The sequence below is a fragment of the Brachybacterium sp. AOP42-C2-15 genome, assembly GCF_052377065.1.
Taxonomy (GTDB): domain Bacteria; phylum Actinomycetota; class Actinomycetes; order Actinomycetales; family Dermabacteraceae; genus Brachybacterium.
Window position 1 is genome coordinate 1 of sequence record NZ_JBQSWK010000031.1, and the last position, 46,256, is coordinate 46,256.

The window sequence follows — 46,256 nt, forward strand, 5'->3', positions numbered from 1 at the left end:
GGGGCCCACCCCCCCCCCCCCCGCCCGGGGGGGGGGCGCCCCTCTACGTCGCGAGTCTGCGCGCTGTGGGGGTCGTCGCGGTGTTCAGTCGCAGCAGTACGTCGCGGCAGCCAGTCGCAGCGGTCAGTCCCGGCGGCGCACGATGAAGTAGACGGCGACGGAAGCACCCACGGCGATCACCGCGAGTATCCCGATCAGGGCTCCCATGGGGAGGCCACCCTCGTCGTCCGAGGACTGCGCCGAGGCGCCCTGCTCCTGCGGGGCGTCGTCCGTGACCGGAGCGTCCGAGCTCTCCGCTCCCCCGGCATCGCTCGCCGCGGCGCCGGGCTCCTCCGCAGCACCGCCGCCGTCGCTCGGGGCTGCGGACGCGGCCGGTCCCTGCTCGATCGTGAGGGTCTGGGTGCCCTCGATGGGGTGGCCGTCGCTGGAGACCACGCGCCACTGGATGGTGTGGGTGCCTGCGGGCAGCGGCTCCTCGAGCGTCGCGGTGGCGATCGGACCGTCGACGGTCGGGACGATCTCGGCGAGCTCGGTGCCGGACTCGTCGGAGATCCGTACCAGCGGGCTCACCTCGAGGACATCTGCGGAGAACGTGAAGGTGAGCGCCTCGGGCGAGGCCTCCAGAGTCGCGCCGTCCTCCGGATCCGAGCTGAGTAGGGTGTCATGCGCCTGCGCCGGGGCGGGCATCGCCAGCAGCACGGCGAACAGCATCGCGCTGCAGAGCGCGAGCAGCGTGACCAGACGGGCAGGGGCACGACGGGCAGGAGCGGGGCGAACAGAGCCGAAGCTGTCGATCGAAGACATCATTCCTGCAGGCTACGCCAGCAGGGCACGGTGCCGCCGTGGCGCCGGTCACCTCGGGTCACGCCAGCCGCAGGGTCAGTCGCGAGGAAGGTCCACGTGATGCTCGAGCACCGGAAGCGCGGCCCGGGCAGCATCGATCTCCTCGAGATCGAGATCCACCAGCAGCAGCCCCGGCTCGCGGCCGAGCTCCTGGCGGATGGCGCCCAGCGGGCCGACGGCGGCGCTGCGGCCGATGCCGCGAGCCGCCTTCCCGGTGTACTCCGCGGGAGGGGCCTGGTCCGCGGCGAGCACCACGGTGGTGGAGTCCAGAGCGCGGGCCCGCAGCAGCAGCTGCAGCTGCTCCCGCTTGCCCGGCCCCTCGGCCCAGGCCAGCGGCAGCAGGATCGCCTGCGCACCCCGGCGGGCCAGCGCCGTGAACTGCTCCGGGAAGCGCACGTCATAGCAGGTGGCGATCCCGAAGCGGGTGCCGTGCAGATCGAAGGTGACCAGCTCGCTGCCCGGGGCGACGGTCCGGGACTCGTCGGCGCCGAAGGCATCAAAGAGGTGGATCTTGCGGTACTCGAGGTGGGGATCCCAGTTCGGGCCACGCACGATCACGGTGTTGTGGACGCGGCCGTCCTCGGTGGGGGTGAAGGAGCCGGCGACGACCACGAGCGAATGCGCTTCGGCGAGCTCCTGGACCAGCTGGGCGAAGGAGTCATGGTGCGCGAGAGCGGCCGCTCGCAGATCGGTGCCGAAGGGGGTGAGCGTCGCCTCGGGCAGCAGCACCAGGTGCGCCCCCTGTTCGGCGGCCTCGATGACCGCGCCACGCACGGTCTCGAAGGTGGCCTCGAGGTCTTCGGAGATCTCGATCTGGGCCAGGGCGATGCGGGGACCGGCCGCGCGGCGCACCTGGGCCAGGGCATCCGGGGTGTCGATGTCCGCGCCTTCAGCGCCGAGCGCACGCAGCGTTCCCAGCTCCTCCGGACCGAGCTGCGCGTAGAGCCGGCGCAGGCTGAGATCGGCCCAGCCACCGTCTTCATGCTCGACCGCACCCAGTGCTGCTCGCAGCCGGCCCAGCGGCCAGGCCGCGCCGAGGAACTGGAGGTGGCCGTCGTCGGCCTCGAGGGCCACCACCTGCCCGGTCTCAGCGCTGCGGGTGGCGAGGCTGCGCAGTGTCTCGGGACGAAGCATCGGCATGTCTCCGCCGAGCACCAGCACGGTGGCGCTGTCCGGGCCTTCGGAGAACTCGGTGACGCCACGGGCGAGAGCGGCCAGCGGCCCGGAGCGCGGCGGATCCTCGAGCACGAAGCGAGCGCCATGGCGGGTGGCGAGGTCACTGCCGTCCTCGCCGCTGGGACCGACGACGATGCGCCGTCCGTGGGGGGCGGCGCGCAGCACCCGCTCCAGGGCGGTCGCGCCGGCGATCGGCAGACGGGTCTTGTCCGCGCCACCCAGGCGCGAGGACGCACCACCGGCCAGGATCACGGCGGCGACGGTGGCGGAGGTCTCGGGCAGCTCGCTGGACATGCTCAGATCCTGCCATGGAGCGCTACCATGTTCGAGGCTCAGGTCCCGGTTCGTTCCGGGGACGGGCCGGATCGCCCCCGTAGCTCAGGGGATAGAGCACCGCTCTCCTAAAGCGGGTGTCGCGCGTTCGAATCGCGCCGGGGGCACGAACCATGGGGCTGGTTGAACCAGTGGGCCGGGTTGGATGAGGCCGACGTGAAGCAATGAGTCGCGCTGCGCAACGCCGCCAGCTCAGCCCTTCTCACTCCTGCGCATCCCGCAGCATCTCGAGCCGTCCGCGATCCTTCACCGCGGTCCAGCGCCGCCCGGAGTCGATCAGGCCCTCCCTCTTCCACCGGCTCATCACGCGGGAGACGGATTCCGGGGTGGAGCGGGCCAGGCCCGCGAGATCCGCGCGGGACAGCGGCACCTCGAGCATGATCCCCTCGCTCCCACGGTCCTCACCGAGCTTGTCCGCCAGGCGGAGCAGGGTGCTCGCGACCCGCTGCTCGACGGTCGCGGAGCCTTGCGAGCCGATGTCGGTCTCGGCGCGGGAGAGGCGGGCGGCGACGTCGTCGAGGACCCGCAGCGCGATGCGCGGCTGCTCAGCGAGGACAGAGCGGAAGTCGTCCTGGTCGATGCGCAGCACGCAGGTGCCCACCAGCGCCGAGGCGGTCTGGTGGTGGATCGGCTCGCCGAGAGTGCTCATGGTCCCGAACAGCTCCCCGGGGACCAGCAGATCGGTGACTGTCTCGGTCCCGCCTGCGGTGACCTGGGACAGCTTCACCCGCCCCTCGGCGACCACGTAGAGGGTTTCCGCCGGTTCGCCGGCGCGGTAGATCGGGGCGTCCGGGGCGAAGGTCAGGGTGCGCATCCGGGCATCGATGCGATCCAGCTCCGACTCGCCCAGTCCGAGGAAGTAGGGCGCGCGGGCCAGCACGTACAGCCGCACGGGCCGTGGGCACTGGTGGGGCAGGGTGATCTCCGTGAGCGGGATCGTGCGTCGGCCCTGCGCGGCGGGCCCGGCGGGTGGCTCCTGGATGGTCATGGCTCGACTCTAACCCTCTCCCATCCGGCCTGGTCAGAAGTGGAGTGCAGTTGATTGATCCCTGTCATGTCGCTTCCACAAGAACCCTTCTAGGTTGAGAGCACATCGAGGGAAAGCCCCTCGAGGACCACGCTCCAGAAGGAAGGCTCACCATGACTGCCACCCCCGCCACCAGCACCCACTCCATCTTCCGCGCCGAGGGCTTCAGCTGCCCTTCCTGCGTCGCCAAGATCGAGAAACAGGTGGGCCGCCTCAAGGGCGTGCAGAACGTCAGCGTGAAGTTCGCCTCCGGCCGCGTCGAAGTCGACCACGACGCCTCCGTGACCACCACCGATGAGATCGTCGCCGCGATCGACAAGGCCGGCTACAAGTCCGTCCTCTCGGCCTTCTGACCCCTGGCGGCCGGGCCCCATGGCCCGGCCGTCCTGCCCAGATCCTGCTCCGCGTCCTGCGCCGCACCTGACTTGAAAGGCACCACCTCATGTCTGCTCTGACCCGTTGGCTGCGCGGTCCCTGGGGAACCCCGATCATCTCGGGTCTCCTCATCGTCGTCGCCGCGATCCTCTCCCTGTCCATCGGGGTGAACCCCTTCGGCTCCGGCCACCAGCACGGCCTCGGCGTCGAGCTGGACGGGCCCACCGCCCTGGTCACCTCCGATCTCTTCATGGTCGCCGCGGCGCTGGTCGCCGGCATCCCGATCATCCTCAAGGCCTTGCGCGCACTGATGGTCAAGGTCATCGCCATCGATCTGCTGGTCACCATCGCCGCGGTCGGTGCGCTGATCATCGGCCAGTACTGGGAAGCGGCTGCAGTCACGTTCCTGTTCGCCATCGGCCACGCCCTCGAGGCCGGCACCATGAACCGCACCCGCTCCGCGCTCGCCGAGCTCGTGGCCGTCGCCCCTGATGTCGCCGTGGTGATGCGGGAGGGCGAGCAGGTGGAGATCTCCGCCGCCCAGGTCCGGCCCGATGAGACCGTTCTGGTCAAGAACGGCGCCAAGGTCCCCGTCGACGGCATCGTCATCGGCGGCACCGGCGCCCTGGATGAGGCCTCCATCACCGGCGAGTCCATCCCCGTCGAGAAGGGCGAGGGCGACCAGGTGTTCGCCGGCACCATCTCCGGCGGTGGCTTCCTGCAGGTGCGCGCCACCGGCATCGGGGCCGACACCACCCTGGCCCGCATCATCCATCGCGTCGAGGAAGCGCAGGACGCCAAGGCCCGCACCCAGACCTTCATGGAGAGGTTCTCCACCTGGTACACCCCCGGCATCATTCTGCTGGCCCTGATCACGGGGCTCATCACCGGGAACGTCGTGCTCGCCCTGACCCTGCTGGTGATCGGCTGCCCCGGGGCGCTGGTCATCTCCATCCCCGTCTCGATCGTGGCCGGCATCGGCCGCGGTGCCAAGGACGGCATCCTCATCAAGGGTGGCGAGTACCTGGAGACCAGCGCGAAGATCACCGCCGTCGCCCTGGACAAGACCGGCACCCTCACCGAGGGCAAGCCCTACCTCACCGACGTGACCGTCCTGGACCCTGCGCTGGATCGTGCCGACGTGCTCGGCTGGGCGGCACGCGCCGAGGCCGGTTCCGAGCATCCGCTGGCACGTCCCCTGATCGACGCCGCGGCGGCCGAGGGCCTGCCCACCCATGGCCTGCCCGAGCACACCGAGCCGGTTGCTGGCAAGGGCATCGTCGCCACCCTCGAGGGTCGACGCGTCGCCGTCGGCAACCTGCCGCTGCTGGCGGCCGAGGACATCTCCGAGGATCGCGGCGCGGCCGCGGAGGTCGACCGGCTCGCCGGACTCGGCCGCACCCCGATGGTCGTCACCCTCGACGGCCGCGTGATCGGCGTGGTCGCGGTGGCCGATCGGATCCGCACCGACGCGAGGGAGATGATCGCCCGGCTCCACGCGACCGGGGTCAAGAAGGTCATCATGCTCACCGGTGACAACCGGCGGGTCGCCGAGGCGGTCGCCGCCGAGGTCGGGGTCGACGAGGTGCGCGCTCAGCTGCTGCCCGAGGACAAGCTCACCGTCGTCCAGCAGCTGCAGAGCGAGGGCTGCACCGTGGCGATGGTCGGCGATGGCGTCAACGACGCCCCGGCCCTGGCCACTGCCGATATCGGTGTGGCGATGGGTGCGGCCGGCACCGGGGTCGCCATCGAGACTGCTGACATCGCCCTGATGAAGGACGATCTGCTGAGGCTCCCGCAGGCGATCGGTCTGGCCCGCAGCACGGTCTCCGTGATGCGACAGAACATCGCGATCGCGCTGATCACGGTGATCGCGCTCCTGGTGGGCGTGTTCGCCGGTGGGGTCACGATGGCGATCGGCATGCTGGTCCACGAAGGTTCGGTGCTGCTGGTGATCGTCAACGCGATGCGGCTGCTGCGCCGCCGCAAGGATCAGCACGGCGCCCGCCCGGGCTCCCCGTCCGAGACCCGCATTCCGCAGAGCGTCGGGGCGAGCCAGAGCATCTGACCCCGAACACAACCATGTCCACTCGAGAGGAAGCGCATCATGTCTGAACAGCATTTCGCCCTCGAAGGCGACGTCGAGCACTTCACCATCGCGGACATCGCGACAGCGAATCCGGACTTCCGCAAGGTTCTGTGGACGGGGAAGCACTCCCAGATCGTCCTCGTGACCGTGCCGGTGGGCGGAGAGATCGGGGACGAGGTCCACGAGACCACGGACCAGATCCTGACCTTGGTCTCCGGGACCGGTGAAGCCGACCTCAACGGCCACACCCACGCAGTCCACGCCGGTGATCTGTGCGCGGTGCCCGCCGGCGCCCAGCACAACGTCCGCAACACCGGGGAGGAGCCCCTCGTGCTGTACACGATCTACAGCCCGCCCGAGCATGCGGTGGACGGCTCCTTCGCCACCAAGGAGGAGGCGGACGCCGCCGAGGCCGCAGGCGAGGACCAGTCTCCCCAGGCCTGATCCCCCGCAGCACCCCTGATGGCGGCCCCACGGGCACACGCCCGGAGCGGCCGCTCCCCGCACAGCAGCAACGACACAGGAGAACGCAGATGTCCAAGGTTTTCGTCTTCACCACCTACGGCGGCCCGGAGGGTCAGCAGCTCACCGAGCGTGGGGCCCCGGCCCCCAGGGCCGGGGAGATCGCCATCGAGGTGCGTGCCGCCGGGGTGAACCCCGCGGACTGGAAGCGTCGCGAAGGCGCCTTCGGCACCCGCGGCCATCTGCCGGTGGCGATGGGCCTCGAGGCCGCTGGCGTCGTCACCGCCGTCGGGGAGGGAGTCGAGAACTTCGCCATCGGGGACGAGGTGCTCGGCGCCCCGGCCCGCGGGCTCGGCGCCTTCGCCGAGCACACTGTCCTGGACGCCTCGGCGACGGTCGCCAAGCCCGAGGAGATCTCCTTCACCGATGCCGCGGGGATCCCGATCGCCGGCACCGCCGCCTACGACCTCACCCACCAGGTCGAGATCGAGGCCGGGCAGACGCTGCTGGTCCTCGGCGCGGGAGGCGGCGTAGGCCGCATGGCCCTGCAGATCGCGAAGGTCCACGAGCTGAAGGCCATCGGTGTCGCCTCGGAGTCCAAGCGGGAGCTGATCGAAGCCACCGGCGCGACCTTCGTCCCCTCCGGAGAGGGGGTCGCCGCGCGCGTGCGGGCACTCGCCCCGGACGGCGTAGACGTGCTGGCCGATCTCGTGGGCGGGGACGCCCTGCGAGAGCTGGCCCCGCTGGTCAAGCTCCCCTCAGGGATCGTCTCCGCGGCCGACGGCGCCACCGCCGTCGAGCTCGGCGGGGCCGGCCGGGAGCGGTCCGAGGGAGTGCTGGGCAAGATCACCGACGTGGTCCGGTACGGCCTGGTGAGCCCGCACGTGGTGGAGACGTTCCCGCTCAGCCAGGCTGCCGAAGCACTCGCTGCCGTGGAGGCCGGGCACTCCCGCGGGAAGATCGTGATCATCCCCTGACCTGCCCTCGGTGACGCACGCGCCTCCGGTAACGTGACGCAGATGACCTCCCACACCGCTGACCCTGCCGCTCCCTCGACCTCGTCGGCTGATCCCGCTGATCCCGTCGGTTTCACTGACCCCGCTGGTTTCGCTGGTTTCGCTGACATCGACGGCTTTCTGAGGATCCCGCGCGTGGCCTCCGTGGTCGCGAGCGACGACGGGCGCGTTGTCACGGCGATCCAGGAGGCCGACGAGCCCGGCGCGAAGCTCGTCTCCTCGCTCTGGGAGCTCGACCCGGCCGGGGAGCAGCCCGCCCGTCGGCTGACCTTCTCCGCCAAGGGCGAGAGCTCGCCCCGGTTCGCCCCCGACGGGTCGCTGCTGTTCAGCTCCTCCCGGCCGGATCCTGAAGGCGGTGCCGAGGAGGAGGTCACCGCGATCTGGCGCCTGCCGCGCACCGGCGAAGCACAGGTGGTGGCCTCCGCCGCCGCAGGCCTGTCCCTGCTCTCGGTCGCCGCGGACGGGACCATGCTCGCCGCCACCAGCGTGCTGCCGGGCAGCAACCTCGAGGAGGATGCCGAGCGCCGCAAGGCCCGCAAGGACGCGAAGCAGACCACCATCTGGCACACCGGGATGCCGATCCGGCTGTGGGACCACGAGATCGGCGACCAGAGCCGCCGCCTGGTGCGGGTGTCCCCGGAGGGTGACCTCACCGATCTCACCCCGGACGTCGGCACCGTGACCCTCTACGCCGCCTCCGCGGACCTCTCCCCCGACGGCTCCACCGTCGCGACCTCCTGGACCCAGCGGGTGCGCAGCGGCGAGACCCGCAGCTCGCTGGTGCTGATCGACACCGCAACCCTGCGCCGCAGCGTGCTGCTGGAGGCCGACGAGTCTGCCCAGTACGGCTCCCCGCTGTTCTCCCGCGACGGCCAGAAGCTCGCCGTGATCCGCTCGACCGCCTCCTCGCCCACCGACACCAGCTACAGCCGCCTGGAGATCCACCCCCTCGGCGGCGGCGAGATCAGCGGCGGCGAGCCGGTCACCGCGCTGCTCGGCGATCTGAGCATCACCGACCTCGAATGGGCCGCTGACGGCAGCCTGCTGGTGGCCGGAGACCTGCACTCCTCCGGCGCGGTGCTGCGAATCGACGCGGCCACCGGCGAGGCCCGCACGGTGGCAGGCGACGGCGTCTTCTCGTCACTCGCCGCGACGGCCGACGGCACCCTGTTCGCACTCCGCAATGACGTGACGACCCCGTCCCGGCCGGTCCGGATCGACGCCGGTTCCCACGCTGGCGCCGGTGCCGTCACCGAGCTGCCTGCACCGGGTGCGGTCAGCGCACTGCCCGGTACGCTGGAATGGGTGGAGACCGACGTCGACGGGCTCACCGTGGGCGGCTGGCTGTGCGTCCCCGCGGGGGCGTCGGCCGAGGCCCCGGCGCCCGTCATGCTGTGGATCCACGGCGGGCCGCACGGCTCCTACAACGCCTGGAGCTGGCGCTGGTGCCCGTGGCTCGCGGTGCAGCGCGGCTATGCGGTGCTGATGCCGGATCCGGCGATGTCCACCGGCTACGGGGATGCGGGGCTGAACCGCGGCTGGCCGCGCCGTCCGGACGTGGTCTTCCACGAGTGCGAGACCCTCTTCGATGCGGTGCTCGAGCGGGCGGACCTCGACGGTTCCCGCACCGCGATGCTCGGGGCGTCGTTCGGCGGCTTCATGGCGAACTGGATCGCCGGGCACACCACTCGCTTCGACGCGATCGTCACCCATGCGGGGCTGTGGGCGCTGGATCAGCAGCACCGCACCACCGACGCCGCGGCCTCCAAGATGCGCGTGCACCGTCATGAGGATGAGGATCCGGACTGGTATCGGGCGTTCTCCCCGCATCACGAGGTCGACGCGATCACCACCCCGATGCTGATCACCCACGGCAACCGCGACTACCGGGTGCCGATCAGCGAGGCGCTGCGGCTGTGGTGGGACCTGGTCTCCACCTGGGACGGCGAGCCGCAGGGCATGCCGCACCGCTTCCTGCAGCTGACCAGCGAGAACCACTGGGTGCTCACCCCATCCAATGCGCTCGCTTGGAACCAGGCCGTGCTCGCCTTCTGCGACCAGCACGTCCTCGGCGCCGAGCCGATCCCAGAGGTCCTGCCCTGGTGAGTGCGGAGCTGACAGCTGCTGCTGCTGGGCAGGGTCAGTTCAGCGTGCCGGTGAGCCGGCCGTGGAACTGGGTGGAGTGCTCGTCCAGCCCGGTGAAACGCACTTCGATGCCGTGGTCGGAGTACTTGGTCTGCACCGAATCGAGGACGGCAACGGTCGAGGCATCCCAGATCTGGGCGGCGGAGAAGTCGATGGTGACCTGCGGCGGGTCCTCGGCGTAGGTGAACTGCTCGACGAGGTCGTTGCTGCTGCCGAAGAAGAGCGGGCCGCGCACCGTGTAGGTCGCCGCCCCGTCGGTGACCAGACGGCGAACGCTCGTCACGTGCGCGATACGGCGGGCGAACAGCCCCATCGCCAGCAGCGCCCCGGCCGCAACGCCGATCGCGAGGTTGTTGGTGGCGACCACGACCACGACCGTCGTGACCATCACCAGGGTCTCCGACCACGGCATCCGCTTCAGGGTCGCGGGTCGCACGCTGTGGAAGTTCACGGTGGAGACGGCGACGACCATCATCACCGCGGCGAGCGCGGCCATCGGGATCGCCTCCATGAGGTCCGAGAGCACGGTGACCAGGATCAGCAGCATCGCTCCGGCGAAGAAGGTGGACAGCCTCGTGCGGGCCCGGCCGAGCTTCACGTTGACCACGGTCTGCCCGATCATGGCGCAGCCGGCGATGCCTCCCCAGCAGCCAGCGAGGATGTTCGCGACGCCGAGCGCCCAGGATTCACGGCTCTTGTGCGAGCGGGTGTCGGTGATGTCGTCCACGAGCTTGGCGGTCAGCAGCGTCTCCATCAGTCCCACGAAGGCGACGCTGAGGGCGGTGGGCAGGATCAGGCGCAGCGTGTCGAGGTCCAGCGGAACCTCGAGCGGGGTGATTCCGGGCAGCCCGCCGGAGACGTCGCCCTGGTCGCCGACGGTCGGGACGGACAGGTGCGCGAACATCGCGATCGTGGTGACCAGCACGATCGCGACCAGCGGTGCGGGCACGGCCTTGGTGAAGCGCGGCAACAGCAGCACCACCAGCAGGGTCAGCGCGAACAATGGGTAGACCATGACCGGCACGTCGAGCACGTGCTGCAGCTGAGCGGCGAAGATCAGGATCCCGAGCGCGTTGACGAAGCCGATCATCACCGATCGCGGGATGAACCGCATGATCCTCGCGAGCCCCAGCACGCCGAAGAGGATCTGGATGATGCCGGCGAGGATCACCGTGGGCAGCAGGTATTCGACGCTATGGGTGTGCACCAGCGGCGCGACCACGAGCGCGACGGCGCCCGCGGCGGCGGTGATCATGGCGGGCCGGCCACCCAGGATCGACATCGAGATCGCGAGCACGACCGAGGCGATGAGGCTGACCTTCGGGTCCACGCCGGCGATCACCGAGAACGAGATGACCTCGGGGATCAGAGCGAGCGTGGTGACCGCCCCGGCGAGCGCCTCGGTGGTGAGGAGCCGCGGGTTCCGCAGTGCCTGCAGGGTGGTGGGGCTCGGAGCCGAAGGGGGAGTCGCTGTCACGCCCGTGATGATATCGATGGGGCACGGCGACGGGGGTGGGGTCTGCTCCCTGGCGCGCGAGGTCACAGTAGCCGGGACTACCCTGGTAGTTCCCCTCCCGTCGGCCCTGCCGGCGGGTCTGATCGGACAGAGGATCCATGACTGCACCCACGCGTCGCCGCTTCGACGCCACCTGGCTCCCCTTCGGCATGATGATCGGTTTCACCGTGGGAATCGGCTTGGGGCTGGCCGTCATCAACAACATCTTCATCGGTGCTCTGATCGGCTTCGCCGTCGGCGCCACACTCGGTATCGCCCTCGGGTTCCGCGATCCGCGACGCTCTGTGGACGACGAGGATGCCGAGGACGACCGCTACCGCCGCGAGCACGGCGACCCCACCCCTCGCGGCCCGGATGCCTGAGCCCGGCCGGAGCCCCGAACGACAGCTGCACACAAAATCTTCACCTCGCCATCGCGCCACACCCGTGACTAAGCCTTGACCTTTCCTTTACCTTTTGGCACCGTGTGACCCGGGCCATTTGGCTCGATGTCCACCACGGTGCAGCCGCCCCGCGGACTCCCGAGGAGAGGAACCGTCATGACGAAAACGAGCATCGGCCGACGAGCCCGCACCGCGATGGCGCTCTGCGCCGGCACGGCACTCCTCGGGCTGAGCGCCTGCGGGGCCGACGTCGACACCCCTCCGGAGACCCCCGCCGGGGCCTCCGAGGTGGGCGCCGATGACACCTCCGACGGTGGTGGAGAGCAGGACCAGCAGTCATCGGAAGGCGGGGACGCCTCCGACGAGGAGTCCGCGTCGGACGGTGGCGGCGAGGAAGAAGAAGAGGAAGCAGGAGACGGCGCAGGGGCCAATGAGGGTGCGGGAGAGGACGGGGGTGAGCCGGGTGCCTCGAGGGAGCGCACGCGGATCATGCTGGTGACCGATCTGGGGACGGACGACACCAGCGGAGAGGGCGCCCCCGCCCTCACGGACGACGACCTGGCAGCACTTCTCGCAGCACCCTTCGAGGGCACTGCCGAATGCGAGGACGAGCTGGTGCTCGAGCCGGGCGCCGCAGCGACCGGATGCCTCGGCCCGGCGAGCTTCGATACGACCGAGCCGCACCAGGAGTGGGTCGCCAACGTGGTCTTCGTGCCGTCGGAGGACGGATTTCAGAACGGTTCGACGGTGGCAGTGCTGTTCTCGACCGGGACCGAGCTGCCCACAGCGGCCGATGGCCTGCTGGACGAGGACGTCAGCCTCACCGGGGTGGGATTCGGCTCGATGTTCGGTGCCGAGCCGCTCAGCGCCGACGAGGTCGCCGAGAGCACACTGCAGACGCTGACCTCCGAGAACGCCTATGTACCGGTCAACACAATGGCCGAGTGGAGCGACGTCACCTGCGAGGACGGCCTGGACTTCACCGAGTTCGAGACCGTCGACTGCGAGGCCACGACCACCGACGGCACCACCTGGGGGCTGCTGGTCGCCCCGGGCACCTATGCCGACAACGACCAGGGCCTGCTGGTCGGGATCTCGGTCCCCCGGGACGGCTGAGCCACCGGCCACAGAACTGCTGAACTGCTGGACTGCTGGACTGCTGGACCACCCACTCGCTCAGCTGCTCGGCTGCTGAATCACCGCCCTCGGTGGTCAGTTCCCTCACCGGGAGCTGACCGCCGGGCGCGGTGAGGTTACGGTGGGGAGGCGCCGCGAGGAGAGTGCCGGCGCCGCCGCCGGGACGACCCGGTCCGCGCAGTCGCAGGGAGGACGGCCTCGCAGGAGGATCCCCCATGACCCCGACCGGCCACTCCCCCGCCCAGCCCGGACCCCGTACCCGCAGACAGCTCGCGCGCGAGCTCCTCACCCGCGACGCCATCGGACGCCTGGTGCTCGGCTGGGCCGCCGTCGGCGCTCTGAGCCTCGCCGGCCCGCTGCTGGCCGCGCCGCTGCCCTCCCCCGTGCTCGCATTGGTGCTGGCCGCGATCATCGCGGTGATCGTGGTCGCCGCCGGCGGAGTGGTCCACCAGGCCGAGGCGCTCGCGCGCCGGCTCGGCGATCCCTACGGCACGCTCGTGCTGACGCTCTCGATCGTGGTGATCGAGGTGGTGCTGATCGCCGCGGTCATGCTCGGTCCCGGAGAGCACACCGTGATCGCCCGGGACTCGGTGATGGCGGTCTCGATGATCATCATGAACCTGGCGCTCGGGCTCTGCCTGCTGGTGGGCGGCCTGCGGCACGGCTCCCTCGCTACGCACCGGGTGGGGACCTCCGCCTACCTGGTGATGCTCACCGCGCTCGCGGCGCTCGCCTTCGCGCTGCCGGCGACGATCAGCGAGAGCGGCGGCTATGCGCCTCCCCAGGCACTGGTGGTCGGTGGGCTCACGGTGGCGGTGTACGCCTTCTTCCTCTGGCGCCAGATGGGAGCCCAGGCCGGTGAGTTCCAGGAGATCGAGCGAGCCGTGGGCAGCGCCGCGGCCGCCGAGCCCGCGACCGACGCGAACCCCACCACCGCCACCCGCACCACCGCCGCCACCACTCGCACCGCCCGCACTACCGGGAACCGCACCGCGCTGCGGGAGGTCCTCTCCCTGCACCGGGAGGAGCTGCTGGCGCGCGCCGCCCTGCTGATCGCGACCGTGCTGCCGATCGTGCTGCTCTCGCACCATATGGCGGGGCTGCTCGATGACGGCCTGGCGCGGCTCGGTGCCCCGGTCGCCCTCGGCGGAGTGCTGATCGCGATGATCGTGTTCACGCCGGAGTCGATCACCGCGGTGCGGGCGGCGCTGAACGGGGAGATGCAGCGGGTGGTGAACCTGTGCCATGGCGCGCTGGTCTCGACCCTCGCCCTGACGATCCCCACGGTGCTGGTGATCGGGCTGGTCACCGGCACCGAGGTGGTGCTCGCGGAATCGCCGACGAACCTGCTGCTGCTCGGGGTGACCCTCGCGGTCGCCGCGATCTCGGCGAGCGCCCCGCGGACCACCGCGGTGCATGGCGCCGTGCACCTGCTGCTGTTCGGCGTCTACGCGCTCATGCTCTTCTCCTGAGCACTGCCCGGCTCAGCACTGCCGCGCTCAGCGCCGGGGGCGTCGGCGGTCGAGCTCCTGGAGCCGGTCGCGGACCTCACGGCGCAGGACCTTGCCCATCTCATTGCGCGGGAGCTCGGCGAGCACGTGGAAACGGCGCGGCACCTTGTAGGCCGTCAGCCGCTCCTTGAGCAGTCGGCGCAGGTCCTCGACGTCGGGGAGCACTCCATCCGGCGTGACGATCGCGGCGACTACCTCTTCAGCGCCCTGCTCGTCGAGCAGGCCCACCACGGCGATGTCCTCGATGCCGTGCTCCCCCCGGATCGCGTCCTCGACCTCGGAGGGATAGACGTTGAAACCGCCGGTGATCACCATCTCCTTGAGCCGATCGACGATCGTCAGGAACCCGCGTTCGTCGACCTGGGCGATGTCTCCGGTGCGGAACCAGCCGTCATGGAACGCCTCGGCGGTCGCCTCGGGACGGTCGCGGTATCCGGAGAACACCTGCGGGCCCCGGACCAGGATCTCCCCCGCCTCACCCGGCTCCACGTCCCGGTCGAGGTCCTCGGGGTCGACCAGGCGCACCTGGGTGTCAGGGAACGGCACGCCGATCGATCCCGGTGTTCGGGTGCTGTCGACCGGGTTGCCGCACACGATCGGAGAGCATTCCGAGAGTCCGTAGCCCTCGATCAGGAAACCCCCAGTGGCCTCTTCCCAGGCCGCGATGAGCTCGGGCCGCAGCGGCATCGCCCCGGCGACCCCGGTGCGGATCCCCCGAAGCGAGACCCCGCGCTCCTTCGCCCCGGTGACCACACGGTCGAACAGCGGCGGGACCGCGATCATCGTCGTCGGCATCGCGCGCTTGATCGCATCGAGGATCAGCCCGGTCTCGGGCTTGGGGATCAGGTGCAGCATCGCCCCGACGGTCAGTCCCGCGTTCATCGACAGCGAGCATCCGAACACGTGGAAGAGCGGCAGGCAGGCCATGAACACCTCCTTGCCCGGGACCAGGGGCGTGACCCATTCGTGCGCCTGGGTGGTCGAGGCGATCAGGTTGGCGTGGCTGAGCGGCACGCCCTTGGGTGTGCCGGTGGTGCCCGAGGTGTACAGCAGCAGTGCGATGTCCTCACGCTCGGGGCGGGAGGCGAGGGGTGCCTGCGCGCCCTCGCGGCGCAGCCGGGAGAAGGGCAGGGTGCCAGCCGGCGCAGGCCGGGAGAGCTGATTGCGTGAGGCACGGGCCTTCTTCAGCGGCAGCCGCAGCAGGGCGCGCTTCCCCCGCGGCATCTCTTCGATGAGGTCCACGGCGATGATCGTGTGCGGGCGCACGTCCTCCGGCAGCTCCTGCAGGGTCCCGGCCGCGGCGTTCCACACGATCGCGACCTCCGCATGGTGGTCGGCGAACATCGGTGCGAGCTCGTGGGCCGGGTAGAGCGGGTTGTGCTCGACCGCGGTCGCGCCGCACAGCAGGACGGCGTAGAAGGCGACCACGTGCTGGGGGCAGGTGGGCATCAGCAGCGCCACCGTGGAGCCCGGCCGTACGCCCAGGGCATGGAGGTTCCCGGCCACGGCTCGCACCTGGGCGGCGAGCTCGGTGTAGCTCGTGCGTCGGCCGAAGAAGTCCAGCGCTGGCTGCTCCGCATAGGTCGCGGTGAACGCATCGAACTCGTCGACCAGGGAACCGGCGGGATAGTCGAGGTGGCGGCGCACCCCAGGGGCGTAGGCGGCGGTCCAGCGATCCTCGAGAGCGGTCATGGTCGGTCCTCAGCGGTGATGGCGACGGGTCGGTCAGGATCAGGGTAGGCCCGGTCCCTGAAGGCCACCGGCGACGCGACTGCCAGGTGCCGTGATTCCGGAGTCCCCGGCGCAGGCACGCGGGTTACAGTCAGGGCGTGACTGCGACGACGCTTCAGATCCCCACCGATGCCGGCGACCTGCCCGGACTGCTCTGGCTGCCGGAGGACCTCGAGGAGCCGGTTCCCGGCCTGGTGGTGCTGCAGGAGATCTTCGGCCTGTCCGACTACATGCAGCAGCGCTGCGCGGATCTCGCCGCGCTCGGCTATGCGGTGCTCGCCCCACAGCTGTTCGCCCGTCTGGACCCGCCGCTGGTGGGGCTGGAGGATTGGGACGACTTCGACTCCTGGCTCGCCGAGGGTGTCGCACTGACCGGGCAGCTTCCCTGGGAGCGTGCTGAGGCCGACGCGATCGCCGCGCTGAATGCGCTGCGCGCCCACGGCGCCGTCGATGTGGAGCAGGTGGGCCTGTTCGGCTTCTGCTACGGCGGCGGGCTGGCCTTCGCCGCCGCCGCCTCGGCCGCCGAGGAGGAGCGACCGCCGTCGGTGCTCATCAGCTACTACGGCTCCGCCCTGCCCACCCTCCTGGACCGTGCCACGCAGGTAGAGGTGCCGAGCCTGCACCACTTCGGCACCGCCGACGCCTTCATCCCCCAGGAGGCCGTTCAGGAGATCCGCCGGGCGGTCACCGCCGATGACACCCGTGACCAGGTGCGCTTCCGCGTGCACGAGGGTGCCGGCCATGCTTTCGACAACCCCCATCCCGGGCTGCACCACTCCGAGGCCGCCGAGGCCGCCTGGCAGCAGACCGTCGACTTCCTCGCAGAGGCGCTGCACTCGCGCAGCTGAGCCTGCAGAACCTTCAGAACCACGCTCCGGTCGTCATTCCGAGGCGCTGCACATCCTGGGCCGCAAGGGGTTCACGGAGGACTTCCCCGAGGCCGCCGACCACCTCAGCCGGATCCAGATCTCCGGCGAGCTCTACAACGACCTGGAGGACAAGGTCGTCAACGAGTTCGGAGAGGGCAAGGAGGCCGAGGCCGTGGCGGCCTGGCTCGAGGAGAACCCGGACGTCATCCCAGCGCCCCCGGAGGCTTGAGGCTGCAGAGCCCGGAGATACTGCCGACGGGTCCGCCCACCGGCTGGACGTGGCACGAGGGGCCGATCGCGAGTGATCGCGGTCGGCCCCTCGTGCCTGCTCAGGTGGGAGGCCCGCTCAGTCGGCGGCCGCCACCTCGACCGCAACTTCAGCGCCGGCCGCCGCTGAGGCGTAGCAGGCGTCGATCACGCGGGCGCGACGCAGCGCGAGCGAGCCGTCGTGCGCGGACCAGTCCTCGGAGCGCACCTTCTGGAGGAACTCGGCGATCGCCCCGGCGTGCCGGCCGTCCTCGCCGACCACCGGCTGCAGCTCGGCGGGGATGCCCGCGACCTCGGTCCAGACCTTCAGCATCTGGTGCGGGTGCGTGGGATCGCCGCCCCATTCGATCGTGGCACCGCCGTCAGCCCCATAGAGGGTGACGTAGCAGAGGTCGTGCGGGATCCACTGGGCCCAGCTGGACTCCAGCAGCATCGTGCCCCCGCCGTCCAGGCGCAGGAAGGCCGTGGCGAGGTCCTCGACCTCGAAGGGCACGCCCTCTTCGACCTGCGAGATGCCGAAGCCGGAGCCGCCCCGGCCCAGCGGACCGAACTCGGCGTGGGCGGCGGCGGATGCCGCGGTGACCTCGGGTTCGCCCATCAGGTGGAGGGTCATGTCGAGCATGTGGATACCGATGTCCATCATCGCTCCGCCGCCCGAGCTCGCGGCCTTGGTGAACCAGGTGCCGAGCCCGGGGATGCCCTGGCGACGGATCCATCCGGCCTTGGCGTAGTAGAGCTTCCCGAGCACGCCGGAGTCGACCACGGACTTCAGCGCCGTGACGTCCCCACGCTGGCGGTGGTTGAAGGACACCTCGAGCACCCGGCCCGCACGGTGCGCGGCCTCGACCATGCGGGCGGCGGCCTCGCCGGTCTGGGCCATCGGCTTCTCCGTGAGCACATGCACGCCCGCCTCGAGGGCGTGGACCGCCATCGGTTCGTGCAGGAACGTGGGGGTGGCGATGGAGACGACGTCGAGCTCGGCCTCGGCGAGCATCTGCTTCCAGTCCTGGTAGCGGCCGGGCACGTCGTGCTCCGCGCCGAACTTCTCCAGCAGGTGCTCCTCCATCGCGGACAGGGCGACGAGATCGACGGTGGGGTCGGCGGCATAGGCGGCCACGTGCTGCTGGCCGGCCCAGCCCAGGCCGATCACTCCGGCGCGCAGGTTTCGCTGGGCGCCCTCCGGTGCTGCAACGGTCATAGTGCGTGATTCCCTTCGATCAGTCAGTCGGTTGTTCAGTCGGTCAGGCTGCGGGTCGGTCTGGGGAGAGCAGGTCCAGGGGGTCTGCTCGAAGTCGGGTGAGGGCGAGCTCGATCGCACCGCGCACCACCACGTCCCTGCCCAGCGTGCTCGCTCGCAGCGCAGGATAGGGCGGCGTGGAGATCTGCGGCAGCACGCTGCGGGAGCGTTCGAGCACCGGGTCGATGGCCTCGGCGATCGCGCCGGCCACCACCACTGTCTCGACGCCGAGCAGACTGGAGAGGATCGCGGCGATATGGGCGAGCCGGCCCCCGATGCGGTCGAGCACGCCCCGGGCGAGCAGATCCCCCTCCCGCGCGGCGGTGAAGACATCGATCGCGCTGAGGTCGGCGCGGGGGATCTGCGCGAGCACCGCAGAGGTCTCCCCCGCCGCGAGGGCCTCGAGGGTCCAGCGCCGGGCGAGGGCGGCGACGCCGTCGGCCCCGCGCGAGTCGCCGAGCACGCCGTCGAGGAAGCGCATCTCCCCGGCGCCGCCGTCGGCCCCGCGCAGCAGGTGCCCGTCGACGATGAGACCCGCGCCGAAGCGCTCTCCCATCAGCAGCGCGGCGAGGTGGTCGCTCGAGGGTCTCGCAGAGGCGTCTCCGAGCGCCTGCTCGGCGAGGACGGCGAGGTTCGCATCGTTCTCGACCACGATCCTGCCGTCCAGGACATCGTTGAAGCCCGGGTTCATAGCGGGCCAGTAGCCCTGGTCACCGCGGGGTGAGCGGCCGGAGGAGTCGACCGGGGCGGGGACGCCGACCACCGTCAGCAACCGGTGCCGACCCTGCGCCCCTGCCTGCTCGAGCACCTGGTCGATGAGCTCGCGCACCGATTGAACCCGGGCCCGACCGGCGCTCTCCTCCCCCGTTCCCTCGCCCCCCGGCGAGCGCTCCAGGATGCCATCGATCGTGCGGCGGGCCGCGGCGAGCTCGCGCCCACGAAGGTCGGCCACGCGCGCGGTGAGGGTGTGCTGGCCCGCATCCACGCCGATCAGCACGGCAGCATCCGCGCGCAGCGCGAAGTGACGGGCCGGGCGTCCCCGCTGCACGGTGCCCTCATCGCGGCTGCCGGAGACTTCCTGGAGCCATCCGGCCTGCTCGAGCTCGGCGCAGACGCCGAGCACCGTGGCCCGGGTGAGACCGGTCGCGGCCATCGCATCGGCCGCGGTGAAGGCCTCCGCTCGCAGGGCGTGCTGCATCAGCGCCCGGAGGTTGGTATGGCGCATCAGCTGCGGGGAGCTGGCGCCCCGATCTCGCACTGTTGACATCGTCTGCTCCACGCCCCCATACTTTCGATAGATCGTAAATATAACCTCTGTCGTATCTATGATCGCATCACACAGCGGGCTCGCAAGCCCCATTCGCAAAGGAGACGGCGTTGTCATCCTCGAACGGCCCGCGCGGGCGCCTGAACCGACGAACCCTGCTGGCAGGGGCCGGCGGCGCGCTGACCGCGACCGCCCTGGCCGCCTGCGGCAGTGCAAGCGGCTCCTCCCAGTTGACGCTGTACCAGTCCAAACCGGAGGCGATCCCCTACTTCAGCCAGCTCGCCGCGGACTTCTCCACCTCCCAGGACCGCTTCTCCGTCCAGCACGACATCGCCACGAACCTCTCGGCGAGCTTCGTGCGCAACAACCCGCCGGACCTCGGCTGCCTGAACTACAACCTCGAGATGGGCAGGTTCATGGAGCGCGGCGCCCTCTCGGACCTCTCCGACCTGCCCGAGGCCGCGATGATCCGCGAGGACGTCGCCGAGCTCGCTGACTGGTACCCCACCTACGAGGGCCGCACCAGCGTGCTGCCCTACTCGGTCACCGCCGCCTCGGTCATCTACAACCGGCGGATCTTCGAGGAGCACGGCCTAGAGGTCCCCACCACCTGGGACGAGTTCATGACGGCCTGCGAGACCCTGCAGAGCGCGGACGTCACCCCGGTCTACGGAACCTTCCTGGATCCCTGGACGGTCGCGCAGGGCCTGTTCGACTACACCGTCGGCGGGATGATCGACGTGCGCAGCTTCTACGAGCAGATGAACGAGCTCGGCGAGAACGTCGGCCCCGACTCCGAGGTCTCCTTCCAGAACACCCTGCTCGCACCGGTCGAACGCATGCTGGAGATCGTCCAGCACGTGAACCCCGATGCCGGGAACCGCGCCTACGGCGACGGCAACACAGCGATGGCCCGGGAGCAGGCCGCGATGTACTTCCAGGGGCCGTGGGCCTTCGGGGAGATCGAGAAGTCCGGCTCCGATCTGGACCTCGGCACCTTCCCGCTGCCGATGACCGATGATCCGGCCGACCTGAAGGTGCGCGTGAACATCGACCTCTCGCTGTGGATCCCCGAGGCCGCCAACGAGCACCAGGGCGCCCGCGAGCTGCTGCAGTTCCTCATGCAGCCGGAGGTGCAGAACCAGTACAACGACTCTTTCCTCGCCTTCGGCACCACGAAGGATGCCCCGGCGGTGACCGACGACCGGATCGCGGAGATGCAGCAGTACTACGACGAAGGCCGCTTCTACATGGGCGCATCCCAGTTCATCCCCAACTCGATCCCGGCCCAGAACTACCTCCAGTCGATCGTCGGCGGCGCCGACGCCCGGCAGACCCTGGCGCGCATGGATGCCGACTGGGCCCGCCTGGCCTTCCGGGAGTGATCACCGATGACGTCTCAGCAAGGAGCCCCGATGTCGACGACGACACCACCGCGCACCGCCCCCGGTGACGGCGGGAGCCGATCCCGCACCCCGATCGTCCATCACAAGCGACGGATCGACCCCCTCTACTACCTGTTCCTGTTCCCCTCGCTGGCCCTGTTCAGCCTCGCCGTCACCCTGCCGGCGGTGCTGGGCTTCGGCTACAGCTTCACCAACTCCATCGGCTTCGGCGACTGGGAGTTCATCGGCTTCCGCAACTACATCGCGATGTTCCGCGACCAGGGAATCCTGGGCTCCTACACCTTCACGCTCGGCTTCTCGCTGATCACCGTGATCCTGGTGAACATCCTCGCCTTCGCCCTGGCCCTGGGCCTGACCTCGAAGATCCGCTTCACCACCGCGCTGCGCACGATCTACGTGATCCCGATGGTCATCTCCGGCATCGTCATCGCCTTCGTGTTCCAGTACCTGTTCGCGAACACCGTTCCGGGATTGGGGCAGGCGATCGGCGTGGACGCCCTGTCGACCTCGATCCTCGCCAACCCCGACTGGGCCTGGCTGTCGATCGTGATCGTCACCGCGTGGCAGTCGATCCCCTCGACGATGCTCATCTACATCGCCGGACTGGTCACCATCCCCGGCGAGGTGTACGAGGCCGGGTCGATCGACGGCGCGACCGGCTGGCAGAGCGTCAGGCACATCACGCTGCCGCTGGTCTCCGGGTTCATCGTCATCAACACGATCCTGGGATTCAAGAACTACCTGAACGCCTACGACATCATCGTGGGCCTGACCGACGGCGGCCCGGGCGTGGCCACCCGCTCCGTGGCGATGTCGATCTTCCGCGGGTTCGAGGGCGGCGATTACGCCTACCAGATGGCGAACGCGATGGTCTTCTTCCTGATCTCGATCGCGCTCGCGCTCCTCCAGCTCCGCATCACCCGAGGAAGGACGGCGTTCTGATCATGTCGACCACCACTTCCGCCGCTGCCGCGGCCCCGAGCCCCACGTCCTCCACCGCCACCTCGACCTCCACCTCGCAGCCCGTGCGCCGCCGCCGCGGGAAGGTGGGCCGGGATCGCACCAACTGGTCCGCCACCGTGCTGCTCATGGTGGGCGCGCTGGCCGTGCTGGTGCCGCTGTTCGTCACCGTGAACATGGCACTGAAGACCACCGAGCAGGCGGTCGACGGCAATGCGTTCGGCCTGCCCTCCCCGCTCACGTTCTCGAGCTTCGTCGAGGCCTGGAACCTCACGAACTTCCCGCGCGGCTTCGCCATCTCGATCTTCATCACGGTGATCGCGGTGATCGGCGAGATCGTGATCTCGTCCCTCGCGGCCTACGCGATCGTGCGCAACTGGGATCGGCGCGCCTTCCGCTGGTCGTTCTTCTACCTGCTGGCGGCGATGTTCATCCCGTTCCCGGTGGTGGCGCTGCCCCAGATCCAGCTCACGGGCATGCTCGGGCTGGACAACCCGCTGGGGGTCGCGATCCTGCACATCGCCTTCTCCCTCGCGTTCAACACCCTGCTGTTCACCGCATTCCTGCGCACCATCCCGCTCGAGCTGGAGGAGTCGATGCGGATGGACGGCGCCGGCACCTGGAAGGTGTTCTGGAAGCTGATCCTGCCGCTGCTGGGACCGATGTGCGCGACCGTGGGCATCTTCGCCTTCATCGCCTCGTGGAACGACTTCATGATGCCGTCGCTGATCATCTCGGACCCTACGCTGCAGACCATCCCGGTGCTGCAGAACATGTTCCAGACCCAGTTCAGCAACAGCTACAACGTCGCCTTCGCCTCGTACCTGATGGCGATGGCGCCGGCGATCATCGTCTACCTGTTCGCGCAGCGCTGGGTCATGTCCGGCCTGACCCAGGGCGCCATCAAGTAGCGGGCGAGCCCGAGGGCGGCCGGCGGCGTCGGCCACCCTTCGTGACGCCCCGGCGCGGCCTGCCCACCTGCCGCTTCCCCACCCGACTCTTTCCCCTCACACCCGTTCTTCACCCACCACCCGCAGAACCCGGAGGTTCCTCGACCGTGACCACTCCTTCCCTGACCGTTCCCGCCGACCAGCAGGCTGACGCCGACTGGTGGCGCCAGGCGGCCGTCTACCAGATCTACCCGCGCTCCTTCGCGGACAGCAACGGCGACGGCATCGGTGACCTGGGCGGGATCATCTCCCGCGTGCCCTACCTGCAGCAGCTCGGCGTCGACGCCGTCTGGCTGAGCCCGTTCTACCCCTCCGCGCTCGCGGACGGCGGCTACGACGTGGACGACTTCCGGGACGTCGATCCGAAGATCGGCACCCTGACGGAGTTCGACGAGATGGTCGCCGCGCTCCATGACGCCGGCATCAAGCTGGTGGTGGACCTGGTCCCCAACCACTCCTCGGACCGCCATGAGTGGTTCCGCGAGGCGCTGGCCTCCCCGCAGGGCTCGAACGCTCGGGCGCGGTACATCTTCCGCGACGGCACGGGCGAGAACGGGGAGCTGCCCCCGGCGGACTGGACCTCGATCTTCAGCGGCCCGGCCTGGACCCGGGTGCCGGACGGCCAGTGGTACCTGCACTCCTTCGCCACCGAGCAGCCCGACTTCAACTGGAAGCACCCCGAGGTCCACGAGGACTTCAGGCGGACGCTGCGGTTCTGGTCGGATCGCGGAGTCGACGGCTTCCGCATCGATGTGGCGCACGGGCTCGCCAAGGATCTCGGCGAGGTGCTGCCGAGCAAGGCGGAGCTGCAGGCGATGCCCAAGGACGGCACCCACCCGCTGTGGGACCGCGATGAGGTCCATGAGATCTACGCCGAGTGGCGCGCCGTGTTCAACGAGTACTCCCCGGCACGCACCGCCGTGGCGGAGGCCTGGGTGGAGACCCCGGAGCGGCGCGCGAAGTACGCGAGCCCCGAGGGCCTGGGCCAGGCGTTCAACTTCGATCTGATGGAGGCGGACTTCGACGCGACACACTTCCGCGACATCGTCACGGACAACCTTGCGCAGTCGGCGGCGACGGGCTCATCCACCACCTGGGTGTTCTCGAACCACGACGGAGTGCGCCATGCGACCCGCTACGGTCTGCCCCCGCGCGCCGGTCGTGACGTGAAGCAGGGCGCTGAGTGGGTGCTCGCCGGCGGTCCGGACGAGGGCATCGATCGTGAACTGGGTCTGCGCCGCGCGCGTGCGGCGACGATGTTCGAGCTGGCCCTGCCCGGCAGCGCCTACCTGTACCAGGGTGAGGAGCTGGGCCTGCACGAGGTGGCCGAGATCCCCGACGCACAGCGGCAGGATCCCGCCTTCTGGCGCACCACCGCGGAGGATCGCGGCTTCGACGGTCTGGGCCGTGATGGCTGCCGGGTGCCGCTGCCCTGGACCCGCGAAGGCTCCTCATTCGGCTTCGGGACCGGCGGCGCGCACCTGCCCCAGCCGGCCTGGTTCGCGGACTTCTCGGTCGAGGCCGAGGACGGGGTCGCGGGCTCAACCCTCGAGATGTACCGCGAGGCGCTGCGACTGCGTGGGGAGCTGCAGAGCGAGGAGTCGCTGACCTGGGACGAGGAGGTCTCCACCGGTGACGTCCTCGCCTTCGAGCGGCCCGGCGGCTGGTTGAGCGTGACGAACTTCGGTGACGCGCCGGTCGCACTGCCGGACGGCGAGGTGCTGCTCGCGAGCGCTCCGCTCACAGCGGCCGACGGCACGGCACAGGAGCTGCCCGGCGCGACCACGGTCTGGCTGCGGCGCGCGGAAGCCTGATCCGCCGACCAGCGGCGATGCCCCGGATGCCGACCACTGCGGTCGGCGTCCGGGGCATCGTCCTGTCGAGCGTCGCGCGGATGCTTCAGGGATAAGCGATGAAGTCGAGTTCCTCGAAGGCGCTGACTTCGCTGCTCCACCGCGTTGCGACGAACTGCTGATGCTCGGGGTGCGCATCGTAGGCGGCGTAGGTCGCCTGGTCTGCGAAAGTCATCGCGAACTGGAACCGGTAATCCGACTTGGGGCTGACCTGTCGCGAGACGGCGAAGTCCTCGACTCCATCGATCTCGCGGAGCAGGGCCGGCGCCTGGGTGAGGAAGTCCTGCTCCGCTGCGGAGTCCGCAGCGTGCACGAGGGTGAAGGAAACGGTGTGACGGATCATCAGGTCACAGTAGATCGAGACCCCCGCTGCAAGGGCGTGGCGGTGACGACGTGAGACGCGGTGGTTCCACGGCACAGCAGATCGAGACGCGCGCGGTGGCCGCGCGCAGTGTCGAGTCTCAGGATGTCGAGTCTCAGGACGTCGCGGCGCACGACGGCGCCGGTCGCAGGACTTCGTCGCCCGTGGGGTGCATCCTGGCACGCCAGCGCTTGCGGGCTTTCCCCGAGGAGGTCCGACCATTCTGGGATATCCGCTGGGCTGCTCGGCGTCACCCTCGGGAATCCGACAGCTGATCGACAGCTCGCTACCCGTGCACGGTGCGACGTCGGCACTGCCGGCGATCCCGCCAGGCTCTTCCTGGTCCTCGCCCCGGCCATTGCCCTGGCCCTCGTCCTGTTCCGAGTGCTCGACCTGGTCCTCATCGTGGCATTCGGAGCGATCGACGGGGCTGTCCTCCACCGGCGCGATCGGCCCGAGCGGCGGCGCGGCGGTGATGACCGTCGTGCCACCGTGACCGGTCCAGGCCACCAGGTGGCCGGGGAGCTCCGGGTCCTCGACGCGCTCGACCCGGGCGACGTCGTCCTCTCTGGCGAGGTTGCAGTACGCGCAGGAGCCCTGACCGTTGTCCACGCTGGTGGGGCCACCCTTGCTCGCCGGCACGATGTGGTCGTGATGGCGCAGGGGCGCATCGCAGTACGGGGCACGACAGGTGCCATCACGCCAGTTCAGGAACCTTTTCAGGGCAGCCGGGAACTCCCGGGCCCGAGACTCCACGGCGACCAGCTCCCCGGCGGTGGGATGGAGGTACAGACGCCGCAGGACGACCCGCAGCTGCGGCCCGTCCGGTCCGAATCGATCCTCAGCCGGATCCTCGGGCTCGGCGAGCGCGTTGCGCAGCTCTTCGCGCAGAGCCTCAGCCGGGACTGGGCCGTAGCCCTCGATATGGGCGACGTCCCCATGGTCCGGGGAGAGCAGGGCACGGTCGGTCATCATGAGCCCGATCTCGAGCGTCACCGGCTCCATCCCGCTGTCCCGCCCGAGCAGTGTGTCGGTGAAGGCATCCGCCATCAGTGCGCCATGGCCCTGCCGAGCACCGTCGGCCCGTCGGCGTTCCGCCTCGAGGGAGAGCCGTTTATGGACGAGCTTCGCGTCGAGGGCCGGCAGGTACGCGCTGACGGTCGCCATGCCGTGCTCGCCCGGGGTGAAGTTCACGTGCCGGTTCTTGCGCGCCGCCTGGTGACGACCGGCGGCACCGTGAGGATCGAGCTCAGCGATGGCCTGGGCGACAGCTTTCTGCCATCGCTTCACTCCGGCGCCGTCCATCCGCGGCAGTCGCGCGAAGAGGTCCTCGTCGACCTGGCGGCGCTGCCGGTCATCGAGCGGCCCCGTTGCGGAGGCGATCGCATAGGCGACCGTGGCCGTGACCTTCCCCCCGGCCAGAGACTGGAGCATGCGGGGCATGGCGCCGATGAGGCGCCGCGCAGACGTCAAGGTCCTCTTCGTCGTCGACGGCGAGCGCCTGGTGGCCAATGAAACATCCCGTGCGGTCCTGGCGTCGGCCTGCCGGATCAGCCGGTCCAGCGGTGGGAGAAAGGAGTTCTCGTGGGCAGCATCGTCACGCGCGGCCTGCACCTGGTCACGGGTGGTCGCCTCGGCGAGCGCGACCACGGCGCGTGCCTCGAGGGCGTCGAGAGAGCTGCGCGCCTCATGGATCTTGTCGAGCAGGTTCTTGTACGTACCGCGCGGTCGCGCACCGGGCGTGAACATCCGTCTCGGGGTGGCTGCGATGGCGGAGAGCAGGAAGTCGGTATCCCCGATCAGCTCCGCGAGACCGGTGGGGCCTGCCTCACGAAGCGCAGCGAGGAGCGCCTCGGGAGCGGGATGCTCCTGCGAGGACTCCGGAATATTCGCTGTCGACATGCCTCCATTCTTCCCGGTTCGGCCCAGAATCGAAACCCCGTCCGAGAAATGTGGATAACGTGCTTGCCGCCCCCGGCATCCCCTTGAACCGACCTGAGCACCCTCACAACCTGCAACGATGCACCGGCACCGCGCTCCCCATCGACGACGTCGCAAAAACCTGCGCCCCTGCCGTCGAGACTGTGGATGAATTTGTGGATAAATGGCCACTGTGGAGGAACGGTCGCAGGTTTTCACTCACCGCAAGTCCCTACTTGCCACTCGGCGAGGCCTTGCACTTCACGCCGCCCGGGTATCTGATGGGCACCACCACTCCCCCGCCAGCAGGAGGACCAGATGGATAAGCTCGACCGCCCGCCGACGACCACCGGCCCGGAGACGTCATTCACCGGCGAGGTCCTCCTGGATGCGATCCGCGGCCCGCGCGGTGAGTCGCGGGCAGCGATGAACCATGTGCATTTCGCTCCAGGCTCCCGGACCCACTGGCACTGGCATCCGGTGGGCCAGACGCTCTACGGGACCGACGGCACGGGTTTGGTGGTCACCCGCGCCGGGGAGGTGCTCACCCTCGAGCCCGGCCGCACCGTCTGGATCCCGCCGCGCGAGGAGCACTGGCATGGCGCGCTCAGCGCCTCCCCGATGTCCCACATCGCGGTGCAGGAAGCCGATCAGGACGACGAGACCGTGATCTGGCTCGAGCCGGTGAGCGACGAGGAGTTCGCTCGGGCGAACGCCGCCGTCGGCGCCTGACCTGACAGGCCCCGACCTCCCCCACGACCCCGGGCACATTTGTCGACCATCCGGTCTGCTCCCGCTGCGACCTGCACGAACACCCCGTAGGGGCCGTTCAGGCATGCTCGGAATAGCCGCTTCAGCACACGGTCACCTACGTTGGTAGCCCCCGTCGGAGACTCCGGTGGGTTGCCTCGACCGAAGGAGATCGCCATGCGCAAGGCCGTCCTTCCCATCAGCCTCACCACCATTCTGCTGATCATCATCATCCTGCTGCTCGTGCTCTGATCTGCACGTGCTCACGCAGCCTGAGCAGAGTCACCACCCCGCACAGGGCATCGGCAGCGCCGGTGCCCTGTGCGCTGTACCGGCAGACGGGCGACGGGCGCCGGGCGACGGGCGACGGGCGCCGGGCACTGTCTGCCCGCCGAGCCGACGCAGACTCTGCGGACAGGCCCTGTCCGCACAGCAGCGGACGATAGGGGCACAGCGGCACACTGCCACCCTTCACCAGCCGAGCACCCCACGGACCCACACCCCGGGAGAGCACCCCATGAGCGCCACCGTCCAGATCACGTTCGATGCCCGCGACCCGCGCACGCTCTCGCTGTTCTGGAGAGAGGTGCTCGGATACGTGCATCCGGGCCCTCCCGGCATCGCCCTGTCACCGGGCTCCGATCCACTGGCGGCGTGGGACGACTTCCTCGCGGCGAGCGGCGTGCCCGAGGAGCAGCGCAACAGCGCCTCCGCCCTCGAGGATCCCGACGGGGCCGGGCCGCGACTCTTCTTCCAGCAGGTCCCGGAGGGCAAGGTCGCCAAGAATCGGATGCACCTCGATGTGCGCACCGCACCGGACCTCCGCGAGGAGGAGCGGATGGCCGCGCTCGAGGAACGGTGCGAGCAGCTGCTCGCGCTCGGGGCCACGCGAGTGCAGCGCCACGAGCCCGAGCCGCCGATGAACATCGGATTCATCGTGATGGCCGATCCGGAGGGCAACGAGTTCTGCCTCGACTGACACGGCGGGACTGACACGGCTGAACTGCCTCGACTGGACTGACACGGCCGGACTGACCCGACTCGACTGACCCGGCTGGACCGACCCGTCTGAGCCGTCCCTCCACGCCGCCCCGGACTGCGCTCCCCGGTCCGGGTCTTGACCGCGCCCTACAACTGTCCTACTGTATTAGTTACCTAATACATTGAGACAGGGGGTCGCTGATGCAGTTCGACAGTTCACTCCCGATCTGGATGCAGCTGGTCACAGAGTTCTCCCGCCGGATCGTCGTCGGCCAGTGGCCCGCTGGAGCCAAGATCCCGGGCGTTCGCGGGCTCGCCACCGAGCTCGGCGTCAACCCGAACACGATCCAACGAGCTCTGGCCGAGCTCGAGCGCGAGGGGCTGTGCCGCTCCGAACGCACCTCCGGCCGCTTCGTCACCGAGGACACCGACCGGATCGACCGGCTGCGAGCCGACCTCGCCGAAGGCGCCGCAGACGACTTCATCCAGCACGCCCGAGGCTTCGGCATGGGGCGAAGCCAGGCCCAGCAGCTCCTCACCGAGAGATGGAATCACCATGACCACGACAGCAACGGCAGTCCCCAGACCGAGGGAGCCTGAGATGACCATCCCTGAGCATGCGAAGCACCCTCTGATCTCCACCAGGGGGCTGACCAAGACCTTTGGTCGGATCACAGCGATCGACTCCCTGGATCTCGAGCTCGAAGGAGGCCGGATCATCGGCCTGCTGGGCGAGAACGGATGCGGCAAGACCACGCTGATGAAGATCCTCGCCGGCGTGATCAGCGACTACCAGGGAGAGGCCCGTATCGCGGGCCTGGTCCCGGGCCCGGCCTCCAAGGCAAAGGTCTCCTTCCTCCCCGACACCAGCTTCCTGCCCGACGGGGCCCGAGCGCGCTACTGCGTGGACCTGTACAGCGACTTCTTCGAGGACTTCGACGCCGCGAAGGCCCACGAGCTCCTGCGGTTCTTCGGACTCGACGAGTCGATGCGCCTGAAGGCGATGTCCAAGGGCATGCGGGAGAAGGTCCAGATCGCGCTGGCGATGTCCCGCCGGGCCGAGGTGTTCCTGCTGGACGAGCCGATCAGCGGCGTCGACCCCGCCGCCCGCCAGATCATCCTCGACGGGATCCTGGGCACCCTCGAGGAGGACTCGCTGCTGCTGATCTCCACCCACCTGATCCACGACCTCGAGCCGATCCTCGACTCGGTGGTCATGATGCGGCACGGCTCCGTGGTCCTCGCCGGCGAGGCCGACGACCTCCGCGCCGCGCACGGGGCCAGCCTCGATGAGATCTTCAAGGAGACGTACCGATGATCACCACCCTCATGAAGCACGAATGGCTGCGCACCCGTGGGCTGCTCGGCACCATCGGCGCGATCGTCCTGCTGCTGGTCGCTGCGGGCACCGCGCTGACCGCCACCGGCTGGCCCGTGATCTCCCTGATCGGAATGCTGATGGTGGTGGTCCCGCTCACCGGGCTGATCCCGGCGCTGCAGATCGCCCTGACCATCCATTACTGGCAGTCCAGCTACAGCCGCACCGGATACTTCACCCAGTCCCTCCCCGTGCGCGGGGCCACGATCTATGCGGCCAAGCTGCTATGGGCGCTGCTGATCTCCCTCGCCGGGCTGCTGGTGGCCTTCGGCCTGCTGTTCGCCGCCTGGCCCGTCATCGGCGGGCAGATGGGGACCGATCGCAACCCCTTCTCCGTCATCCAGCAGCTGTGGAGCACGGGCGCGGCGGTCACCTCGACGCCGCTCCTGATCGCCGGCATCGTGCTCTTCGTGGGCATGATCCTGGTCTGGCCGATCCAGTACTTCTTCGCCGCCTCGGTGGGCAGCGAGACCCCGCTGAACCGGCTCGGCCTCGGCGGCCCCGTGGTGGTCTTCCTCGGTCTCTACCTCGCCTCGCAGGTCCTCATCTTCCTCGGGATCGCCGCCCTCCCCTGGGGCATCGCGATGGTCGACGGGAGCCTCGGGGTGGTGCACTGGTCCGTGTTCAGCGAGATGGCGGCAGGATCCACCAGCACGGACGACATCATGCCGATCGGGTTCCTGCCGGTGATCCTGCTGATGACGCTGGTGTGCCTCGTGCGCAGCGTCCACTCCTGGAGGAGCAAGGTCAGCCTCGTATGAGGAGCGTGATGCCCGAGGGCTTGGATGCCTGAGGAAACGCACGACGGAGGGCCGCCCCGACGAGGGGGCGGCCCTCCTACTTCGCTGAGGAGCATTCGAACCGCCTCCCGAGGAGTACGAGGATGTACCACGGAACACCCCTGCGCGAGGCCCGCGTGCTCATCACCGTCCGCGAGCAGGTCGCCGCCGCCGCACTGGTGGCGGGCCCGCAGGACGTGGTGATCAACAATGCCGGCATCATCACCGGCACGCGGCTGCTGGAGGCGAGCGACGAGGACATCCGCCGCACCTTCGAGCTGAACACCCTTGCCCTGTTCTGGTGACGCGCGCCTTCCTGCCCGGGATGCTCGAGCGCGAGCACGGCACCATCGCCAGCGCCGCGGGGCTGGCCGGGGTCGCCCGGCAGACGGACTACTCCGCGAGCAAGTGGGCCGCAGTCGGATTCACCGAGTCGCTGCGGGCTGAGCTGCGGGCGGACTCCAGCGCCGTGGGGACCTTCGTGATGTGCCCGTTCGACATCGACACCGACATGTTCGAGGGGGCGAGCACGAAGTTCCCCCGCCTGCTGCCGATCCTGACGTAGCAGGAGGTGGCACGCAGCGCGCTCACGGCGATCGAGCGCGGGAAAGAGCAGATCATCACCCCGTGGCTCGCCCGGCTGCTCCCGGCGGCGCGGATCCTGCCGGTGCGGCTCTTCGACCGCGGCCTGGATCTGCTGGGCGTCAACCACACGATGGACGGCTTCGTGGGGCCGGGTCCGTCCAGTTCGCAGGGTTCAGGGCGAGCAGCACGACCAGCACCATGATCACGGCGGCGACGATGCCGAGCACGGAGAAGCTGGTGGCGACCAGGAGCGGGCCACCGGTCGCCGGCCGCAGTCGCACTCCCCCGCGATCCGCCGGGCGCCGGCGCCGTCCCGCTGGGGGCGCAGCTCGCAGCGCAGACGGTGCACCCTCTAGAACTGCTCTCGACGGGCGCATGCTCGGCGCCGCTATGCAGGAGACTGGCCGCATGGACTGCCACGACACCGCACACGGGATCGCCGAGCTCAGCCGCTGGATCGACGACGGCAACGCGCACCGCGATCCGGAGGCCGCGACCTGGGCCCGGCTGGCGAAGATCACCGAGGAGGCCGGCGAGGTGGTCTCCGCGCACATCGGTGCGACCGGCCAGAACCCGCGCAAGGGCGTCACCCACAGCTCAGCGGATGTCGAGGAGGAGCTGCTGGACGTGGTGATCACGGCGCTGGCGGCGCTCGAGCACCTGCGCGGTCACGATGAACGGTCGTTGGCGCTGCTCAGCGACAAGGTCGCCGCGACCTTGCGCCGCGCCGGCCTGCGGGACTAGTCACTCGCGCGGCGCGCCCGCGCTGAGCGTCGGAACCAGTTCACGAGCACCCCGGGCACGAAGCGGTCCACGAACGGCGCGCCGAACCGGGCGAGGACCTCGACCAACAGCCCGAGGAAGAACGCGACCAGAGGCATCCAGAGGGCGAGGCCGACGTCGACGACGACGTTGCCCATCATCCCCATCCGGGCCTGGGTGCTGGTCCAGACCAGCGCGAGCAGGATCACCGAGCCTCCGAAGTAGGCGAGCGGGAGCGCCGCCCAGGAGGCGGCCTGCGCGAGGATGTTCCCCTTCACGAGTTCGCGGTCCCGGTTCCACAGCAGCGCGACCGCCGCCGGCATCAGCAGAGCGATCAGCACCATGGGGATCCATCCGTACCAGGGCAGGTCGAAGAACCACAGGAACTCGTTGGAGCGCTCCAGCCCGAAATCCTCGACGTTGCCCTGCAGGTTCATATGCACCGGCACGGACAGCATCCCGAGCCCCGGCAGCAGGGCGAGGCCGGTCAGTCCCCAGATCGGGAGCGAAAGCAGGAGGGGCAGCACGGATCGCGCCTCCCCGTCGATGATCATCGCGATCGCTCCGCCGACCACGATCAGCACCCCGACCGGGATGGCGAATGCCAGGGCGTGCAGGAGCGCGAGCCGGGGCGCGGCGGCGAGATCCGCCACCAGCGGCCACCAGGCGGGCTTCTCGCTCCCCGCCACATGCCCCAGGAACAGCGGCAGCGCGATGAGTGCCCAGGTGCCGAAGAACATGTCGGCCCCGGCGGAGTGCATCGAGAGCGCCATCCCCAGCGAATCGTCCTCGATCGCGAACGCGGTGACGCGCGTGGCGATCACGGCGAAGATCGCCACTGCGAGCCCGGAGAAACCCGACCACAGCAGGGCGCCGAGCGCTCCGTTCGAGCTCCAGCGGCGCTGGACGAGACGCGCGGCGAAAAAGGCTGTCGCCACCATCGCGACGGTGATCAGGAGCGGCAATCCCCGCCAGCTCATCGTGGCACCGCCCAGGAAACCCAGGCTCAGTTCGATGTCATAGGAGCCGAAGGAGGCGAGGGAGACCAGCTGGAACGGGATTCCCACCAGGCCCACGATCGCCCGCCACCCGCCATCTCCCGAGGGCGCGGTCGCACCGCCGGTCGGCGAGGTGGTACCCCCGGCCAGATCGCCGGTGTCGAGGGTGAGCACGACGGCGATGGCCGAGACGATCACCAGCAGCGCAGCACCGAGGGCGATGACGTAGGCGAGCGCGCCGACCACGAAGGTGGGGAGAGGGTTGCCGATACCGAACCGTTGCAGGGCGGCGCCGGCTTGCGCCGCAGACAGTGTCTGCGTCCCCTGGGCGTGGGGCGGTGCCTGCGGGTGCGGCGGTGCCGCCGACGCTGACGGGGCGGAGGCTGCCCAGGGCCCCGGCGAGGCGGACGGCGCCGAGCTGAACGGGGCTGGCGATCCGGGCGGCGGGCCGGATGGCGGGCCCGGCGGGACGGAGCCGTAGGGCTCGGGAGCCGGCGGGACCTGGCCGTACCCATACGATCCGGAATGGTTGCCCGGCTGTCCGCTGCCCGGATGGCCCTGGTCTCCCCTATCGCCGTAGGGATGGTTCGCCTGCGACATGTGTTCCCCTCTCGCGTGACCGGCCTTCGTGGGCGCGGTCCTGTACCCCGGTATCGAGCCTAGCCGGTGGCACGTTTCCGAACCGAGGCAGGCACCATCGAGGTCAGCGGACGGAGGAGAAACGGAAAACCCTCAGACCTGGGCGATACGCCATCCGTCGCTCCAGCACAGGGGGCTAGTCGTGGGCCCGGAGGGGATCGAACCCTCGACCCGCGGATTAAAAGTCCGTCAGGACAGGTGCGAGCGGACACGTTTCACCAGGTCATCGCCCCGATCCGGCTCGAGCGAGCCGACCGGACACCGTCGCGTTGCTGTCAGCGTTGCTGTCAACTGCAATCACGTCTCGCGCGCCACGCAGCAACCGCGAGCCGGTACACCCTGCGGGCAGGGACACCCAGCCTTCCAGCACCGACAAGTGTCACCCCATTCTGCTACCTTCTGGACATGGAGAGAGACTCGCGTGGTGACGATTCGCGTCAATCAGACGCAACCGATCCGTCTGGCGCGCCCCGAGCTCCAATTAATAAAACAGTTCGGCGCACCGAGAACATCGGCCTGTCAATCGACAGGATAGCTCTTGCCCTCTCGTCACTTACGCCACTGTCAATCCTGCTTTCAGTCAGGTTTGCCGGACCCGACTGGGTGGCATTTTCCATCTTCGCAGGAATTGCAACTATCGGCTTCCTTGCTACAGTGTATTTTGCATTCCGATCAACCGGTACAGAGTCGTTCGCGCCAATAATATCCAGGGTGGAGGATGCCGGCCCCGAAGCCGCCGCATACCTAGTGTCTTTTGTCTTTCCATTCCTGGTCACCCAACAGCCCTCAGGTTGGCAGGAGATTGCAATGTACGTAATCTTCAGTATTATATACATACTCGTGCTCTCGGGAACCAACATGATCGCAATTAATCCCCTATTCTTCATGCTCGGATTGAAGATATGGCGAGTGGAATCCGAAGATTTTGAACACTCGACTTCGCTCCTCATTGGCAGGCGGCGTCCCGAAGTGGGCAATGAATATCGCATGTCAGGCCGACACGGCATATACCTCAGCATCAAGGAGAGAACTACGTGACTTCGTTCAGCTGGAAAGATCTATCCCTGTCGGATAGCACGCCGCTCTTCCTTCTAGGCAACCCGCCCCAGTCAGGACTTGTTACCGCCACGCGAGTCCATGTCGCAAAAGACGCCTTGGACGCCCTTCAAAGCTTTGCAAACATGGCGGCGGAACGAATTACTTCAGAAGACGCACTGCCGTATTCGGAAACGGAACTTCTCAGCCAGGGACAGCATTTTATCGGCTCACTCAAGAGCATTCTCGGGCTCGCGCTTGATCCCGTCGACGAGGGTAGCGCCGGACAGAAGCCAGAATCCACGGGCGGCGGTTCGACCGCCCAGGATGAGGAGCCCGTATCGGCATCACTACTGGAGCAAATAGTAAAATCGCGACGATCAGACGAAAGACTAACGCCCGCCGATGTAGCGGAGGGGAAATATGTATTCTACGTCGTGGTTGGGAAAGACACTCACGGCGAAGACGTCGCATTCATCCGCAAGCCGCAGGGTGTCCGAGTGTCAACGAAGAATAGATTCTACATGCGTCAGTCCGACATGCTCCGAAAGCTGGAAGAGCCGCTATTCAAAGTCGAGGAGCGATTCGACTTTGCGGTTCGAGGTGACGATGTATTGATTTGGCACCCCGACAACTTCCTTCACCTCTTTTCCGACGTGGAAGCGTTAAATAAGGCGGTACCCTCGTTTGTGGGAAATATACAAAAGTCGCTTCCTTTGCAATTGAACGGTGACGCGGTGGAAGCAATAACCAAAGTCGGAAAAAACGGCGTGCGAGCGGCCCAGCAGATTCGGCGAGTATCCCGCCTGGCATATCTCAACTCGATTACCGCCACGAAGCTGGAAAGCTACCTAGCCGAAATAAAGGAGATTAACCACAATATCTCAATAGTTGACTCGGAGATCGGCGTTCCAGAGTCTGACGTCCCGTCGTTTTTGCACCTCTTAGAGCAACGGCTTTGGAAGGGGCCTTTTGACGGAGCGGTTCGCCAAGCACAAGCTTTTTCGAAGCTGTCATAACAGTCAACCGCAGGCGGGCGTTGCACCAGCGAGTCTCAGGTGCGGCAGGGGCATGGGCTGGAGCGACCAACGACCCTGGGCCCTACCCGCGAGGGCGGTGGCTGTAGGCCGAGGACCGCAGCGCAGCGAGGACCTCGGCCCGCAGTCACCGCCCAGCCGGCGAAGCCGGCGCTTGAAAGAGTAGAGAAAGTTCTCACGGACCGATGGAACTACTGCTTGCGTGGCGCACTGCAGCGAAGTCCTCGGCACGGTCAGCTGTCGGTGCCTCATGGTGGAGTTCACCTAATGACGGGCACACACGAGGCGTGCCCAGTCACACCCGGGGTGTCCTCGCGCCCGCCGCGAACGCGTGCCTCATACTGAGGGTGAAGTAGAAGGCTCGGTGATCGAGCCGCAACTGAAGGAGTACCGAGCATGTCCGACGACCTGACAAGCATCGACCTCTTCGCGGGGTCCGGCGGCTTGTCGCTGGGGCTTCACCAAGCAGGCTGGAAGGGTATCTTCGCCATCGAGCGCGACCCCATGGCCTTCGACACGTTGCGCAGCAACCTGGTCGACAAGGACGCGCCCTATAAGGCGTATGAGGAGTGGCCCGACTGGGTCGACCAAGCCCCACACGACATCGACTCATTTATGAGCTCTCCGGAGAACGTCGAGCGCCTACGAACGCTTCGGGGCACAGTGACGTTAGTCGCAGGCGGCCCTCCCTGCCAGGGCTTCTCGGTTGGCGGGTCGCGCAACGGAGCGGACGAACGCAATCACCTTGTCCATCGGCTGCTGGAAGTCGTCGACGCCGTACGCCCAAAGATTGCACTAATCGAGAACGTCGAGGGCATCACTCGAGCGTTCAAGTCTCGGCCCCGCGAAGGCGCCACCACCTCGGTTGCAGATGAAGTTGTCGCTGCATTTGAATCTCTTGGCTACAGCGCGGACTTCGGAATCGCGAACGCAAGCCAGTTCGGCGTTCCACAGATCCGCAAGCGGGCAGTGATCATTGGCGTACGGAAGGATCTGGGCTTGTCGCCTACCGATTTCTTCCGCCATCTGGAAGATATCCAGCAGGAACACCTCCGCTCCCACGGCCTTCCGCTTGATCGCGCGGTAACCGCAGGAGAGGCACTAGGCGACCTCTTCAACGCAAAGGACCGTCAGCCGTCCCCGGACTCGCCGAAGTTTGAAACTTCAAGTTACGGGGCTCCCGTAAGCGCCTACGCAAAGATCATGCGCAAGGGCACTCTGGCCGGCGACGTGCCCGACTCACACCGTTACACAAAGCACGGCGAGCGAATCCTTGAGCTCTACAAGAGCGCCCACGAGACGCAGCCTAAGGGGCGCTTGTCTAAGAGCTTCCTTGTTTCAATGGGCACAAAGAAGGACAAGAAGGTTCTTATCGACCCTGACGCACCCGTGTCAACCATTACCACGCATCCTGACGAGTTTATTCACTACGGTGAACCACGAAACATCACTGTACGGGAGATGGCGCGACTCCAATCGTTCCCCGACGACTTCCACTTCAAGGGTCGATACACGATTAACGGACCTAGGCGGAAGTTTGATGTTGCCCGCTGTTCGCAAGTCGGTAATGCGGTGCCCCCGCTATTCGCCGAAGCGGTCGGACAAGCTATCAAGACGATGCTCGATGACTGACGGCCAGCTCACGATGCCGAACTCTGAGCAGAGCTGGGACCTCGGCCCAGTGGCCTCCTTCCTCTCATCTCGCTCGGAATCGCGCGCTGAGGCCGCTTGGGTCGACGCACTCCCTGTCATTAGCGAACGATTCGTACCGGATGCCTGGGGCGCCGACGTTAGCGTCAACCCCTATGGGCAAGGTGCGCACAGAAACCTCTACCGGGTGGAGTGCCAGAAGGACTTCCGTAACTGGCTTCAGGAAAATGGTGTGTCGGAAGAGAGATACAGTGAAGTCGTAGGGCCGATCCAGTACGTCAGCTTTCAGATTCATTTGCTTTCGCTGATGGAGCGGCCTCGGAGCAACAAAGGGTGGCGTGTGCGCGCCATAGGTTTCCCATCTCTCGGACTCATTGCCTGTGGTTTGGGTAGTCACTACCAGGGAACGCAGAATCATAATCAGATGGGTAGCGCCTCGCAACTTATTCGGACTCGCGCGCTTGAAGTAGTTTCCGGCGAGTCGAGGAAGGCCCTGGAAGACTGGCCCGCCGCAACTCCTGAACATTGGGAAGAGCGGGGACTCATGTCTGAACCCGTGCTCAAAATCGGCGACCTAGACATCTCGACATACGATGAAGGGAATGGAGCCAAGCTTAGGATGGTCCGAAACACAACGGTAAAGAAGGAATTGGCTACCTTTTTCGCCCTCAAGGGAATGACTGTCGAGCAATTTATCAACGATGGTCCCGAACATTTGGAAACCTTGCGAAGAATTGCCTTCGATCTCGGACGCCTGGAGGCATAGTTTGAGCAATCCCTTCGCCGACACAGAGTCCTTTGAACGCCTCCGCGCAGCAGCGCTCGAAGGCGTAGAGGCTTATGAGCGCTATCGTCGCAGAGAAGCGGCTTCAGCTCGCCGCAATGTGTCCCGAGTCGTGGAGATCCAGCTAGCGGCACGAGTGGAACGCATGGTGGAAGTAGCCATTGCCTCTTCGCGTGCGGTTCTTCTCGTCGGCCCTCCCGGTACCGGGAAGACCGAGATTCTTGAACAGATCGTCGACAAGATCGATCGGGACCCGGCGAGATTTGGATTCACTAGCGATGGGATCGATACCTCGTGGGTTACACCCGAAGAAGAGTGGACCTTCGAAAAGCTCGTGCTTGGCGAGACGGTCGAGAACGGCGAAATAAGCAGTGTAGAAGGCGACCTTCTCCAGGCAATAAGACTCAATCAGTGGCTGGTTCTCGACGAGACGAACAGGGCCGATATGGATCGAGTCTTAGGCGGCGTCCTCACCTGGCTTTCGGGAAAGAAAGTAAGGGTGGGCAGCAGGAGGCAAATCGATAAGCCGGCTGTGCCCGTATACCTTGATTGGATAGAGCAGGCCGAGTCCGAGGTTCGCGAGATCGATACCCCGCCTTCTATTGAGTACTCGGCAGGAACCGAGTGGCGCGTGCTCGGAACGTACAACGCAGTGGACGCGCAGCGAGTTTTCCGGATGGGCCAAGCACTTAGTCGTCGCTTCAAGCACGTGCCCGTCCCTCCCGCTTCGAGGGCTGATTTCGAACGCATCATCGCAGGCCACGTCGTAGATGAGAGTTTGTTGGACTGGTTCACAGAGCGAGTTACGCGACTGTATGCGGCGCATTTGGCGGTGGAAGACGCTCAGATCGGCCCAGGCCTGCTTGTAGACGTGCCTGCGTACGTCGAGAAGGGCTTGCAGATGGCTGCTTACGACGGTGTAAGTGCCGACAACAATCCTGTCCAGATGCGACCGGCAGGCGAAGCACACTCCTCTGAGCAGGGAGTGATGGTTGCGGCACCGGAGTCCGAAGGAGATTCAAGCGCAGACTACGGCGGGCGCAGCTCGGAATTACTTGAGGATCTTCTCGCCGAGGCGTACCTTATCTCCGTTGGCAACCTTGTTTCCAAGTATGAACCGGATCTTCTCGACGAGCTCAGTATGAGCATCGCCGCCAACAAAGCTCTGAACCCTGCCAATTGGGCTTGGGTGAAGGAGAGCCTGTTTGCGATGAGAGCTTGATGTGACTAACTCATCTGGCCTGGCGATTCATGAAGACGGACTTCTTCGAGTTCTATCAGAGTGGTCTGGAACCGGAAACCTCTTCAACGCTATCGCGGCCGTAGCGCCAGATTCTCTGGCCCGGAAGTGGTCCGCCAAGGATGTCGAACAGAGAGCGATGAGAATACTACTCCTTGAGTGCAGTCCACTCCTTCGCCGCTGGCCGAAAAATGCCAAAGGGTGGCAGGACCACCTGCCGACACTCTCGCACAGACACAGGTTCTGGTCGGACGTCCCGAAAACTCGAGTTGACTGGGGAAAGACCCGACGTCGTGGGTGGCCCCCGGACACCTTCGCGATTCGTCGGAGGCACCGTTCAACCGATCAGGGAACGCTGTCCGTACTCGCGTGGACGCTCGGCCGCCTCGAGGACGCCTTTGCTGCTTCCCAGAGCCTGGTTGGTCCGGTAGTAGATGGCCCTGAGGCGCTTGCCAGTGACGTTGAGGCGAAGATCCGCCAAACACTTCCGATCCTGGAACTCCTCGAAGAGTCTGACGAGTCCAGACCTTCACGGGAGACAATACGTGCTGTTCGAGGCGCAGGCTGGCCATGGAATGCCGTCGCTGACGTGGCAGAAGTCTTCACGGCATTGGATAGAGGCGGCTCAGAGGCGCTCGCACGACGGTTGCTGCGCCCGGACGGTTTCCCTGAGTCACTGTTCCAGCTGAGTGTTCTCGGGCTCATCCTGGATTGCGCCCAGTCCCTCGGAATGACGGTCACCAGCTTGCGTCCAATCGGCTACATGACGCGCGGTCCCGTCTATCAACTTCAGATGCCCGGTGAGGACCCTTGGGAGCTTTGGTGCGAGGCAGCAAATTGCTGGGCGGAATACGGATTAACGGACGGTTACCGTGCGCTGGCTGCCACGCTTACCTCGAGCGAGGGGTTCCCTTTCCAAGCGCGGAATATCCGCCCAGACATCCTGCTTGCGAGGGCTGGGGACCGCGCGCTGGTCCTTGAGTGCAAGTTCCCAAGCGAGAGTCTCGATCCGGGCTACGTTGCCCACGGGCAGTATCAGGCAGCGTTCTATGCTCAACAGCTCGCGCCCGCCTTCCGAGAGGTCACAGGCCTCTCGATAGGACCGCGAGAGCTCGTTCCGGTCCATCGAGAGCGCGCCCTCGGAGGAGTTACGGTCGGGTTGGCCAGTCCGGAGAGTATCACTCAGCTCGTCGCGAATTTTGTCCGACCCAAATATCGATGGGACATTGCCCGGATGTCGAAAGCTGACGCGGAGTTGGAAATACCCCCGTTAGTACACAAGGAATGACTTGCCGGAAAATATTGTTTGCAGTTCAATTTTCTCTGCGCTCCGACGCGAGTGCTTCATGATATCTGACAATCAAGACTCAGACCTCTGCAGCGGCATTAGCTCCTGACTATCGCACAGCATCCACGTTCCATCGGCGAACATAATCTCGATGGTCTCCGTGCTCGCACATCCGCTTGGGACGTCATTCATCGCGAAGACCGACTCCCCGTTTCGCTCGATAGCATTTGCGTCTCGAGTCACCCTTGAGCTGAAGGATCCGATCGGCTCCAGAGCTAAACTAGACACATCTCCATCTTCCATGGAGCGGCGCCGGCGGTGCTCGCCGATACTTCGAATAGTCATGACTGACCCCCTGTTGCGACCTCGAATGTATAGTTCCACTGAAACCGGCTTGCCCGATAAAGTGCTACCGAGTACTCAATAGGGAATGCCGAAGCAGAATATACTCGGCGTCGAACTTCGACAATAGGCTCCCCGACCGATACTTCCATTAGCCTGGTTTCGTCTGCATCCGGAAGACGTGAATGCAGCCGTTCGTCAATGGTCACGGGTTCAAAACCAACATCGGTCAAGATGCGAAATTCTCGCCAGGTGTCTGCCGGACCGGACTCCTCGCTCATCAGCAGGGTTCCTTTGGCTATTGCGTACGCATAGTGCTTTTTTAGAACTTGAGTTACGGCTCCATCGGAGTCACGAATAACGCTCACACGGATCACCAGGTCATCTCCCGGCACCATATTCAGCCGCTTCGCCATGCCCTCGTCCACGGAGGCGACCCCGACAGTCGTCAGCTCGGTAGGAACAGCGCTCTCTCCAGAGTTGGACCGTTGAACGGTGCTGTCCGAGCGCCGAGTGGTCCACTGGCTCCGGTGGTACGACGTGGATCCACCCTTCTGGAGTGGGACCTTCGGGAGGACGACCGTCCCACGACTCCTTCTCGACTGCACGCGGCCCTCGCGCTCGAGAAGCTTCAGCGCCGAGGCCATCGTATTGACGTTGACAGAGAACTCCTGAGCGAGCTCGGCCTGCTTGGGCAACGCGGACTGCTCGGGGTACTCCCCCTCATCGATTCGAGCGCGTAGCTCGTCAGCGATCTGCATGAACTTGGCGACCATCGGTCCTCACCTAGGTGTAGCTGGAGTCGTAAGGCTATCCCTAGTTGACACGGTCCGCCACCCATGCGAGGCTCAACTCAGAAGTTATCACTAGGGATAACTTCTGACGTTGTCCAATCACTAGGAGTGACCATGGCAGTCCAGACCCGTTTCCCCATCCAGATGGAGGACGTGTTCCCCCAGGGCGCATACATGATCGGTGAGGTCATCGCCGCAGATGACTTCGACAAGAAGAGGGCCGGCGAGGTCGACCCCCAGCAGCGGGACAAGATCTCGGGCCTGCGTGTCTGGCAGGTCCGGGTGCTCGATCCGGACCCCGAGAGCCGCAAGGGACAGGCCGAGGTGACCGTGAAGGTCTCCGCCGACCATCAGCCGGTACCGCCCAAGGGACCGACCACCGGCCCCTTCCGCGCAGTCGCCTTCGAGGGGCTCACCCTCACGCCGTACGTCGACACCAACGGGAACTTCCCGAAGATCGCGTACTCGCTGCGTGCCACGGGCTTTGCCGAGGCCAAGGCTTCCGCTCGCACCTCGAGCACCGAGGCGGCGTGATCATGGAGCGGAAGGCGATGCGTCTGTTCAATGTCGCTGCGATCGGGATCCTGCTCTGGCAGGTCGTCCCGCTCAGCTGGCAGCTGGCGTTCGGAGGTGCGTGAGCCATGCACACCGCTTCCCTCGCCTTCCGCTTCGGCCTCGCCGAACTGCGCTGGATCGCTACGGCCCTGTGGGGTCACGTGCGCTGGTTCCACCGGTTCTGGTTCGTCGTCGGGATGTTCACCTGGCTCGCGGCCGACCTCCTCGTGAGCTGGAAGCCCTTCGCGGTCGTAGGTGCCATCGCGCTCTACTTCGTGCTCTGGGCCCGGTTCTACCCAGAGACATACTTCAAGGCAATCTCTCGCCCGCTCCAGCGCCGGGAACTCTGGCTCGACCTGCTCGAGACCTGGCCGCTGCTCATGGAAGAGTGCGGGCTCTCCTCCATCAGCATCGATCGCGCGGGGCAGAAGCACACTCGCGTTCCCACCATTGCAAGCAAGCGCTGGCAGCGCGGCGAACTCGTCCTCATACCAGGGCTGCTAACCGGTCAAACAGTGGAGGACTTCCAGGCCGTCACGGAGCGCCTTCGAACCACGGTAGGCGCGACGAACCTCCGAGTGACCGGAGACCTCTCCCCCACTCTCAGCTTCACCTTCGGCGATGCCCTCGCCGAGACTGTTGCCCGCGGGCTCCCTGACGCCGAAGAGCCGTGGGACGCGCGCTCTGTATGGATGGGCGTCGACACGCGAGACGAAGACTGGTGGCTCCGCGTCGCAGGCACGCACACCCTCGTCGCTGGCTCCTCCGGCTCCGGGAAGGCGTCCCTGGTCTGGGGCGTCACCATCGGTCTCGCTCCCGCCATTGCTCGCGGTGAAGCACAGGTCCACGGGATCGACCTCAAGGGCGGCGTCGAGCTGGGAATGGGCAAGTACCTGTTCACCCGCTACGCCGTGACTCCCGCTGAAGCTGTGGTGGTCCTCGAAGAGGCGGTCGACGCCATGAGTGCTCGCCTCGAACGAATGGCCGGGAACACCCGCCAGCACACAGCAAGCGCCGACGAACCCCTCGTCGTCGTCCTCATCGACGAGGTCGCCGCTCTCACGTCGTACATCGAAGACCGCGACCTCAAGTCCCGCGCCCGCACCGCGATGTCGCTGCTCTGCTCCCAGGGCCGCGCCGTCGGCTACACCGTGGTCGCCTGCCTCCAGGATCCCCGGAAGGAGACGATCCCCAACCGTGGCCTCTTCACCCAGATGGTCGGACTCCGGCTCCGCGATCGCGAGGAGACCTCCATGGTCCTCGGTGACGGTGCGGTCGCTTCCGGCGCCCTCTGCCACAAGATCCCGCTCGCCTCGCCAGGCATCGGCTACGTGGTTCCCGAAGACGGCTCGGAACCGATCCGCGTGCGCGCCGCCTTCGTCGATGACGACCTGATTCGGGCTGCAGCCGAACGGTTCCCCGCACCCTCGACGATTCCCGTGATCGTCCCGGAACCGACTGAGAAGCCCCGCAGCTCACGGTCTCGCCCCCGGACCAAGCCAGACACCGAAGGAGCAGCATCGTGAGCGACACCGATCTCTACTCCCTCGACGTGGACGACCCCACCGCACTGACGCGGATGCTCTCCGACTGCTTCGAAGACTGGTCCAAGCAGGCCGCCTCGACCGGGTTCTGCTCCCGCCCGGTCCGCCTCTTCGGACAGGCCAGCACCTTCGACCGACGGACCGGGCAGCACCTCCACACCTTCGACAGCCGCGACCTGCCCGACAGCGTTCTCTACGTCCGCTGCGGCAATCGACGCGCCTCCCGCTGCCCCTCGTGCTCCCACGAGTACCAGGGCGACATGTGGCACCTCCTCTCGGCAGGCGTCTCCGGTGGAGATAAGGGGGTTCCCGAGAGCGTCTCCACTCACCCGCTGGTGTTCCTCACCCTGACAGCCCCCTCGTTCGGCACTGTGCACTCGTCGACTCGTCCCGGTGTCCAGCCTCGGCCGTGCACCGTCAACGCTGCGCCGGGGGTGTGCGAGCACGGTCGCCCTCGTCGCTGCACGGAGCACCACGACGTCGATGATGCTCGGGTCGGTCAGGCGCTGTGCCGGGACTGCTACGACTACGAGGGGCAGACGGTCTGGCAGTGGCACTGTCCCGAACTGTGGCGGCGGTTCACGATCCGGCTGCGCCGCCTCGTCGCGGCTCACCTCGGCATGAGCGAGAAAGCTTCGAGGGATCTCCTTCGCGTGCAGTTCGCCAAGGTTGGTGAGTATCAGAAGCGCGGGGCGATCCACCTGCACGCACTCGTGCGGCTCGACGGCGCTCCGACGGACGAGGAGCCCTTCCCTTCCCCCTCTGTCGACGTCCCCGCCTCCTGGCTCGCAGAGCGCTGTCTCGAGGCCGCGCGGGACGTCGAGGTCGATGCTGCTCCGGTCGACGCCTATGACTCCGCTCGCGTGCTCCGCTTCGGACGTCAGGCCGACGCTCGGCCCGTTCAGCGCCACACCGACGAGGACGGCGACGTCTCCCCCGAGATGGTGGCCGCCTACCTCGCGAAGTACGCCACCAAGTCAGCGGGTGATGTCGCCACGGAGGGCACGCCAAATCGCCACCTGAAGCAGCTTCGCGAGACCTGCCTCGAGCTGTGCGGCCGGGCGCTCCTCACTGACGGGTTCTCCAGCCCCTATGCGCTCCTCGGGAAGTGGGCCGATGCCCTCGGCTTCCGTGGGCACTTCGCCAGCAAGTCCCGTCGATTCTCGACCACCCTCGGCACGCTCCGCGACGCCCGGCGGAAGTACCACCGTGACCGCGAGCAGCTCGAGACTCGCGAGAACCCCGTGGCTGTCGACGACTCCCTCGACGCCGTCGAACACACCGTCGTGCTCAACGAATTCCGCTTCGTAGGCCAAGGCTGGCTCACCCCCGGCGATGCCGAACTTGCCCGTTCCGCCGCTGACGCAGCACGCGAGTGGAAAGACGCTCGCCGCGCTGCACGTCAACCCCACGAGAAAGGAAAGAATCATGGAGAAGCTCTGCTTCACAGCTGACGAGGTCGCTGATCGGCTCAGCGTCTCGAAGACCCGGGTGTACGACCTGATGCGCTGCGGTGAGCTGCCCAGCGTCAAGCTCGGTCGCTCCCGACTGATCAAGGCCGTCGATCTTCTCGCCTACGTCGAGAATCTCGAACCGGCTCCCGTCGTCGCATGAGCCGCTCGAACGGGGAAGGCAGCGTCTACCGTCGCCAAGATGGTCGATGGACAGGCGCTGCCTACGTCCTCACCCCGGAAGGCACCCGCAAGCGCAAAGCCGTCTACGGGAAGACCCGCAAGGAGGCCTACGACAAGCTCGCCGCGCTTCAGGACAAGTCCCGCGCCGGCATTGCTGCCACTCCGAGCCGGCTCACGGTGAAGGAGTTCCTCGAGACCTGGATGCGGGACGTCCAAGAGGCACGGCTCAGCCCCGCGACGTTCCAGACCTACGAGGGGTACATCCGCAATCACCTCGTCCCCGTACTGGGTGCGAAGCGGCTCGGCCAGCTCACGGCGTCGGACATCCGCGCCTTCCTCGCGATCAAGTCACGTGAGGGGAAGAGTCCGGCCACGGTCAAGCAGCTGCACGCGATCCTGCGTTCGGCGCTTCAGCACGCGATGCGTGAGGACCTCGTGCCCCGAAACGTCGCGAAGCTCGTAGTCGTCCCCACGCCTCCGAAGCAGGACGTCGAGCCCCTGACGCCCGACGAAGCCCGCAAGCTCCTCAAGGCTGCTAAGGGGAGCTCCTGGGAGGCTCTGTGGACGCTGTACGTGGGCCTCGGCCTCCGTCGCGGCGAAGCACTGGGCCTCCGCTGGGGCGACATCGACCTCGAGAACGGTTACCT

Annotated in this window: 43 protein-coding genes and 2 tRNA genes; 34 read left to right on the forward strand and 11 right to left on the reverse strand. The window is 67.3% G+C overall.

Annotation, left to right across the window (positions count from 1 at the left end; all coding sequences use genetic code 11):
* Nucleotides 1–123: 123 nt before the first annotated feature.
* Together ACT3SQ_RS14960 and ACT3SQ_RS14965 are read right to left on the reverse strand one after the other, a co-directional pair.
* Nucleotides 124–807, reverse strand: a complete 684-nt coding sequence (locus ACT3SQ_RS14960) for a copper resistance CopC family protein (protein ID WP_444502197.1) — start codon at nt 805–807, stop codon at nt 124–126.
* Nucleotides 808–879: 72 nt separating this feature from the next.
* Entirely contained in the window at nt 880–2,313 is a 1,434-nt protein-coding gene (locus ACT3SQ_RS14965; RefSeq protein WP_441444417.1) for a nitrilase-related carbon-nitrogen hydrolase, read from the reverse strand.
* 73 nt (nt 2,314–2,386) lie between these two features.
* On the opposite strand from ACT3SQ_RS14965, the gene ACT3SQ_RS14970 reads away from it, so the two are divergent.
* A tRNA-Arg gene (locus tag ACT3SQ_RS14970) sits at nt 2,387–2,459 on the forward strand.
* A 95-nt stretch (nt 2,460–2,554) separates the two neighbouring features.
* On the opposite strand, the gene ACT3SQ_RS14975 is transcribed toward ACT3SQ_RS14970, so the two are convergent.
* Nucleotides 2,555–3,340: a Crp/Fnr family transcriptional regulator gene (locus ACT3SQ_RS14975; RefSeq protein ID WP_444601289.1), complete on the reverse strand. Its 786-nt coding sequence runs from the start codon at nt 3,338–3,340 to the stop codon at nt 2,555–2,557.
* Nucleotides 3,341–3,492: 152 nt separating this feature from the next.
* Between ACT3SQ_RS14975 and ACT3SQ_RS14980 the strand changes: the two genes are divergently transcribed.
* The 5 genes from ACT3SQ_RS14980 (at nt 3,493) to ACT3SQ_RS15000 (ending at nt 9,427) form a co-directional block, all read left to right on the forward strand.
* A complete protein-coding gene (locus ACT3SQ_RS14980) occupies nt 3,493–3,732 on the forward strand; it encodes a heavy-metal-associated domain-containing protein (protein ID WP_444601290.1) in 240 nt (79 codons plus the stop codon).
* A gap of 89 nt (nt 3,733–3,821) precedes the next feature.
* Nucleotides 3,822–5,822, forward strand: coding sequence for a heavy metal translocating P-type ATPase (locus ACT3SQ_RS14985; protein WP_444601291.1), 2,001 nt, complete (start codon nt 3,822–3,824; stop codon nt 5,820–5,822).
* A 39-nt stretch (nt 5,823–5,861) separates the two neighbouring features.
* Entirely contained in the window at nt 5,862–6,287 is a 426-nt protein-coding gene (locus ACT3SQ_RS14990; protein ID WP_444601292.1) for a cupin domain-containing protein, read from the forward strand.
* 89 nt (nt 6,288–6,376) lie between these two features.
* A complete protein-coding gene (locus ACT3SQ_RS14995) occupies nt 6,377–7,282 on the forward strand; it encodes an NADP-dependent oxidoreductase (protein ID WP_444601293.1) in 906 nt (301 codons plus the stop codon).
* Nucleotides 7,283–7,324: 42 nt separating this feature from the next.
* Nucleotides 7,325–9,427 carry an alpha/beta fold hydrolase gene (locus ACT3SQ_RS15000; protein WP_444601294.1) on the forward strand — a complete coding sequence of 701 codons (2,103 nt, stop codon included), beginning with the start codon at nt 7,325–7,327 and terminating at the stop codon, nt 9,425–9,427.
* 34 nt (nt 9,428–9,461) lie between these two features.
* Here the strand turns inward: ACT3SQ_RS15000 and ACT3SQ_RS15005 are convergent, their stop codons facing one another.
* On the reverse strand, nt 9,462–10,943 hold the full coding sequence (locus ACT3SQ_RS15005; RefSeq protein WP_444601295.1) for a SulP family inorganic anion transporter: 1,482 nt from the start codon (nt 10,941–10,943) through the stop codon (nt 9,462–9,464).
* Nucleotides 10,944–11,080: 137 nt separating this feature from the next.
* Here ACT3SQ_RS15005 and ACT3SQ_RS15010 point away from each other — a divergent pair, with 137 nt between their 5' ends.
* The 3 genes from ACT3SQ_RS15010 to ACT3SQ_RS15020 all read left to right on the forward strand — a co-directional run bounded on the left by ACT3SQ_RS15010 (nt 11,081) and on the right by ACT3SQ_RS15020 (nt 13,974).
* On the forward strand, nt 11,081–11,344 hold the full coding sequence (locus ACT3SQ_RS15010) for a hypothetical protein (RefSeq protein ID WP_441444409.1): 264 nt from the start codon (nt 11,081–11,083) through the stop codon (nt 11,342–11,344).
* A gap of 177 nt (nt 11,345–11,521) precedes the next feature.
* Nucleotides 11,522–12,481 carry a hypothetical protein gene (locus ACT3SQ_RS15015; protein WP_442332411.1) on the forward strand — a complete coding sequence of 320 codons (960 nt, stop codon included), beginning with the start codon at nt 11,522–11,524 and terminating at the stop codon, nt 12,479–12,481.
* Nucleotides 12,482–12,717: 236 nt separating this feature from the next.
* The gene (locus ACT3SQ_RS15020; RefSeq protein ID WP_442332412.1) at nt 12,718–13,974 is read left to right on the forward strand and encodes a calcium:proton antiporter; all 1,257 of its coding nucleotides are present in this window, start codon (nt 12,718–12,720) and stop codon (nt 13,972–13,974) included.
* 27 nt (nt 13,975–14,001) lie between these two features.
* Here the strand turns inward: ACT3SQ_RS15020 and ACT3SQ_RS15025 are convergent, their stop codons facing one another.
* Nucleotides 14,002–15,705 carry an AMP-binding protein gene (locus tag ACT3SQ_RS15025; protein ID WP_442332413.1) on the reverse strand — a complete coding sequence of 568 codons (1,704 nt, stop codon included), beginning with the start codon at nt 15,703–15,705 and terminating at the stop codon, nt 14,002–14,004.
* A gap of 137 nt (nt 15,706–15,842) precedes the next feature.
* On the opposite strand from ACT3SQ_RS15025, the gene ACT3SQ_RS15030 reads away from it, so the two are divergent.
* Both ACT3SQ_RS15030 and ACT3SQ_RS15035 read left to right on the forward strand, forming a co-directional pair.
* Nucleotides 15,843–16,592 carry a dienelactone hydrolase family protein gene (locus ACT3SQ_RS15030; RefSeq protein WP_442332414.1) on the forward strand — a complete coding sequence of 250 codons (750 nt, stop codon included), beginning with the start codon at nt 15,843–15,845 and terminating at the stop codon, nt 16,590–16,592.
* Nucleotides 16,486–16,842 (forward strand): glycine betaine ABC transporter substrate-binding protein, encoded by a 357-nt coding sequence (locus tag ACT3SQ_RS15035; protein ID WP_444601296.1) that lies wholly within the window; start codon nt 16,486–16,488, stop codon nt 16,840–16,842. The genes ACT3SQ_RS15030 and ACT3SQ_RS15035 overlap by 107 nt, the downstream gene beginning before the upstream one ends.
* 117 nt (nt 16,843–16,959) lie before the next feature.
* Here ACT3SQ_RS15035 and ACT3SQ_RS15040 read toward each other — a convergent pair whose 3' ends face one another.
* Both ACT3SQ_RS15040 and ACT3SQ_RS15045 read right to left on the reverse strand, forming a co-directional pair.
* On the reverse strand, nt 16,960–18,078 hold the full coding sequence (locus tag ACT3SQ_RS15040; protein WP_442332416.1) for a Gfo/Idh/MocA family protein: 1,119 nt from the start codon (nt 18,076–18,078) through the stop codon (nt 16,960–16,962).
* Between the two features lie 43 nt (nt 18,079–18,121).
* Entirely contained in the window at nt 18,122–19,384 is a 1,263-nt protein-coding gene (locus tag ACT3SQ_RS15045; protein WP_442332417.1) for an ROK family protein, read from the reverse strand.
* A 110-nt stretch (nt 19,385–19,494) separates the two neighbouring features.
* Between ACT3SQ_RS15045 and ACT3SQ_RS15050 the strand changes: the two genes are divergently transcribed.
* The 4 genes from ACT3SQ_RS15050 (at nt 19,495) to ACT3SQ_RS15065 (ending at nt 24,514) form a co-directional block, all read left to right on the forward strand.
* Nucleotides 19,495–20,769: an ABC transporter substrate-binding protein gene (locus tag ACT3SQ_RS15050; RefSeq protein WP_444601297.1), complete on the forward strand. Its 1,275-nt coding sequence runs from the start codon at nt 19,495–19,497 to the stop codon at nt 20,767–20,769.
* A gap of 30 nt (nt 20,770–20,799) precedes the next feature.
* A complete protein-coding gene (locus tag ACT3SQ_RS15055; protein ID WP_444601298.1) occupies nt 20,800–21,732 on the forward strand; it encodes a carbohydrate ABC transporter permease in 933 nt (310 codons plus the stop codon).
* A 2-nt stretch (nt 21,733–21,734) separates the two neighbouring features.
* Nucleotides 21,735–22,661 (forward strand): carbohydrate ABC transporter permease, encoded by a 927-nt coding sequence (locus ACT3SQ_RS15060; protein WP_441444400.1) that lies wholly within the window; start codon nt 21,735–21,737, stop codon nt 22,659–22,661.
* A gap of 146 nt (nt 22,662–22,807) precedes the next feature.
* Nucleotides 22,808–24,514, forward strand: coding sequence for a glycoside hydrolase family 13 protein (locus ACT3SQ_RS15065; protein ID WP_441444399.1), 1,707 nt, complete (start codon nt 22,808–22,810; stop codon nt 24,512–24,514).
* A gap of 85 nt (nt 24,515–24,599) precedes the next feature.
* Here the strand turns inward: ACT3SQ_RS15065 and ACT3SQ_RS15070 are convergent, their stop codons facing one another.
* The gene (locus ACT3SQ_RS15070) at nt 24,600–26,816 is read right to left on the reverse strand and encodes a Dabb family protein (protein WP_444601299.1); all 2,217 of its coding nucleotides are present in this window, start codon (nt 26,814–26,816) and stop codon (nt 24,600–24,602) included.
* Nucleotides 26,817–27,152: 336 nt separating this feature from the next.
* On the opposite strand from ACT3SQ_RS15070, the gene ACT3SQ_RS15075 reads away from it, so the two are divergent.
* The 9 genes from ACT3SQ_RS15075 to ACT3SQ_RS15115 all read left to right on the forward strand — a co-directional run bounded on the left by ACT3SQ_RS15075 (nt 27,153) and on the right by ACT3SQ_RS15115 (nt 32,051).
* Nucleotides 27,153–27,566 (forward strand): (R)-mandelonitrile lyase, encoded by a 414-nt coding sequence (locus ACT3SQ_RS15075; protein WP_441443059.1) that lies wholly within the window; start codon nt 27,153–27,155, stop codon nt 27,564–27,566.
* A 535-nt stretch (nt 27,567–28,101) separates the two neighbouring features.
* Nucleotides 28,102–28,563: a VOC family protein gene (locus ACT3SQ_RS15080; protein ID WP_441443060.1), complete on the forward strand. Its 462-nt coding sequence runs from the start codon at nt 28,102–28,104 to the stop codon at nt 28,561–28,563.
* 203 nt (nt 28,564–28,766) lie between these two features.
* Nucleotides 28,767–29,165, forward strand: a complete 399-nt coding sequence (locus tag ACT3SQ_RS15085) for a GntR family transcriptional regulator (protein WP_442332765.1) — start codon at nt 28,767–28,769, stop codon at nt 29,163–29,165.
* Nucleotide 29,166: 1 nt separating this feature from the next.
* Complete coding sequence (locus ACT3SQ_RS15090) at nt 29,167–29,883, forward strand: ABC transporter ATP-binding protein (protein ID WP_442332766.1); 717 nt, start codon at nt 29,167–29,169, stop codon at nt 29,881–29,883.
* On the forward strand, nt 29,880–30,704 hold the full coding sequence (locus ACT3SQ_RS15095; protein WP_441443063.1) for a hypothetical protein: 825 nt from the start codon (nt 29,880–29,882) through the stop codon (nt 30,702–30,704). The genes ACT3SQ_RS15090 and ACT3SQ_RS15095 overlap by 4 nt, the downstream gene beginning before the upstream one ends.
* A 122-nt stretch (nt 30,705–30,826) precedes the next feature.
* Complete coding sequence (locus ACT3SQ_RS15100) at nt 30,827–31,027, forward strand: SDR family NAD(P)-dependent oxidoreductase (RefSeq protein ID WP_441443064.1); 201 nt, start codon at nt 30,827–30,829, stop codon at nt 31,025–31,027.
* Nucleotides 31,024–31,287 carry an SDR family NAD(P)-dependent oxidoreductase gene (locus tag ACT3SQ_RS15105; protein ID WP_441443065.1) on the forward strand — a complete coding sequence of 88 codons (264 nt, stop codon included), beginning with the start codon at nt 31,024–31,026 and terminating at the stop codon, nt 31,285–31,287. Before ACT3SQ_RS15100 ends, ACT3SQ_RS15105 begins: the two co-directional genes overlap by 4 nt.
* Nucleotides 31,288–31,293: 6 nt before the next feature.
* Entirely contained in the window at nt 31,294–31,509 is a 216-nt protein-coding gene (locus tag ACT3SQ_RS15110) for a hypothetical protein (protein ID WP_441443066.1), read from the forward strand.
* A gap of 206 nt (nt 31,510–31,715) precedes the next feature.
* A complete protein-coding gene (locus ACT3SQ_RS15115) occupies nt 31,716–32,051 on the forward strand; it encodes a MazG-like family protein (protein ID WP_441443067.1) in 336 nt (111 codons plus the stop codon).
* Here the strand turns inward: ACT3SQ_RS15115 and ACT3SQ_RS15120 are convergent.
* Both ACT3SQ_RS15120 and ACT3SQ_RS15125 read right to left on the reverse strand, forming a co-directional pair.
* On the reverse strand, nt 32,048–33,667 hold the full coding sequence (locus ACT3SQ_RS15120) for a hypothetical protein (protein ID WP_444502191.1): 1,620 nt from the start codon (nt 33,665–33,667) through the stop codon (nt 32,048–32,050). The two genes, ACT3SQ_RS15115 and ACT3SQ_RS15120, sit on opposite strands and share 4 nt — an antisense overlap.
* A 182-nt stretch (nt 33,668–33,849) precedes the next feature.
* Nucleotides 33,850–33,938 (reverse strand) — tRNA-Lys (locus tag ACT3SQ_RS15125).
* 173 nt (nt 33,939–34,111) lie between these two features.
* On the opposite strand from ACT3SQ_RS15125, the gene ACT3SQ_RS15130 reads away from it, so the two are divergent.
* The 5 genes from ACT3SQ_RS15130 to ACT3SQ_RS15150 all read left to right on the forward strand — a co-directional run bounded on the left by ACT3SQ_RS15130 (nt 34,112) and on the right by ACT3SQ_RS15150 (nt 39,434).
* A complete protein-coding gene (locus tag ACT3SQ_RS15130; protein ID WP_444601300.1) occupies nt 34,112–34,744 on the forward strand; it encodes a hypothetical protein in 633 nt (210 codons plus the stop codon).
* Nucleotides 34,741–35,760 carry a Kiwa anti-phage protein KwaB-like domain-containing protein gene (locus ACT3SQ_RS15135; protein WP_444601301.1) on the forward strand — a complete coding sequence of 340 codons (1,020 nt, stop codon included), beginning with the start codon at nt 34,741–34,743 and terminating at the stop codon, nt 35,758–35,760. Before ACT3SQ_RS15130 ends, ACT3SQ_RS15135 begins: the two co-directional genes overlap by 4 nt.
* 414 nt (nt 35,761–36,174) lie before the next feature.
* On the forward strand, nt 36,175–37,410 hold the full coding sequence (locus ACT3SQ_RS15140) for a DNA cytosine methyltransferase (protein ID WP_444601302.1): 1,236 nt from the start codon (nt 36,175–36,177) through the stop codon (nt 37,408–37,410).
* A complete protein-coding gene (locus ACT3SQ_RS15145; protein ID WP_444601303.1) occupies nt 37,403–38,194 on the forward strand; it encodes a hypothetical protein in 792 nt (263 codons plus the stop codon). The genes ACT3SQ_RS15140 and ACT3SQ_RS15145 overlap by 8 nt, the downstream gene beginning before the upstream one ends.
* A 1-nt stretch (nt 38,195) precedes the next feature.
* Nucleotides 38,196–39,434, forward strand: a complete 1,239-nt coding sequence (locus tag ACT3SQ_RS15150) for an AAA family ATPase (RefSeq protein ID WP_444601304.1) — start codon at nt 38,196–38,198, stop codon at nt 39,432–39,434.
* A 1,647-nt stretch (nt 39,435–41,081) separates the two neighbouring features.
* Here the strand turns inward: ACT3SQ_RS15150 and ACT3SQ_RS15155 are convergent.
* Nucleotides 41,082–41,858: a GntR family transcriptional regulator gene (locus ACT3SQ_RS15155; RefSeq protein ID WP_444601305.1), complete on the reverse strand. Its 777-nt coding sequence runs from the start codon at nt 41,856–41,858 to the stop codon at nt 41,082–41,084.
* Between the two features lie 132 nt (nt 41,859–41,990).
* On the opposite strand from ACT3SQ_RS15155, the gene ACT3SQ_RS15160 reads away from it, so the two are divergent.
* From ACT3SQ_RS15160 to ACT3SQ_RS15180, 5 genes are all read left to right on the forward strand, one after another.
* A complete protein-coding gene (locus ACT3SQ_RS15160; protein ID WP_444601306.1) occupies nt 41,991–42,410 on the forward strand; it encodes a plasmid replication, integration and excision activator in 420 nt (139 codons plus the stop codon).
* Between the two features lie 107 nt (nt 42,411–42,517).
* Nucleotides 42,518–43,957: a hypothetical protein gene (locus ACT3SQ_RS15165; protein WP_444601307.1), complete on the forward strand. Its 1,440-nt coding sequence runs from the start codon at nt 42,518–42,520 to the stop codon at nt 43,955–43,957.
* Nucleotides 43,954–45,429: a replication initiator gene (locus ACT3SQ_RS15170; RefSeq protein WP_444601308.1), complete on the forward strand. Its 1,476-nt coding sequence runs from the start codon at nt 43,954–43,956 to the stop codon at nt 45,427–45,429. The genes ACT3SQ_RS15165 and ACT3SQ_RS15170 overlap by 4 nt, the downstream gene beginning before the upstream one ends.
* Complete coding sequence (locus ACT3SQ_RS15175) at nt 45,404–45,589, forward strand: helix-turn-helix domain-containing protein (RefSeq protein WP_206424813.1); 186 nt, start codon at nt 45,404–45,406, stop codon at nt 45,587–45,589. Before ACT3SQ_RS15170 ends, ACT3SQ_RS15175 begins: the two co-directional genes overlap by 26 nt.
* Nucleotides 45,586–46,256 (forward strand): site-specific integrase (locus tag ACT3SQ_RS15180; RefSeq protein WP_444601309.1); only part of this gene is annotated, 671 nt, incomplete at its 3' end. The genes ACT3SQ_RS15175 and ACT3SQ_RS15180, both read left to right, overlap by 4 nt.

Excerpts from the sequence above, each read along its gene's own strand:
- ACT3SQ_RS14960 (WP_444502197.1), bottom strand. The coding sequence starts at position 807 with ATGATGTCTTCGATCGACAGCTTCGGCTCTGTTCGCCCCGCTCCTGCC.
- ACT3SQ_RS14965 (WP_441444417.1), bottom strand. The coding sequence starts at position 2,313 with ATGTCCAGCGAGCTGCCCGAGACCTCCGCCACCGTCGCCGCCGTGATC.
- ACT3SQ_RS14975 (WP_444601289.1), bottom strand. The coding sequence starts at position 3,340 with ATGACCATCCAGGAGCCACCCGCCGGGCCCGCCGCGCAGGGCCGACGC.
- ACT3SQ_RS14980 (WP_444601290.1), top strand. The coding sequence starts at position 3,493 with ATGACTGCCACCCCCGCCACCAGCACCCACTCCATCTTCCGCGCCGAG.
- ACT3SQ_RS14985 (WP_444601291.1), top strand. The coding sequence starts at position 3,822 with ATGTCTGCTCTGACCCGTTGGCTGCGCGGTCCCTGGGGAACCCCGATC.
- ACT3SQ_RS14990 (WP_444601292.1), top strand. The coding sequence starts at position 5,862 with ATGTCTGAACAGCATTTCGCCCTCGAAGGCGACGTCGAGCACTTCACC.
- ACT3SQ_RS14995 (WP_444601293.1), top strand. The coding sequence starts at position 6,377 with ATGTCCAAGGTTTTCGTCTTCACCACCTACGGCGGCCCGGAGGGTCAG.
- ACT3SQ_RS15000 (WP_444601294.1), top strand. The coding sequence starts at position 7,325 with ATGACCTCCCACACCGCTGACCCTGCCGCTCCCTCGACCTCGTCGGCT.
- ACT3SQ_RS15010 (WP_441444409.1), top strand. The coding sequence starts at position 11,081 with ATGACTGCACCCACGCGTCGCCGCTTCGACGCCACCTGGCTCCCCTTC.
- ACT3SQ_RS15015 (WP_442332411.1), top strand. The coding sequence starts at position 11,522 with ATGACGAAAACGAGCATCGGCCGACGAGCCCGCACCGCGATGGCGCTC.
- ACT3SQ_RS15020 (WP_442332412.1), top strand. The coding sequence starts at position 12,718 with ATGACCCCGACCGGCCACTCCCCCGCCCAGCCCGGACCCCGTACCCGC.
- ACT3SQ_RS15025 (WP_442332413.1), bottom strand. The coding sequence starts at position 15,705 with ATGACCGCTCTCGAGGATCGCTGGACCGCCGCCTACGCCCCTGGGGTG.
- ACT3SQ_RS15035 (WP_444601296.1), top strand. The coding sequence starts at position 16,486 with ATGCTTTCGACAACCCCCATCCCGGGCTGCACCACTCCGAGGCCGCCG.
- ACT3SQ_RS15040 (WP_442332416.1), bottom strand. The coding sequence starts at position 18,078 with ATGACCGTTGCAGCACCGGAGGGCGCCCAGCGAAACCTGCGCGCCGGA.
- ACT3SQ_RS15045 (WP_442332417.1), bottom strand. The coding sequence starts at position 19,384 with ATGTCAACAGTGCGAGATCGGGGCGCCAGCTCCCCGCAGCTGATGCGC.
- ACT3SQ_RS15055 (WP_444601298.1), top strand. The coding sequence starts at position 20,800 with ATGTCGACGACGACACCACCGCGCACCGCCCCCGGTGACGGCGGGAGC.
- ACT3SQ_RS15060 (WP_441444400.1), top strand. The coding sequence starts at position 21,735 with ATGTCGACCACCACTTCCGCCGCTGCCGCGGCCCCGAGCCCCACGTCC.
- ACT3SQ_RS15070 (WP_444601299.1), bottom strand. The coding sequence starts at position 26,816 with ATGTCGACAGCGAATATTCCGGAGTCCTCGCAGGAGCATCCCGCTCCC.
- ACT3SQ_RS15075 (WP_441443059.1), top strand. The coding sequence starts at position 27,153 with ATGGATAAGCTCGACCGCCCGCCGACGACCACCGGCCCGGAGACGTCA.
- ACT3SQ_RS15080 (WP_441443060.1), top strand. The coding sequence starts at position 28,102 with ATGAGCGCCACCGTCCAGATCACGTTCGATGCCCGCGACCCGCGCACG.
- ACT3SQ_RS15085 (WP_442332765.1), top strand. The coding sequence starts at position 28,767 with ATGCAGTTCGACAGTTCACTCCCGATCTGGATGCAGCTGGTCACAGAG.
- ACT3SQ_RS15090 (WP_442332766.1), top strand. The coding sequence starts at position 29,167 with ATGACCATCCCTGAGCATGCGAAGCACCCTCTGATCTCCACCAGGGGG.
- ACT3SQ_RS15095 (WP_441443063.1), top strand. The coding sequence starts at position 29,880 with ATGATCACCACCCTCATGAAGCACGAATGGCTGCGCACCCGTGGGCTG.
- ACT3SQ_RS15100 (WP_441443064.1), top strand. The coding sequence starts at position 30,827 with ATGTACCACGGAACACCCCTGCGCGAGGCCCGCGTGCTCATCACCGTC.
- ACT3SQ_RS15115 (WP_441443067.1), top strand. The coding sequence starts at position 31,716 with ATGGACTGCCACGACACCGCACACGGGATCGCCGAGCTCAGCCGCTGG.
- ACT3SQ_RS15120 (WP_444502191.1), bottom strand. The coding sequence starts at position 33,667 with ATGTCGCAGGCGAACCATCCCTACGGCGATAGGGGAGACCAGGGCCAT.
- ACT3SQ_RS15130 (WP_444601300.1), top strand. The coding sequence starts at position 34,112 with ATGGAGAGAGACTCGCGTGGTGACGATTCGCGTCAATCAGACGCAACC.
- ACT3SQ_RS15140 (WP_444601302.1), top strand. The coding sequence starts at position 36,175 with ATGTCCGACGACCTGACAAGCATCGACCTCTTCGCGGGGTCCGGCGGC.
- ACT3SQ_RS15145 (WP_444601303.1), top strand. The coding sequence starts at position 37,403 with ATGACTGACGGCCAGCTCACGATGCCGAACTCTGAGCAGAGCTGGGAC.
- ACT3SQ_RS15155 (WP_444601305.1), bottom strand. The coding sequence starts at position 41,858 with ATGGTCGCCAAGTTCATGCAGATCGCTGACGAGCTACGCGCTCGAATC.
- ACT3SQ_RS15160 (WP_444601306.1), top strand. The coding sequence starts at position 41,991 with ATGGCAGTCCAGACCCGTTTCCCCATCCAGATGGAGGACGTGTTCCCC.
- ACT3SQ_RS15165 (WP_444601307.1), top strand. The coding sequence starts at position 42,518 with ATGCACACCGCTTCCCTCGCCTTCCGCTTCGGCCTCGCCGAACTGCGC.
- ACT3SQ_RS15175 (WP_206424813.1), top strand. The coding sequence starts at position 45,404 with ATGGAGAAGCTCTGCTTCACAGCTGACGAGGTCGCTGATCGGCTCAGC.